Source organism: Pseudomonas sp. NPDC098747, assembly GCF_044760045.1.
In the GTDB taxonomy this organism is placed as follows: Bacteria; Pseudomonadota; Gammaproteobacteria; order Pseudomonadales; family Pseudomonadaceae; genus Aquipseudomonas.
On the sequence record NZ_JBIWAL010000042.1, the window covers coordinates 1 to 52,231 of the forward strand.

38 protein-coding genes and 1 pseudogene are annotated in these 52,231 nt (G+C 58.2%); 28 read left to right on the forward strand and 11 right to left on the reverse strand.

The features are described from left to right. Positions 1 to 176: 176 nt before the first annotated feature. The 7 genes from cpdA (at position 177) to ACIQVE_RS21750 (ending at position 8,524) form a co-directional block, all read left to right on the forward strand. Positions 177 to 992 (forward strand): 3',5'-cyclic-AMP phosphodiesterase, encoded by an 816-nt coding sequence (gene cpdA / locus ACIQVE_RS21720; protein ID WP_402811963.1) that lies wholly within the window; start codon positions 177 to 179, stop codon positions 990 to 992. A 305-nt stretch (positions 993 to 1,297) separates the two neighbouring features. Continuing rightward, positions 1,298 to 1,906, forward strand: coding sequence for a YqiA/YcfP family alpha/beta fold hydrolase (locus ACIQVE_RS21725; RefSeq protein WP_402811966.1), 609 nt, complete (start codon positions 1,298 to 1,300; stop codon positions 1,904 to 1,906). Between the two features lie 41 nt (positions 1,907 to 1,947). After that, on the forward strand, positions 1,948 to 3,852 hold the full coding sequence (gene parE / locus ACIQVE_RS21730) for a DNA topoisomerase IV subunit B (protein WP_402811969.1): 1,905 nt from the start codon (positions 1,948 to 1,950) through the stop codon (positions 3,850 to 3,852). Further along, positions 3,852 to 4,841: an esterase-like activity of phytase family protein gene (locus ACIQVE_RS21735; RefSeq protein ID WP_402811972.1), complete on the forward strand. Its 990-nt coding sequence runs from the start codon at positions 3,852 to 3,854 to the stop codon at positions 4,839 to 4,841. The genes parE and ACIQVE_RS21735 overlap by 1 nt, the downstream gene beginning before the upstream one ends. Next, complete coding sequence (locus tag ACIQVE_RS21740) at positions 4,838 to 5,362, forward strand: TIGR02281 family clan AA aspartic protease (protein WP_042557359.1); 525 nt, start codon at positions 4,838 to 4,840, stop codon at positions 5,360 to 5,362. Before ACIQVE_RS21735 ends, ACIQVE_RS21740 begins: the two co-directional genes overlap by 4 nt. 7 nt (positions 5,363 to 5,369) lie before the next feature. After that, on the forward strand, positions 5,370 to 7,634 hold the full coding sequence (gene parC / locus ACIQVE_RS21745) for a DNA topoisomerase IV subunit A (RefSeq protein ID WP_402811975.1): 2,265 nt from the start codon (positions 5,370 to 5,372) through the stop codon (positions 7,632 to 7,634). Between the two features lie 176 nt (positions 7,635 to 7,810). Continuing rightward, positions 7,811 to 8,524 carry a membrane integrity-associated transporter subunit PqiC gene (locus tag ACIQVE_RS21750; protein ID WP_402811978.1) on the forward strand — a complete coding sequence of 238 codons (714 nt, stop codon included), beginning with the start codon at positions 7,811 to 7,813 and terminating at the stop codon, positions 8,522 to 8,524. A 347-nt stretch (positions 8,525 to 8,871) separates the two neighbouring features. On the opposite strand, the gene ACIQVE_RS21755 is transcribed toward ACIQVE_RS21750, so the two are convergent. After that, entirely contained in the window at positions 8,872 to 10,377 is a 1,506-nt protein-coding gene (locus tag ACIQVE_RS21755) for an AhpA/YtjB family protein (RefSeq protein ID WP_402811981.1), read from the reverse strand. Between the two features lie 135 nt (positions 10,378 to 10,512). On the opposite strand from ACIQVE_RS21755, the gene serB reads away from it, so the two are divergent. Then, on the forward strand, positions 10,513 to 11,727 hold the full coding sequence (serB, locus tag ACIQVE_RS21760; RefSeq protein ID WP_402811984.1) for a phosphoserine phosphatase SerB: 1,215 nt from the start codon (positions 10,513 to 10,515) through the stop codon (positions 11,725 to 11,727). 114 nt (positions 11,728 to 11,841) lie between these two features. On the opposite strand, the gene ACIQVE_RS21765 is transcribed toward serB, so the two are convergent. The 4 genes from ACIQVE_RS21765 to ACIQVE_RS21780 form a co-directional block, all read right to left on the reverse strand. Then, on the reverse strand, positions 11,842 to 13,596 hold the full coding sequence (locus ACIQVE_RS21765) for a molecular chaperone (protein WP_402811986.1): 1,755 nt from the start codon (positions 13,594 to 13,596) through the stop codon (positions 11,842 to 11,844). A 65-nt stretch (positions 13,597 to 13,661) separates the two neighbouring features. Further along, entirely contained in the window at positions 13,662 to 14,522 is an 861-nt protein-coding gene (asd, locus tag ACIQVE_RS21770) for an archaetidylserine decarboxylase (RefSeq protein ID WP_402811989.1), read from the reverse strand. An 18-nt stretch (positions 14,523 to 14,540) separates the two neighbouring features. Then, positions 14,541 to 15,356 carry a thiosulfate sulfurtransferase gene (gene rhdA / locus ACIQVE_RS21775; protein ID WP_402811992.1) on the reverse strand — a complete coding sequence of 272 codons (816 nt, stop codon included), beginning with the start codon at positions 15,354 to 15,356 and terminating at the stop codon, positions 14,541 to 14,543. A gap of 42 nt (positions 15,357 to 15,398) precedes the next feature. Then, positions 15,399 to 16,937, reverse strand: coding sequence for an HDOD domain-containing protein (locus tag ACIQVE_RS21780; protein ID WP_402811994.1), 1,539 nt, complete (start codon positions 16,935 to 16,937; stop codon positions 15,399 to 15,401). A 165-nt stretch (positions 16,938 to 17,102) separates the two neighbouring features. Here ACIQVE_RS21780 and motA point away from each other — a divergent pair, with 165 nt between their 5' ends. The 3 genes from motA (at position 17,103) to ACIQVE_RS21795 (ending at position 20,258) form a co-directional block, all read left to right on the forward strand. Then, complete coding sequence (motA, locus tag ACIQVE_RS21785) at positions 17,103 to 17,954, forward strand: flagellar motor stator protein MotA (protein ID WP_402811997.1); 852 nt, start codon at positions 17,103 to 17,105, stop codon at positions 17,952 to 17,954. 3 nt (positions 17,955 to 17,957) lie between these two features. Continuing rightward, positions 17,958 to 19,034, forward strand: a complete 1,077-nt coding sequence (motB, locus tag ACIQVE_RS21790) for a flagellar motor protein MotB (protein ID WP_402812000.1) — start codon at positions 17,958 to 17,960, stop codon at positions 19,032 to 19,034. Between the two features lie 90 nt (positions 19,035 to 19,124). Next, the gene (locus ACIQVE_RS21795; protein ID WP_402812003.1) at positions 19,125 to 20,258 is read left to right on the forward strand and encodes a sterol desaturase family protein; all 1,134 of its coding nucleotides are present in this window, start codon (positions 19,125 to 19,127) and stop codon (positions 20,256 to 20,258) included. Positions 20,259 to 20,307: 49 nt separating this feature from the next. Here the strand turns inward: ACIQVE_RS21795 and ACIQVE_RS21800 are convergent, their stop codons facing one another. From ACIQVE_RS21800 to rsgA, 4 genes are all read right to left on the reverse strand, one after another. Then, entirely contained in the window at positions 20,308 to 20,793 is a 486-nt protein-coding gene (locus ACIQVE_RS21800; protein WP_402812006.1) for a toll/interleukin-1 receptor domain-containing protein, read from the reverse strand. Then, entirely contained in the window at positions 20,793 to 21,752 is a 960-nt protein-coding gene (locus ACIQVE_RS21805; protein ID WP_402812008.1) for a caspase domain-containing protein, read from the reverse strand. Before ACIQVE_RS21805 ends, ACIQVE_RS21800 begins: the two co-directional genes overlap by 1 nt. Before the next feature lie 2 nt (positions 21,753 to 21,754). Beyond that, complete coding sequence (locus ACIQVE_RS21810) at positions 21,755 to 22,162, reverse strand: TIR domain-containing protein (RefSeq protein WP_402812010.1); 408 nt, start codon at positions 22,160 to 22,162, stop codon at positions 21,755 to 21,757. A gap of 212 nt (positions 22,163 to 22,374) precedes the next feature. Then, positions 22,375 to 23,406: a small ribosomal subunit biogenesis GTPase RsgA gene (gene rsgA / locus ACIQVE_RS21815; protein WP_402812013.1), complete on the reverse strand. Its 1,032-nt coding sequence runs from the start codon at positions 23,404 to 23,406 to the stop codon at positions 22,375 to 22,377. A gap of 107 nt (positions 23,407 to 23,513) precedes the next feature. Between rsgA and orn the strand changes: the two genes are divergently transcribed. From orn to ACIQVE_RS21845, 6 genes are all read left to right on the forward strand, one after another. Continuing rightward, positions 23,514 to 24,056 carry an oligoribonuclease gene (orn, locus tag ACIQVE_RS21820; RefSeq protein ID WP_402812016.1) on the forward strand — a complete coding sequence of 181 codons (543 nt, stop codon included), beginning with the start codon at positions 23,514 to 23,516 and terminating at the stop codon, positions 24,054 to 24,056. Between the two features lie 82 nt (positions 24,057 to 24,138). Next, entirely contained in the window at positions 24,139 to 24,750 is a 612-nt protein-coding gene (locus ACIQVE_RS21825) for a trimeric intracellular cation channel family protein (RefSeq protein WP_402812019.1), read from the forward strand. A 182-nt stretch (positions 24,751 to 24,932) separates the two neighbouring features. Beyond that, positions 24,933 to 25,967: a hypothetical protein gene (locus ACIQVE_RS21830; protein ID WP_402812022.1), complete on the forward strand. Its 1,035-nt coding sequence runs from the start codon at positions 24,933 to 24,935 to the stop codon at positions 25,965 to 25,967. A 187-nt stretch (positions 25,968 to 26,154) separates the two neighbouring features. Next, positions 26,155 to 28,539 carry a hypothetical protein gene (locus ACIQVE_RS21835; protein WP_402812025.1) on the forward strand — a complete coding sequence of 795 codons (2,385 nt, stop codon included), beginning with the start codon at positions 26,155 to 26,157 and terminating at the stop codon, positions 28,537 to 28,539. Between the two features lie 356 nt (positions 28,540 to 28,895). Further along, positions 28,896 to 29,882 (forward strand): hypothetical protein, encoded by a 987-nt coding sequence (locus tag ACIQVE_RS21840; RefSeq protein WP_402812027.1) that lies wholly within the window; start codon positions 28,896 to 28,898, stop codon positions 29,880 to 29,882. An 84-nt stretch (positions 29,883 to 29,966) separates the two neighbouring features. Further along, a complete protein-coding gene (locus ACIQVE_RS21845; protein ID WP_402812029.1) occupies positions 29,967 to 34,739 on the forward strand; it encodes an RHS repeat domain-containing protein in 4,773 nt (1,590 codons plus the stop codon). Positions 34,740 to 34,767: 28 nt separating this feature from the next. On the opposite strand, the pseudogene queG (ACIQVE_RS21850) reads toward ACIQVE_RS21845, so the two are convergent. Beyond that, positions 34,768 to 35,382: pseudogene (queG, locus tag ACIQVE_RS21850) on the reverse strand (tRNA epoxyqueuosine(34) reductase QueG); the annotation flags it as partial. A gap of 251 nt (positions 35,383 to 35,633) precedes the next feature. Here queG (ACIQVE_RS21850) and ACIQVE_RS21855 point away from each other — a divergent pair. Together ACIQVE_RS21855 and ACIQVE_RS21860 are read left to right on the forward strand one after the other, a co-directional pair. Then, a complete protein-coding gene (locus tag ACIQVE_RS21855; RefSeq protein WP_402812032.1) occupies positions 35,634 to 36,683 on the forward strand; it encodes a hypothetical protein in 1,050 nt (349 codons plus the stop codon). Beyond that, entirely contained in the window at positions 36,683 to 41,296 is a 4,614-nt protein-coding gene (locus tag ACIQVE_RS21860; RefSeq protein WP_402812034.1) for an RHS repeat-associated core domain-containing protein, read from the forward strand. The genes ACIQVE_RS21855 and ACIQVE_RS21860 overlap by 1 nt, the downstream gene beginning before the upstream one ends. On the opposite strand, the gene queG (ACIQVE_RS21865) is transcribed toward ACIQVE_RS21860, so the two are convergent. Then, positions 41,293 to 42,375, reverse strand: a complete 1,083-nt coding sequence (gene queG / locus ACIQVE_RS21865; RefSeq protein ID WP_402812037.1) for a tRNA epoxyqueuosine(34) reductase QueG — start codon at positions 42,373 to 42,375, stop codon at positions 41,293 to 41,295. The two genes, ACIQVE_RS21860 and queG (ACIQVE_RS21865), sit on opposite strands and share 4 nt — an antisense overlap. 63 nt (positions 42,376 to 42,438) lie before the next feature. Between queG (ACIQVE_RS21865) and ACIQVE_RS21870 the strand changes: the two genes are divergently transcribed. The 9 genes from ACIQVE_RS21870 to hflC form a co-directional block, all read left to right on the forward strand. Further along, positions 42,439 to 43,938 (forward strand): NAD(P)H-hydrate dehydratase, encoded by a 1,500-nt coding sequence (locus tag ACIQVE_RS21870; protein WP_402812040.1) that lies wholly within the window; start codon positions 42,439 to 42,441, stop codon positions 43,936 to 43,938. Continuing rightward, positions 43,926 to 44,396 carry a tRNA (adenosine(37)-N6)-threonylcarbamoyltransferase complex ATPase subunit type 1 TsaE gene (gene tsaE, locus ACIQVE_RS21875; RefSeq protein ID WP_402812042.1) on the forward strand — a complete coding sequence of 157 codons (471 nt, stop codon included), beginning with the start codon at positions 43,926 to 43,928 and terminating at the stop codon, positions 44,394 to 44,396. Before ACIQVE_RS21870 ends, tsaE begins: the two co-directional genes overlap by 13 nt. Before the next feature lie 3 nt (positions 44,397 to 44,399). Next, positions 44,400 to 45,836, forward strand: a complete 1,437-nt coding sequence (locus tag ACIQVE_RS21880) for an N-acetylmuramoyl-L-alanine amidase (RefSeq protein ID WP_402812064.1) — start codon at positions 44,400 to 44,402, stop codon at positions 45,834 to 45,836. Continuing rightward, positions 45,833 to 47,743: a DNA mismatch repair endonuclease MutL gene (gene mutL, locus ACIQVE_RS21885; protein ID WP_402812045.1), complete on the forward strand. Its 1,911-nt coding sequence runs from the start codon at positions 45,833 to 45,835 to the stop codon at positions 47,741 to 47,743. The genes ACIQVE_RS21880 and mutL overlap by 4 nt, the downstream gene beginning before the upstream one ends. Next, entirely contained in the window at positions 47,743 to 48,714 is a 972-nt protein-coding gene (miaA, locus tag ACIQVE_RS21890; protein WP_402812048.1) for a tRNA (adenosine(37)-N6)-dimethylallyltransferase MiaA, read from the forward strand. Before mutL ends, miaA begins: the two co-directional genes overlap by 1 nt. 94 nt (positions 48,715 to 48,808) lie before the next feature. Continuing rightward, a complete protein-coding gene (gene hfq, locus ACIQVE_RS21895; protein WP_402812051.1) occupies positions 48,809 to 49,075 on the forward strand; it encodes an RNA chaperone Hfq in 267 nt (88 codons plus the stop codon). 12 nt (positions 49,076 to 49,087) lie between these two features. After that, positions 49,088 to 50,389, forward strand: coding sequence for a ribosome rescue GTPase HflX (hflX, locus tag ACIQVE_RS21900; protein ID WP_402812054.1), 1,302 nt, complete (start codon positions 49,088 to 49,090; stop codon positions 50,387 to 50,389). Between the two features lie 96 nt (positions 50,390 to 50,485). After that, complete coding sequence (gene hflK, locus ACIQVE_RS21905; RefSeq protein ID WP_402812057.1) at positions 50,486 to 51,652, forward strand: FtsH protease activity modulator HflK; 1,167 nt, start codon at positions 50,486 to 50,488, stop codon at positions 51,650 to 51,652. Then, the coding region (gene hflC, locus ACIQVE_RS21910) for a protease modulator HflC (protein WP_402812061.1) at positions 51,652 to 52,231 on the forward strand (580 nt) is incomplete at its 3' end. The genes hflK and hflC, both read left to right, overlap by 1 nt.

Genomic DNA, 52,231 nt, shown 5'->3' on the forward strand with positions numbered 1-52,231 from the left:
GGAGCGACCGCACCTGTCCTTAAAATACAAAACGCCCGACGCGGTGCATCGGGCGTTGGGGTGAAAAAGGTGTAAACCTATTTCAGGACTAGACAGTGTGAACTCTCACGCGTCTCTAGGTTTGCTCAGACGCGAGCCTGCAACCATAATCGACTACCTTTTGCTGATATCCATTTGTGCCGAGCATGCCTACTTTGCCCACTGATGCCACCGTTATGCTGGTGCAACTTTCCGACAGCCATCTGTTCGCTGAGGCGGACGGCACGTTGCTGGGCATGAACACCCGCGACAGTCTGCAAAAAGTCATCGAGTTGGTGCTGGGGCAGCAGCCGCACATCGACCTGATGCTGGCCACGGGTGATATTTCCCAGGACGGCACGCTGGAGTCGTACCAACAGTTTCGTGACATGACGCGGCAAATTGATGCGCCGGCGCGCTGGATTCCCGGCAACCACGACGAACCAATGATCATGGCTGAGGCAGCAGTGCAAAGCGCGTTGCTGGAATCGGTGGTCAATGTCGGCAACTGGCGCGTGACTCTGCTGGACTCGGCGGTGCCGGGTTCGGTGCCGGGTTATCTTCAAGACGATCAGTTGCAACTGCTGGCTCGTTCATTGAGCGAAGCGCCGGAGCGTCATCATCTGGTGTGCTTTCATCATCATCCGGTGTCCATTGGTTGCGCGTGGATGGAGCCGATTGGTTTGCGCAATCCCGAGGCGTTTTTCGAAGTGCTGGATCGTTTTCCGCAGGCGCGAGCTGTGCTGTGGGGGCATGTGCATCAGGAAATTGATCGCCAGCGTAATGGCGTGCGTTTGATGGCTTCGCCTTCGACCTGCATTCAGTTCGAACCGGGGAGTGACGACTTCAAAGTGGGGGAGCAGGCGCCGGGGTATCGCTGGCTGCGGCTGTTGCCGGATGGGCGGCTCGAAACCGGGGTTGAGCGCGTGACTGATTTCGCCTTCACCGTCGACTACGGTTCCAACGGGTACTGAGAGCGAATCAAAAGCCCCTCATCGGAACGCCGCCCGCCCAGCCCTCTCCCAGAGGGAGAGGGGGCCGACCGAGGTGTCTGGCGCTATGCGTCGACCTGAAAGATCCAGTCGATTATGGATTCGGTGAAGCTCTTTCAAGTCGGCGTAATTCGCCAATTTCCCCCACTCAGTCCCCTCTACCCCTGGGAGAGGGCTAGGGTGAGGGCCGCTCCCGGCGGATAATCAAAATCTCGAACACCGGCCCCCAACCCAAGCACATCTCCCTGTAAACTCCGCTATCTTTCGCCGACACCCAGGGAGCTCAAATGTCCGGTTCGATCCTCTATATCCACGGTTTCAACAGCGCCCCGGCCTCGACAAAGGCCTGTCAGCTGGTCGCGGTGATGGAGCGGCTGGGTTTGAGCGAGCAATTGCGTGTCCCGGCCCTGCATCACCATCCGCGTGAAGCCATCGGTCAGTTGGAACAGGCGATTACCGAGCTGGGCCGACCGTTGCTGGTGGGAAGCTCGCTCGGCGGCTACTATGCGACTCACCTGGCCGAGCGCCATGGCCTGAAAGCCCTGCTGGTCAACCCGGCGGTCAGCCCGCACCGGATGTTCGACGGCTACCTGGGCACGCAGAAAAACCTGTATACCGATGAAACCTGGGAATTGACCCACGACCACGTTGCGGCCCTGGCCGAACTGGAAGTGCCGGCGCCCCAGGATGCGCAGCGTTTTCAGGTCTGGTTGCAGACCGGCGATGAAACATTGGATTATCGCCTCGCCCAGCAGTATTACCGAGCCTGCGCCTTGCGCATTCAGGCCGGCGGCGACCACAGTTTCCAGGGTTTTGCCGGGCAATTGCCGGCGTTGCTGAGTTTTGCCGGCATTGGCGCTGATTTGTATCAGGCAATTGATTTCACCGCACTGTGAAGTCTTGCCCCTATTTCATGAATGACTGACGACGAGACCCTATGGCCACTCCCAGCGCTAGCTCTTATAACGCCGACGCCATCGAAGTCCTCTCGGGCCTCGACCCGGTGCGAAAACGCCCCGGCATGTACACCGACACCAGTCGGCCGAACCACCTCGCCCAGGAAGTCATCGACAACAGCGTCGACGAAGCCCTGGCTGGCCACGCCAAATCGGTGCAGGTCATCTTGCACGCCGACCACTCGCTGGAAGTCAGCGATGACGGCCGAGGCATGCCGGTCGACATCCACCCTGAAGAAGGTGTTTCGGGTGTTGAGCTGATCCTCACCAAGCTCCACGCGGGTGGCAAGTTTTCCAACAAGAACTACCAGTTCTCCGGCGGTCTGCACGGGGTGGGTATTTCCGTGGTCAACGCCTTGTCGACTGAAGTCCGGGTGCGCGTAAAGCGTGACGGCAACGAATACCAGATGACGTTCGCCGATGGCTACAAGGCCACCGAGCTGGAAGTAATCGGCGCTGTTGGCAAGCGCAACACCGGCACCAGCGTGTATTTCGCGCCGGACCCTAAATATTTTGACTCACCAAAATTCTCCATCAGCCGCCTCAAGCACGTGCTCAAGGCCAAGGCTGTGTTGTGCCCGGGGCTGCTGGTCAGCTTCGAAGACAAAGGCACCGGCGAGAAAATCGAATGGCATTACGAAGACGGCCTGCGTTCCTATCTGGTCGACGCCGTCAACGAGTTCGAACGCCTGCCGAATGAACCGTTTTGCGGTGCTTTCGCCGGTAATAAAGAAGCGGTCGATTGGGCGCTGCTGTGGCTGCCGGAAGGTGGCGACGCGGTGCAGGAAAGCTACGTCAACCTGATCCCGACGGCGCAGGGCGGTACCCACGTAAACGGTTTGCGTCAGGGCCTGCTTGATGCGATGCGCGAATTCTGCGAATTCCGCAGTCTGCTGCCGCGTGGTGTGAAGCTGGCGCCGGAAGACGTCTGGGAGCGCATTGCCTTCGTTCTGTCGATGAAGATGCAAGAGCCGCAATTCTCCGGCCAGACCAAAGAGCGTCTGTCGTCCCGTGAAGCGGCGGCGTTTGTTTCCGGTGTGGTCAAGGACGCGTTCAGCCTGTGGCTCAACGCCAACCCGGAAACCGGCCTGGCGCTGGCCGAACTGGCGATCAACAACGCCGGCCGTCGTCTGAAAGCGAGCAAAAAGGTCGAGCGCAAGCGTGTTACTCAGGGCCCGGCACTGCCGGGCAAACTGGCCGACTGCGCCGGTCAGGACCCGATGCGTTCCGAACTGTTTCTGGTCGAAGGTGATTCCGCCGGCGGTTCCGCCAAGCAAGCGCGGGACAAAGAGTTCCAGGCGATCCTGCCGTTGCGCGGCAAGATCCTCAATACTTGGGAAGTCGACGGCAGCGAAGTGCTCGCCAGCCAGGAAGTGCACAACATTGCCGTGGCCATCGGTGTCGATCCAGGCTCAGCCGACATCGCCCAACTGCGCTACGGCAAAATCTGCATCCTTGCCGACGCCGACTCCGACGGTCTGCACATTGCAACCTTGCTCTGCGCGCTGTTCGTCCAGCATTTCCGCCCGTTGGTGGATGCCGGTCACGTCTACGTCGCGATGCCGCCGCTGTACCGCATCGACCTGGGCAAAGAGATCTACTACGCCCTCGACGAGGCTGAGCGCGACGGCATTCTCGACCGTCTGGTGGCCGAGAAGAAACGCGGCAAGCCGCAGGTCACCCGATTCAAGGGTCTGGGTGAAATGAACCCGCCGCAACTGCGTGAAACCACCATGGACCCGAACACTCGGCGTCTGGTGCAGTTGACCCTGGAAGACTATGACGCGACCTCGGAAATGATGGACATGTTGCTGGCGAAAAAACGCGCCGGTGATCGCAAGTCGTGGCTGGAATCCAAAGGCAACCTGGCCGAGGTTCTTGGTTGATGCGGGCTGGCTTTGCCCTGGCGTGTGCGTTACTCCTGACCTCTGTTTCGGCGCTTGCTGAACCGGTGCCGGAGTTGCGCGTGCTGTCCGAGCATCCGGTTGACGGCATGCGCGGCGGCAACCTGTCGGGGCTGGCGCAGTGTGGCAACGAGCTGTGGACGGTGTCCGATCGCGACGATGATCAGATCTATCGCCTCGACACCCGCCACGCTTCCTGGCAGGCCGAAGCCGTCCACATCGACGTGCCTCAATTACCCGAGACCGGTCTGCCGTGGGGGTTGCGTTCGCGCAACTGGGCGGCGTCGTTCGTGCGCGGCGGCGATCTGGATTTCGAAGGCATCAGTTGCGACAGCGCCGGCAATCGCTACATCGTCAGCGAGGGGCATGCAGCGGTGTTGCAGCTGCCCGTCAACGGCCCGGCGAACTGGCTAAAGATCTCGCCGATGATGGTTCGCGAAGCGCGAGCCAAGGGCATGTTGCTGAAATTCAATGCGATATTCGAAGGTCTGGCGATCAATCCGGCGGGGGATCAGGTGTGGCTGGCCGCCGAGCGCCAAAGCCGTGGGTTGCTGCTGATCAAACGCCAGCAAACGGTGTGGGCCTGCGACGGTCGCTGTGTGCTGCTTAGCGAAGGCGGCAAGGAAATGCAGCCGGCGCAGTTTCCCAAAGCCAAAGCGGTTGATCGGGATTTTTCCGATCTGTCATTGTTCAACGGCAAGCTGTTCACCCTGGAACGCAACGCCTTCCAGATTTGTCGTCGTGATCCGCTGACAGCCAAGGTCGAGCGCTGCTGGTCGTATGCCGCCGAACTGTTGCAGAAAAATCGCCGTTATTCACAGAACTATGGGCTGGAAGAAGCGTTGATCGTCGATGCTGACGGCGCTTGGATTGGCGTCGACAATAATTTCGGTCCGCGTGCCGATGGCGAGAACCGCCCAATTGTCTGGCGTTTCGCAGCGCCGGAAGGTGGCTGGAGCGCCAAGCCATGAGCCAGCAACCGCCGGGCAAGCGCGCCGGTCGGGTGCTGATGATTCTGGCCTGGTGCGCGGCGCTGTTTCTGGCGACGCGTTTTTTTGGCCAGTGGGAACAACGCCAGCAGAATCCGAACGTCGTCGTGAGTTCGGAGCAGGGCGCAGGATTTATCGAAGTCAAACTGGCCAGCAATGCCCAAGGGCATTTTGTCGCCAGCGGTCAGATCAACGGCGAACCGGTTGAGTTCATGCTCGACACCGGCGCGACCGATGTGGCGATCCCGGCGGATCTGGCAAAGCGTTTGAAGCTGGAAGAAGGTTTCGGCGTGACCCTGAGCACGGCCAATGGCCTGAGCCAGGGCTATCGTACAAAAATCGCTCGCCTGCAACTGGGCGACATCGTGCTGCGGGATGTTCGCGCACTGGTGGCGCCAGGGCTGCATGGCGATCAGGTGCTACTCGGCATGAGCGCCCTGAACAAACTTGAATTTACTCAGCGCGGTGGCACCATGCTGCTGCGCCAGACAACGAACCGATGAGGCCTGCATGAGCAATCCCCTTGATCTTAGCCTGGACGGTGTTGAACGCCGCTCGCTGGCTGACTTCACCGAAAGTGCCTACCTCAACTACTCCATGTACGTGATCATGGACCGTGCTCTGCCGCATATCGGCGACGGCCTGAAACCGGTACAGCGGCGGATCATCTACGCCATGAGCGAGTTGGGGCTGGACGCCGATTACCAGCACAAGATGTCGGCGCGTACCGTCGGCGACGTGCTCGGCAAGTTCCACCCGCACGGCGACTCGGCGTGCTACGAAGCGATGGTGCTGATGGCTCAGCCGTTCAGCTATCGCTACACGCTGGTCGACGGCCAGGGCAACTGGGGTGCGCCGGATGATCCCAAATCCTTCGCCGCCATGCGTTACACCGAAGCACGCCTGTCGCGTTATTCCGAAGTGCTGCTCAGCGAACTGGGCCAAGGCACCGCGGACTGGGGCCCGAACTTCGACGGCACCCTGCAGGAGCCGCTGGTGTTACCGGCGCGCCTGCCGAACATTCTGCTCAACGGCACCACCGGCATCGCCGTGGGCATGGCCACCGACGTTCCGCCGCACAACCTGCGCGAAGTCGCGACCGCTTGCGTGCGGTTGCTCGATGAGCCGAAAGCCACGGTCGAACAGCTCTGCGAACACATCCAGGGCCCGGATTATCCGACCGAAGCGGAAATCATCACCCCGCGCGCCGACCTTCTGAAAGTGTACGAAACCGGCAAGGGCTCGGTGCGCATGCGCGCCGTGTACCACGTCGAGGACGGCGACATCATCGTCACCGCGCTGCCGCACCAAGTCTCCGGGGCCAAGGTGCTGGAGCAGATCGCCGCATTGATGCAGGCCAAACCGTCGAAAGCGCCGCAAATTGCTGACCTGCGTGACGAATCCGATCACGAAAACCCGTGCCGCATCGTGATCATTCCGGTCAACAGCCGCGTCGATCACGAAGCGCTGATGCAGCATTTGTTCGCCAGCACCGAGCTGGAGTCGACCTACCGGGTCAACGTCAACATCATCGGTCTGGATGGCAAGCCGCAGTTGAAAAACCTGCGCGCATTGCTGGTGGAATGGCTGGAATTCCGCGTGCAGACCGTGCGTCGCCGCCTGCAATTCCGCCTCGACAAGGTCGAGCGTCGTCTGCACCTGTTGGACGGTTTGTTGATTGCCTACCTCAATCTGGATGAAGTGATTCACATCATCCGTACCGAGGAACACCCGAAAGCCAAACTGATCGAACGTTTCGCCCTCAGCGAAATTCAGGCTGACTACATTCTCGACACCCGCCTGCGTCAATTGGCGCGACTGGAAGAGATGAAGCTGCGCGACGAGCAGGACGAACTGCTCAAGGAACAAGCCAAGCTGCAAGCCCTGCTGGGCAGCGAAGCCAAGCTGAAGAAGCTGGTGCGCACCGAGCTGATCAAGGATGCAGAGACTTACGGCGACGACCGTCGCTCGCCAATCGTCGAGCGCGCCGAAGCCAAAGCGCTGACCGAACACGATCTGCTGCCGAACGAGAAAGTCACCGTCGTGCTCTCGGAAAAAGGCTGGATTCGTTCGGCCAAGGGGCATGACATCGACGCTACCGGCCTGTCTTACAAGGCGGGTGACGGCTTCAAGACCTCGGCGGCGGGGCGCTCCAACCAATCTGCCGTGGTTATTGATTCCACCGGCCGCAGCTATTCAGTCGCCGCGCACACGTTGCCGTCGGCCCGTGGCCAGGGCGAACCGTTGACCGGTCGTCTGACGCCGCCGCCGGGTGCGACGTTTGAATGCGTGCTGATGCCAGAAGACGACGCGCTGTACGTGATCGCCTCCGACGCCGGTTATGGCTTTGTGGTTAAAGGTGAAGACCTGCAAGCCAAGAACAAGGCTGGTAAGGCGCTGTTGAGCCTGCCGAACAACGCTAAAGTCATCGCGCCGCGTCCGGTGGCTGATCGTGAGCACAACTGGCTGGCCTCGGTCACGACCGAAGGTCGCCTGCTGATCTTCAAAATCAGCGATCTGCCACAATTAGGTAAGGGCAAAGGCAACAAGATCATTGGTATTCCCGGTGAGCGTGTCGCCAGTCGCGAAGAATATGTCACGGACATCGCGGTCATTCCGGAAGGCTCCACCCTGGTGTTGCAGGCCGGAAAACGCACGTTGTCGCTGAAGGCCGACGACCTCGAACACTACAAAGGTGAGCGCGGTCGACGTGGTAATAAGCTTCCGCGTGGCTTCCAGCGGGTGGATGCGCTGCTCGTCGAAAACCTCAATTAAGCGTCCTAGAGCTCTCGATCTACGATTTAACGCGTAGATCGACGCTTTGGCGCTGGAGTCGGAACGCATATTCACGGATGATATGGCCTTTCAAGCGCCGGCGTGGCCGAGCGTTCTTCATATTTATTGAGTATTTTCACTGTGGTCAGCCTTGTGGCAGCCACCTGGACGGGATGATGACTGCGCTGCGCCTTCCATTTATTTTGTTACTCGCTGGCGTTCTTGGCCTGGCGGGTTGCAGCGTTCACCAGCCGGTGTCGCTGTATCAACTGGACAGCGGAAGTCCGGTTCAGCCTGCGCAAAGCGCGGGCATGGCGGTTTTGTTGGGCCCGGTAGTCGTAGCCGATTACCTGCAACGTGAAACCCTGCTGCAACGTCAGCCGGACGGCAGCCTGCAAGCAGCGACCGATGGTCGTTGGGCCGGTAGCCTTTCGTCGGATATTGATCAGTTGTTGATGCGTCAGGTTGCCGGTCATCTGGACAGCCAGCGTGTGGTACTGGCACCGGCGACTGGCGGGTTCACCCCGGATGTGCAGGTGCTGCTGACCATCACGCGTCTGGACTCCGGTGCAAAACAACCGGCGATTCTCGATGCACAATGGCGCTTGATCGACCGTCGCGGCAAGGTGCGCGATAACCGCATTGTTCATCTGCAAGAGTTACATGCGGGAAGCACGGCGTCGCAGGTGAAGGCGCAAGGCATTCTATTGCAGCGTCTGGCCGAGCAATTGTCGGTAGCGCTCAAGCCGTTGGCCAATCAGCCTCCTGTGGCAGAAGCGCCGCGTAAAGCGGCGCCTAAGCCGGCAGCGCGGGCCGAGGAAGCCGAGAAGCAGCCGAAGATTCCAATGGCATCGCCGATTCGTACAGACATGGAAGTGTTCCGCTTCTAGGTCTGGACCGAGTCAAGACAGAGCCCGCCTTGTGCGGGCTTTGTTGTGTCTGGGGAATGAGTAGAAGATCAAAAGCCCCTCACCCCAGCCCTCTCCCGGAGGGAGAGGGGGCCGACCGAGGTGTCTTTCGCTATACATCGACCTGAAAGATCTTGGCGATTGTGGATTCAAAGCAGGGCGTTCAGGTCGGTGTAATTCTGGAATATTCCCCAATCAGTCCCCTCTCCCTCTGGGAGAGGGCTAGGGTGAGGGGCTTTCAAGAGCCGGCGCGGTCTGCAGAACGCCACCCACAAAAAAGCCCGCAGACAATCACTCGTCTGCGGGCTTCTGTGTACCAAGGCTAAAGCTTAAGCCCGACGCTCATGCATCCGCGCCAGTTGCCGCTCGAGCATCGATGGATAAGGCTCCATCAACCGCTCGACACAGCACGCGCCCTCAGGGCTGGCAATCGGGCGGATCCGGGCACGCTGACGGATCAGCGCATCATCACTGATCTTGCGCTCAACCAGCAGCAGGTTGCGGCTGTGTTGCGACAGGGCCAATGCATCCTGTGCCGAATCAGTCAGCAGCAGATCAATCTGACTCAAACCGAACAACTCATCGCCAAGGGTCAGGCCCAACTGTAATTGCAGGGTGATGCCGCTGTCAGCGACTTCGATCTGCAACTGATGACCCAGTGCGCGCAACAGCTCGCCGCAGCAGATCGCGTTGGTCAGGTAGTCGTCGCCGCAGTCTTCGGTGTGGAACAGCATCAGCGTGCTGCCGTCGTTCAGGGTTTCGATTTCACCCTGGTACAACGAAGCAGCCTGATCCAGACAGTCGCGATAGCGCACCTGCAATTCTTCCAGACGTGCCCGAGGCAAACGGCGCAGTTGCTCTTGCGAGCCCAATTGCACCGCCAGCACTGCCGTGTGTTGCGGCACGTTCGGCGTCGCTTTGCGCACGGTCGGTTGCGCGACAGCAATCAAAGACTCGTCACGCAGGTCGGCGAACGCGTCATCGTCATCATCGTCTTCGACGGTGCTGACCACATGGCGCGGTGCAGGCTTCTGCGCGGCCAGCGGGCGGGTTTCGTCGAAGCTCGGGTCGCGCAAGTTGCGCATTTCGAACTCCGGCTCGTCTTCTTCGTCCTCGAGCTCGGGTTCCGGCTCGGGCGCAGGTTCCGGTGCGTAGTTGGCGTGCAACTGACGGGCCAGATCGCCGATTTCATCCTGACGATCTATGCCCGGCGTGTGCTCGTCGATCCGGCGCAGCCAGACGCGCAATTGCAGCAGCGGCGTCGACAGATAGCGGCCCATGCGCAGGCTCAGGGCCAGCGACAGCGCCAACAGAATTGCACTGAGAATGCCCATGCTCTGCAAGCTGATGGTCATCGGCTGCTGGAACTGATCCATGTCCAGGCTGATGCGCAGTTGCCCGGCCGTGACGTCCTGAAAGGTGATCTTGCTCTCGTACATGCCCTCGGCTTCGCCCAACAGGCTGTGCTTGGGCCGCTGACCGGATTCGGCGAGGATGCGGTTATCCACGCTATAGATAGCCGCGTGGGCCACCAGTTTGTTCTTGGTCAGGTTATTGAGCAGCACGTTGAGGCTGAGGATGTCGTTGGACACCAACAGCTCCGTGGCGGAGGTGGCGGTCTGCGTGGTCAGGCTTTCGCCCAGCGCATCGGCCTGCTCGTGCATGGCCTGCTTGAATTGCAAACCCATCACGCCGGCATAGATCACCAGGGCCAAAGCGACCAGGATCACGTTATGGCTGGCAATGCGCAATGCAATCGGTACACGGCGGTGGCGCAGTGCACGGAAGATCAGCAGGAAGAAGTTATCGGTTTTAACTGGCGTGGGCCGGTTCACTTGAGCTCGGCTCTTTTGTCCGTGAAGTTGACGCGCAGTATAGCGACAGGCCCTAGACCGGCAAAGCGCTCGCGGTGCCCGATGGTCACTGAAAGTGGGTAGAATGCGGTTTTTTTCCAGTTGCGGGGGTGCGCGTTGCGCGAAATCGTCCTGATTAACATCACGGGAGTCGACCGTCCTGGTCTGACGGCGGCCATTACGGGTGTTCTGGCCCAGGGTGGCGTGAACATTCTCGACATTGGTCAGGCGGTGATCCACGACACCCTGTCGTTTGGCATCCTGGTTGAAATTCCCGACTCCGAGCAAGGCAAATCGGTGCTCAAGGACATCCTGTTCAAGGGCTACGAGCTCGACCAGCAGGTGCGCTTCACCCCGGTGTCCGAAGAGGATTACCAGCAATGGGTGGGCAATCAGGGCAAAAAACGCCACATCGTCACCCTGTTGACCCGCAAAGTGACGGCTGGCCAATTGCAGGCTGTCAGTTCGATCACTGCCAAATACGGCCTGAACATCGATCACATCGACCGTCTGTCGGGTCGCATGCCGCTGGACACTCCGGCCGACAAGGGCAAGGGCTGCATCGAGTTTTCCGTGCGTGGCGAAGCGGCCGATCCGCAAGCGCTGCGGGCCGAATTCCTCAGTGTCGCGCAGGAATTGAACGTCGATATCGCTTTCCAGGAAGATTCGCTGTTCCGTCGCAACCGTCGTCTGGCGGTGTTCGACATGGACTCGACACTGATCGAAGCCGAAGTCATCGACGAATTGGCCAAGGCTGCCGGCGTAGGCGACCAGGTTTCGGAAATCACCGAGCGGGCGATGGCCGGCGAACTGGATTTCCGTGAGAGTTTCAAAGAGCGTCTGGCATTACTCAAAGGCCTCGACGTCAGCGTGCTGGATTCGATCGGTGCTTCGCTGCGCCTGACCGAAGGCGCCGAAACCCTATTCGCCGAACTCAAGCGTCTGGGCTACAAGACCGCCATCCTGTCTGGCGGCTTCACCTACTTCGCCAAGCAATTGCAGGCCAAACTCGGTATCGATTACGTGTTCGCCAACGAGCTGGAAGTGGTCGATGGCAAGTGCACCGGCGTGGCGATCGAGCCGATTGTCGATGCGCAGCGCAAGGCTGATCTGCTCAGAGAGTTGGCGCACAAGGAAGGTTTGCGTCTGGAGCAGACCATCGCCGTCGGCGACGGCGCCAATGACCTGCCGATGCTGGCGATTGCCGGGTTGGGGGTGGCGTTCCGCGCCAAGCCGTTGGTTAAACAGTCGGCGAAACAGGCGATCTCCACGCTTGGGCTGGACGGTGTCCTGTATCTGCTGGGCTTTCGCGATCGCGACGGGCAGCTCTAAGCCCTTAATTGTCTGAGCGGGCCCCTTCGCGAGCAAGCTCGCTCCCACAGGGGATTTGTGAACGGCACAGATCCAATGTGGGAGCGAGCTTGCTCGCGAAGGGCGCAACTCGGTCTAAAGCGATTTCCATAGAGAATCAAAATCCTCTTCGCTCCCGCCATTTTGCGCGGCCTCCAGCGAGCGATAAGCAAACTGATTGAAGCTGTGCGTGCTCGCCACGCGTCGATCCAGACCGGCGCGGTGTTCCTCGCCCTGGGTGTTGATCAGCACTTTGCTGCCCTCCTGAAACGGCAGGCGCGGTGCCAGCAGGGTCGCTGGCAAGTCGATTGCGCTGATCTGTGGCAACAGCAATCCCCGTAAGTAATGGCTGTGATCGTCCCGCGAGCGCACCAGTTGCAGGCCACACGGCTCGGCATACGGCGCCACCAGCTCGATGCCCATCTGCGTACCGCTGCCGCGCACCTGACGAATCCAGCGAATAACCGCAATGCTCCAGCCCAGACTCACACTGTCCTGAATCCCGAGCATTTCCCCGGCCTGTAATTCGGCGGGCACCTCCTGCGGCCAGCCCAGGCAATAACCGCCGGGACTGTGGTTGATCACCGGGAGCGCATAAGTCGGGTAGTGCTGCGTGCTGTCGGTGCTGTGTTCATCCTCGACCAGATGGTCGTACTGGATTTCTTCGTAGGGCAAAAACTCATCAGCCTTGCTCTGCGGCGCGGCGTCGAATGCCTGGCTCCAACTGTCCTTTTCACCCTTGGCCACGACACTGCTGAAGTTCGCTGCGCGGGCGCCGGGATGTTTCAGCAGATCGCTGAACGTACGCTCACCACCCAGGAAAAAGTGCAGGGCACTCATGCCGACGCACACCGTCAGGCTGCCCTGACCCACGGTTCGCTGGAAACTGCGTTCGGCGGTCTGACCCCAGGTCGCGTGCAAGTGTTGCAGGGTGTCGAAACTGAGCCCCGCCGGGACGGGCAGCAGCGTCGAGGTGTCCTGGCGCAGCAGGTGCGCTTCGATGGCGTTCACCAGTGGCTGTGGATCAAAGCCAAGCAGCCCGGCCTTTTGCTCGCTGCGGAACATACTGCGATAGCGCGGGCCGGCGTCGATTTCAGCACTGACCGCAAACAAGCCATTGGCCGGGCTGCCTGGGTGTAGTTTGAGTAGCGCACTCCACGGCTCCAACACTTCCGCGAGCCGGGCGATCTGGTTCTGGCGCAGTTGATTGCAACGGGCACTGGCCAATAACAGTGTGGCGAGGTAAGTCTGTTCGACGCTCAGTTCGGTCGTCAGGCTAGCGAGATCATCGTGTACGCGGCGTTGTTGCAGCTGCAACTCACACGCGGTGCGATACAGCTGATGCAGCTCGAACCACAGATGTTCCGGCGGTGAACTGTACAACTGCGTCGCGCGCACCAGTTGGCCTTTGAGTGCATGGGTCGCCCGTTGCAGGGCCAGGCTGACCAATGCTGCGCGGTCCTTGCTGTATTTCGGCGCGATGCGCAGCACGATCTGCTTGTAGCCGATGGCCAGATGACTTTGCAGCGCCTGACACAAGTTGCTGATCTTGCGTGAACGCTCGTCGAGCATGATCGCCTGATGCAGAAAGTGCCGCTCCAGGTGCTGGCAGACGAAATAAACCTCGGGACGCAGCAGCTCCAGCAGTTGCAGGCGATTGTCGCTGGGGGTCAGCAATAGGTTGAGTTCGCCGAGGCCTTGATACAACTGGCGGGCGGTTTCACCGATGTTGGCCTTGGGCAGGTCGGCGATCCAGCGCTTGAGATCGCGCGGGGTGGCTTCGCAAAACGACAGGCGCGTTTGCGTCGGGGTTGTGGCGCGTAATTGAAGAGGGGAGATGGTCTGGCTCATGCCAAAAACCATAGCAGCAATTACAGCAGTCTGTGGGAGCCGAGGCGGCTCCCACAGCACGAGCATCAAGCTTTTGGCAGTGCCAGGCCTTGGCCCATCTGCACTGGGGAACCGGCAGCCAGTGCTTCAGCCCATTTCACTTGATCAGGCCCGAACAGCACGATCGCCGTAGAACCGAGCTTGAAGCGACCCAGTTCCGCACCTTTTTCCAGATGAATCGGCGCGCGGGCGGCTTCGTCGTAGCGGAAGGTTTTCAGCTCGCGCTTCGGCGGCGTGACCAGCCCAGCCCAGACGGTTTCGATAGAAGCAACGATCATCGCGCCCACCAGCACAACGGCCATCGGCCCGCGCTCGGTGTCGAAGATGCACGCCACGCGCTCGTTACGGGCGAACAGTTCCGGCACGTTTTCGGCGGTGGTCTGGTTGACCGAGAAGATTCGGCCCGGGATGTAGACCATTTCGCGCAGGGTACCGGCCAGCGGCATGTGCACGCGGTGGTAATCCTTCGGCGACAGGTAAATGGTGGCGAAGTCGCCGCCCATGAACGGCGCCGCATTGGCCGCGTCACCGCCGAGCAGTTCCAGCACGCTGAAGCTGTGGCCCTTGGCCTGGAACACGCGACCGTGCTCGATCGGGCCGAGTTGGCTGACCGCACCGTCGGCCGGGCTGAGGATCGCGCCCGGGGTTTCGTCCAATGGACGCGCGCCGTCTTTCAGGGCGCGGGTGAAGAAGGCGTTGAAGTGCTCGTAAGCGGTCACGTCTTCAACCAGCGCTTGCGACATATCGACTTGATAGCGCTTGGCGAACCAGGTGGTGAAGGCATTCTTGAACCACGGCACACGGCATTCGGCGATGCAGCCGGCAAGGCGCGACAGCAGGTGGTGAGGCAGCAGGTACTGGCTGAGGATAAACAGACGCTCTTTCATTAGTTGTCCTTAAAAACCTTAAATCTCGACAGGCGTATCAGGGTGGTTGCCCCATTCGCCCCAGGAGCCGGCGTAGCCCTTGACCCGCGGATAACCGAGGGACTTGGCCACCAGATATGTGAAGCCCGACCGGTGATGGGTCTGGCAGTGGGTAATGATTTCTTTGTCCTTGGTGATCCCGAGGTCTTCGAGGATCTGCGGCATGTCAGTGCGAATGCGCAACTGACGTGCCTTGTCCATGCCGGCAGTCCACTCGAAATTGACCGCGCCGGGAATATGGCCTGCCTTGGCAGCCAAAACCTTCTCGCCGGAATACTCCAGCGGCCCGCGTGCATCCCAGATCGCCAGATCGGCAGCGCCGAGACGGCTTTGCAGGTATTCGCGCGTGGCGGTCGGCTCTTCATGCAACGTTAACGCGACTGGGCCGCCGACGGCAGGTGGCACCTGGATCGACATTGGCGAACCTTCCGCCAGCCACGCCGGCAGACCTCCATCAACATAGTGGTACTTGTCGTGACCGATCACATCGAGCAGCCAGATGAAACGCCCGGCCCAACCGCCACCTTCGTCGTCATAGACCACGTAGACCGAGTCCTTGCGATGCCCCAGCTCACCGAACAGCGCTTCCAGATCGGCTTTCGCCGGCATCAGGCCCGGTGCTGGCGGTTGGCCGAGCTGGGTGCGTTTCGGATCGACAAAGCGTGCGCCTGGAAGGTGACCTTCGGCATAGCGGGCGGGACTGGTCAGGTCCACCAGGATGAGTTCGCTGGCATCGAGGCGAGGGAGCAGGTCGCTCGGTTCGATAACGAGCGGCAAGCCAGAGAAGTCAGACATGTGAGGTCTCCAGAGCACAAAGGGAGGGATTGTAGCGCAGCCTCATCGGCCACGGCTGCTAAAGCTGTGCAGGGATTTTTCGATGCACTGTGCGGTTTTGCCAAAGGCTTGCACAGTGATGTCGGCGAACGGCCCACCGCCCTGATCGGCGACGACGATCATGATCACCCGGCCGTTATTGACCAGTGAACGCAGGAACAGATGCTCGCCACGGAACAGCGTGCGCAGCCCCGCCGGCAACAGCGCGGAGAATTGCGCATTGTTCTCGGGGTTGATCCGCACCTGTGCCTGCTGCGCGAGCAGTCGTTGCAGGACTTTGCTCTGGCTGACGACAAAGTTCAGCGCGGTGGCTTCTTTCGGCAGGCCAAAGGTTTGATTCACGCGCAGGTTGGACTGTGTGCGATCAGCCATCAGGATCATCACTCGACGCATGCCACTGGCCACCAGCGCATCGCGAGCGGCGACGGTCAGGCTCATGGCATTGGTGAAGCGACTCGGCTCGGCCAGCAGTTCGGCGCATTGCCGGCGCCACTGGGTCAAGTCCTCGGCATTGGGCGCAGCGGCGGGCAACATCCCGGCGGGCAAACGATGCGTGCCCGACGGCCACAACAACGCAACCGCCGGATGCCACAAGTCAGGCATCGCATGCTGACGCGCACTGTTGGCGGCTTGTTGGTGCAGCTGTTGTTGCACCTCGTCCATCGAAATCTGTAGATAAAGGCTGGTCAGGTACTGCCAGCGCTCGCTGTGTGGACTGTCCCACGCCTGTTGCGCCGACAGCGCCAAGCCGTTGGCCAGCAGCACTGTATTGGCTGGCTGATTGAGCCAGCGGCGCAGCGTTGGGTCTTCGTCGAGTCGGTTTTGCTGACGGAGCGGATGCTCGCTGTCGCGGGCGATGCGCAGCACTTTGACCAGTTCTCGGTGTTCGCTGAGCAGCAACTTATAGCCCTGCTGCACCCAGATCGGCAGATGCCAGGCAGCCACCAGTGCTTCCGCGATTTTCAGCAAAGACACGCCAAACAGTTGCTTTTCGACGGTGTGTGCCGACTCGCCCTTGTGGATCACTCGCAGCTCCCACTCTTCAAGCAATTGCGGATACGTCAGCGCCAGCGGCCACAGCGGCGAGAGGAATAAGAGGCTGCCCCAATGAATGTCCTGCCACAGCCGCGCCAGGCGACTGGCAAAAAAACCGTTGGCCTGTTGCGTTGCGTGCTGGCTGATCATTTGCAGTTGGCGCAGGGCCTTGGGGATCTGCATGAGAGGTTCGGCGGGCAGGCGTGCGAGCAATTCTTCGGTGCGGGCGAGGCCAAGGCGATTGATCGCCACCTCAAGATTTTCTGCCGGCGTGGCCATGTTGCCGTGGGTGTGACGATTGGCCTCACGGATGATGCTCAAGGCCAGCGCCGGGCTGTCCTGCATCAGGTCGGCGATGTCGCGAAGCGAGCTGCGATTATCGCGGATCGCCCGGCAAACCTTGTCGTGTGCCTCTTGCGGAACGGGCAGGCGGACGCTGTCGAGCAGCTTGATCCAGCCGTCGAGAGTGGTCGGTTTTACGTGTGGGACGTTCGTTTCATTAGCCATGTCTGGACGAGATCTTCACTGACTGTAGACGCGCCCGGCATGGGCTAAATTGGCTTTTCGCCTGAACTGGCTATAGTCTGGCGCAGTTTTGCCGATAAGTAGAAGAAGAGATTTTTTAACTTCCGAATATGACCTTGAACCCGACTAAATAAGTACTTTCTACCTATGGCTAAAATTATCGGCATCATCGTCGTAATCGCGAGCGTTCTCGGCGGATACGTGCTCTCCCACGGTAAGATTGCCGCCCTGGTCCAACCCTTCGAGGTGCTGATTATCGGCGGTGCGGCACTCGGCGCGTTCCTCCAGGCCAACCCTGGCTACATGACGATGCACGTGCTCAAGAAATCCCTGAGCATGTTCAGTTCGCGTTTCAGTCACACCTTTTATCTTGAGGTGCTGGGGCTGATCTACGAGATCCTCAACAAGAGCCGCCGCGAGGGCATGATGGCCATCGAAGGTGACATCGAGGATGCCGCCGCGAGCCCGATCTTCGCCAAGTACCCGACAGTGCTCAAGGACGAGCGCATGACTGCGTTCGTCTGCGACTACCTGCGCATCATGTCTTCCGGCAACATGGCTCCGCATGAGCTCGAAGGCCTGTTCGACATGGAACTCTACAGTCTCAAGGAAGACCTCGATCATCCGGCTCACGCGGTCAACGGCATTGCCGACGGCATGCCCGGGTTTGGTATCGTCGCGGCGGTATTGGGCATCGTGGTGACCATGGCTTCGCTGGGCGAAGGTGATCAGGCATCCATCGGCCTGCACGTGGGGGCGGCACTGGTGGGTACCTTCTTCGGTATTCTCGCCGCCTACGGCTTCTTTGGTCCCCTGGCGCACTCTCTGGCGCACGATGCCAAGGAAGAGCTGAACGTTTACGAAGCCATCAAGGCGTCGCTGGTGGCTTCGGCTTCCGGCATGCCGCCATCGCTGGCGGTCGAATTCGGTCGCAAGGTTCTGTACCCGGCCCACCGTCCAAGCTTTGCCGAGCTGGAACAAGCCGTTCGCGGTCGCTAAGTCATGGAAAATAATCAGCCGATTATCATCAAGCGCGTCAAGCGCATAGCCGCGGGGCATCACGGCGGGGCGTGGAAAATCGCCTTCGCCGACTTCGCCACGGCGATGATGGCGTTCTTCCTGGTGCTGTGGCTGCTGTCCACCGCAACGCCAGAGCAGAAGATTGCTATCGCCGGCTACTTCAAAGACCCGGTCGGCTTCTCCGAAAGCGGCACGCCGTACATCATCGATCTGGGCGGTACGCCAACGCTGGCGCCGGAAAACACCCTCAACCCCGAGGTGAAGTCCCAGCCGCAACCGGACAAGGTCACCGTTGACACTGAACAAGTCGAAGGCATGGCCGAAATGGTCGAGAAAGAACGCCTGGAACTGTTGCTGCAAGAATTGCAGAACAAGGTCGACGAAAACCCGCAATTGCAGAAATTCAAGGACCAGATCCTTTTCGAAATCACGCCGAACGGCTTGCGTATCCAGATCATGGACGCCGAGAATCGGCCGATGTTCGACTCGGGTTCTGCACGCCTGAAGCCGTACTTCGAAGACATCCTGCTGGCCATGGCCGACACCATCAAAGCGGTGCCAAACAAGATCAGCATCAGCGGCCACACCGACGCCAAGCCGTATATAGGCACCGGCGACTACGGTAACTGGGAGCTTTCGGCCAACCGCGCCAACGCCGCACGGCGTGCGCTGATCGCGGGCAGTTATCCTGACGCGCAAGTGGCGCGGGTGGTCGGTTACGCCTCGTCGGCATTGTTCGACAGGGAAAAACCGTTCAACCCGGTCAACCGCCGCATCGACATCGTGGTGCTGACCAAAAAGGCTCAGGCGGCCATCGAAGGTGCGCAAGGCCCCGACGCTGCGAAGCCAGCTGAACAAGGTCAGAACGGCGCCGCTCCGGCAACGCCGGTCGACCCGAACGCCTTGCCGGCGGATCAGCAGCCGGTGCCTGCGCACGAGTTGCGCGAACGGCTGAACCTGTTCGACGACGCCGCGCCGAAACCGGCTGCGCCGGGGAGTGCGGCGCCAGCGCCGACTGCTCCAGCAGCCACTGCACCGCCCCCCGCAACGAAGCAGTGACCCACAAAAAGCCACGGTAACCGTGGCTTTTTTGTTTCTGCCTGCGTCGCAATGAGCAGTCGCAGTTTTCGCAATCACGGAAGATCAGTTATGGAAAGACTCAAAGCCTATTTTCAGCGGCACGGCAGCGCACCCTTCAAGTTTGGTGAGGGGCGGGTCAGTGGCTACATTTCGGCCACCCTCGGGCTTTTGAGCTTGCTGGCGGTGTTCTGCTTCCTGTTTCCCGAGTGGCTGACCACAGCCGAACTGCGCAAGGTCTACGACGAGCAATTCGCGCGCACCACGCTGCTGCTCGGGCTGGTGGTGTCGTTCAGCCTCGGCACCCTGAATATCCTGCTCAACAAACGCAAACGCTTGGGCATTACCGGGCTGGTTGCGTCGGGGCTGGCAGTGTTTCTCGGCGGCACCAATGTGCAGGTCAGCGAGATTGGGCAGACGCCGTACTCGCTCGGTCTGGACTGGTTTGTCCTGGCGTTGCTGGTGTCGGCCATCGTGTTTATTCCTCTGGAAAAGCTTTACTCCAAAAACCCCGAGCAAAACATCCTGCGTCCGCACTGGCGTACCGACCTGACCTACTTTTTCGTCAGCCACATGCTGGTGCAGTTCATCCTGATTTTCATCACTGCCTCGTCGAGCTACATCGCCGGGTGGGCGATGTCGCCGAGCTTGCAAACCAGCGTGCAAAGTCTGCCGCTGGTGGTGCAGTTCCTGCTCGCCGTGTTGGTCGCGGATCTCGGTCAGTACTGGCTGCATCGGCTCTATCATGTGGTGCCATGGCTGTGGCGCATCCACGCGGTGCATCACTCCAGCACGCACATGGACTGGCTCGCGGGCTCGCGCGTGCACTTCATCGAAATCCTGCTGACCCGCACCGGCGTACTGGTGCCACTGATGCTGCTGGGCTTCGCGCCGCAAGCGTTGAACGCCTACGTGATTCTGGTTGGCGTTCAAGCGGTACTGGCCCACGCCAACGTGCGGATCAACGGCGGCTGGCTGAATTACCTGATCGTCTTGCCGCGCTACCACCATTGGCACCACGCCCGGCACAAAGACTACATCTACAAAAATTACGCGATCCACACGCCGCTGGTGGACATGCTGTTCGGCACCTTCAAGCTACCGCCGAAAGAATGGCCGGTGCGTTACGGCGTGTTCGGTAAGGAATTGCCGGGCGGGATTGTGCGTCAGCATCTCTATGCGTTTAAAAAACCTGAGCCGAAGTAGGGCAGGTGGATGTGAAAAAGCCGCGATGATCGCGGCTTTTTTGCATCTGTCAGAACCCGCGCCGGATGCGGTTTTTCAGTTGATCATGGAAAACTTCAGCGTTGCGTTTATAAGTGCCCTTGACGGATTCATTGCTCGAATCCAGCGTCATCGAACGCTTGCTCGATACCTCTTCACGATATGCATCAATAAAGAAATTCAGATCACTGTCCGTGCTCAGCTTCGGCCACTTGTCCAGATACAACGGTAACTCCGCTGGCCCGGTCTTGAAGGAACAGATCCGCCGGTTGCTGATGGTCGCTTCGCCGATTTCAAACGGCACCCACCACGACAACGCGGTTTTTTCCGATACCACCGCCAGCAGGTGCGTGCATTCGGTGATGTTGCGCGTGATGACCCCGGTGATGTCGTCGGTGGTCTGCGACTCCGGGTCCAGCACGTCAAGGTAGGTTTTGATGTTGGCCTGGATCAGGCGGCTGTTGATGGCAATCGCATGGGCGCGATCCATGTGGCGGTAGCTGATGAAGACTGGCATCAGAAGTGTCCTTTGAGGGCGAGTTCGCGGTAGTAGGCGCCGAGGGCGGTGAGGCGGCAGCCGGTGGAGTTAATGGCGGCGTAATACATATGCTCGGCGTCCATCGGTTCGATCAGGCTGTGGCGATTACACTTTTGCAGCTGGGCGAAGACTTCGCCGTGTTCCGGGTTGAAAGTGGCTTCGGTGGGTTCGTAGCTGGGATCGAGCGGGAAAACGGATTCGGCTTCGGCAAACCATTCGGGGAGTTTGCGCAGAATTTCCTTGGGGATCAGCGGTGAGACTTCGCGCAGGGAAATGAATTGCGAGACGTTGGTCTTGAACACCGGACGCTGTTCCCAGGCATCGAGCGCATTGTCGACGAAGGAATAGAGACTGCCGGGGGTGATTTTGCCGAGGATGTTGGCTGCGCCGCCATGCAGCGCCTGCAACAGCAGGCCGGTGAACACGCCGTGTTGTGCGCCCTCCATGGCCGGCTCTTCCTTTTTGCACGCCGTCAGAATCGTCATGCCCTCGGCAACCACGCTGCTTTCACTGCGTAAGGCGCGCACCTCGCCGGCCGCGCCGCTTTGGCAGCAGTCGAGGATGATCACCTTGTTTTTGATCTTGGTGGCCTTGGTTGCCCAGTTGAGAATGTCGCTGATGCGGATGCCGTCCTTGGTGTTTCGGTAATCCTGCGGCAGCAGCATGCCTTCATCATTATCGGTGTCGAAGCCGCCATGCCCGGCGAAGTACAGCAGCGCGACGTTGCAGTCGCCGGAAAACAGTTCACGAATCTGGTCTTCGAGTTTCCCCCGGCTCAGGTCATCCTCGGCGGACGTCAGCACGACATTTTTGAAGTTGGGATCGCCATTGGCGTCGGTTTTCAGTACGGAGGCCATGGCCATGGCATCGTTGCAGCATCCGCTCAAGGGCGAAACATGCGTGTAGTGATTGATCCCGATAAACAGTCCCTTGCGCATGATTACACCACCGTGTGCTGGCGAATGGCACTGATGATGCTCTTGGTGCTCCAGGCGCACTCGGCGTGCGCCGCATTCCGCACCACGGTGGAAATGCGCTCGGCGCTGAACGGTTTGATCGCGATGATTACCTTGCCCATGCGCCTGGCGATCTCGATTTCCTTGTTGATCCACTTGCTGTAGGTCGAATACATCCCGGCCATGATCAGCACTGCCGAGCAGGGCCGGATCTTGTTTTCGATGGCCAGTTCAAGTTGCTTGTCGTTTTGCGCACCCATGATCGGGTTGTGCGGTGGTACGGAAAAATTCTTGAAGGTGAAATCTGGCTGCGCGCCGAGCAGGCGTACCAGATTGTCGTGGGCGTCGGCGTAGTTCCACGAATGGCTGATGAACAAATGGTAGGTTTGCATGGGGTTCCTCGGAGGTCGCGAAAGTGCGAAGGAAGAACCGAATGTAGGCATCTGCGCGATGCCTACAAGGTGTGCGCGGCAAAAGAGAAATGTCCTGCAAGCAGGCGTGCAAAGGCCTTACAGAAAGGTCTGATGTTTAAGTAATCAGGGAGTTTGTAGGGAAAGCTCCGACAGCCGGCAGCACCTGAGACAGGCGCCGCCGGCTTGGCTGTTTAATAGCCGTTTTCAGGCAGACTGGCGATGATCGAGCGATAGCTGTTCATGCGTTGCTGCTGCACGCGGCCTTCTTCCAGCCCCTTGAGCAATGCACAACCTGGTTCGCGGTCGTGCTTGCAGTCGCGGAAGCGGCAGGTGCCGAGCAGGTCGTTGAATTCGATGAAACCGGCTTCGACGTCGGCGCGGCTGACGTGGCCGAGGCCGAATTCGCGGATACCCGGGGAGTCGATCAGCTCACCGCCACCGGGGAAGTGGAACAGCCGCGCGGTGGTCGTTGTGTGCGTGCCCTGGCCGGACAGCTCGGACAACGGCCCGACGCGGGTTTCGACTTCTGGCAGCAGGCTGTTGACCAGCGACGACTTGCCGACGCCGGACTGGCCGACGAATACGCTGATGCGCCCGTCGAGCTGCTGTTGCAGTTGTTCCATGCCGTTGCCGTGGTGCGCCGAAACTTCCAGCACCGGATAGCCGAGCGTGCGGTAAACCGCCAGCAGCGCGTTCAGCGCCGGGGCGTTCTGCTCGTCGATCAGGTCGAATTTGTTCAGCAGCAACAGCGGACGGATGCCGGCGTGTTCGGCGGCTACGAGGTAGCGGTCGATCAGGTTGGCATGCGGCTCGGGCAGCGGGGCGAAAACGATGACGATCATGTCAACGTTGGCGGCGACCGGTTTGAGCTGGCCACGGCTGTCCGGGCGGCACAACTCGGTGGTGCGCGGCAGTTGCGCGACGATCACACCGATGCCTTGGTTGCCGGCACGCCAGACGACGGTATCGCCGGTCACCAGTGCTGGCAGGTTGGCGCGCAAGTGGCAACGGAATACCTGGCCGGCGAGTTCACCGTCCTTGGCCTCGACCTCGACCTGCACACCGAAGTGCGCGATCACCAGGCCGGTCTGTTCCGGGCCCAGGTCGCCACCTTCAAGTGCCTCGACAGCTGAGGACTCGCGTTTGGCGGCGCGTGCGGCGCGCTCGCCCTGAATTTTTTCGATGCGCCAGTTTTGACGTCGATTGAGTTGGCGTTTGGCCATGGGTGTTCCGTCTGAAGAATGCAACGATTAGGTAAAACGGCCGCGAGTTTAGCACGCCCTGCCACCGGCCTAGGCTAAACTGCGCAGCATTGCCTAGGAGCCGAAATATGCAAAACCCGCAGAATTTGATCTGGATCGACCTGGAAATGACCGGTCTGGATCCGGACAACGACGTCATTATCGAAATGGCCACTATTGTCACCGACAGTGACCTCAACACCTTGGCCGAAGGTCCGGTAATCGCCATCCACCACAGCGACGAAGTCCTCGCGCGCATGGACGAGTGGAACACCCGCACCCACGGCAACTCCGGCCTGACCCAACGCGTTCGCGAAAGCCGCGTCAGCATGGCTGAAGCCGAAGCTGAAACCATCGCCTTCCTCGAGAAGTGGGTGCCGAAGGGCAAGTCGCCGATCTGTGGCAACAGCATCTGCCAGGATCGTCGCTTCCTTTATACCCACATGAAGGCGCTGGAAAGCTACTTCCACTACCGCAACCTCGATGTGTCGACTCTCAAGGAACTGGCCGCGCGCTGGGCACCGGACGTGCGCGATAGCTTCAAGAAGGGCAGCACGCACCTGGCGCTGGACGACATCCGCGAGTCGATCGCCGAGCTGCAGCACTACCGCAAGCATTTCATCAAGTTCTGACATCGGCGAACTTAGCTGTCGCCCTCTTTTGGTGCCATGGCGAAGTGAGTAGACTGCGCGCCTTCCTGCAAGGATCGCCACCATGTTGCTGATGCTCTACCTCGTCGCTATCACCGCCGAAGCCATGACCGGCGCCCTGTCTGCGGGCAGGCGCGGAATGGATTGGTTTGGCGTGGTACTGATCGCCTGCGTCACGGCATTGGGCGGCGGTTCGGTGCGCGACGTGCTGCTCGGGCATTACCCGCTGACGTGGGTCAAACACCCGGAGTATCTGGTGCTGACATCGGTGGCGGCGATGTTCACCGTGTTCACCGCCCGCTGGATGCGTCACCTGCGCTCGCTGTTTCTGGTGCTCGATGCGGTCGGTCTGGTGGCATTTACCCTGATCGGCTGCATGACCGCACTGGAAATGGGCCATGGCATGCTCGTGGCGTCGGTCAGCGGCGTGATCACCGGCGTATTCGGCGGCATCCTGCGCGATATCTTCTGCAACGATATTCCGTTGATCTTCCGTCGTGAGCTGTACGCCAGCGTCTCGTTCGCGGCTGCGTGGTGCTACATGCTCTGCCTGTATCTGAATGTGCCGAGTGAACAGGCGATTCTGATTACGCTGTTCGGTGGATTCCTGCTGCGCTTGTTGGCAATCCGTTTTCATTGGGAAATGCCCAAGTTCGTCTACAACGACGAGCATTGATACTAATTGCAGTCAACATTGTTTTTCATAAATAACTCTGTTTGTTATTCGTGATTTACAGTGTGTGCATGTTTCTTACATTTTTCATTTTGCTGCCGATTTGATAGTCGTGTTATTTCTTTAGTCGATTGTTTGTTTAAAGTCGATCTGCCAAGTAAACACTACGTCAAAGGAATTGCATTATGGGTGAAAATATGGACGAAGCACAAAATCAGGTTGCACATTTAGGCGCTGTCGCCGGTATTGCCAGTTTCAAAGTAAAGTTTGATGCCGGTGACGCTACCCGGAGCAAGTCTCTGTTCGGTAATGGCCGCATGCAGGTGAAAGTACAAGTTCTGGTGTCCGCCGTTGACATGAACGGGAATGCAGTGCCCATTCCGGCTGAAGTAATGAACAGCATTGAGCTTATTCATTACGGCAGTGGAAAGACATTGCGCACTGGCTGGACCGCAAGCACCGAGCAAGGGCGATTTACCCTTGAGGCACCAACGTCGGTCTTGGCCACGCCGGGTCTCGACCAAGAGGCAGACGATGACATGCTCCATCCTCAGGTCCGTACCTTCTGGGTGTCTTCCTCCGTCGCCGGGACGACCCAGGTCGCCGCGCGGCTGTCCTTGGCCGGGCAGACGATTCGCACCAACGCAAGCACTTTGTCCAGTATCCACGACAGCAGCGTAACCCTTGAAGCACAACAACCTTTGGCCTATGCCCTCGATCAGTTCCGCTGGCAGGCAACCCGACGTGGCAATGAAGAGCCGGGTAATCGAATCTGGAACCATTACCTCGGGTTGTATCCACAAGGGCAGCAAATCAAACTTGTCGAGTGGGTTGCCGATGGCGTAGCCACGCAATCCAATCACTGTTTTGCTTATGCCAATAAACTTGGCGAAACATCGACCAACTATTTTTCGGGCTTCATGATTAACCCAAGTGAGAAGGCAGTCGACCTGTTCTTGCCGTTTAACGGGGACGCTATTGCCTACACATTCTTCTCTGATGCAATAACGCGGGAGACAAAAAAATATTCTGTAAGGGTCAATGATCGCGACGGAGAACTGACCGTGGTGCAAGCACTGTCCGAATACTCGGCAATCGAGCGTGCTCAGAAGCGTGGCGACGTATTTCACTTTCGTGCCATCGATCAACACGGTACGGAACATAAACTGGCGATTCGCACGGATTTTGCAGCACGCACTTTTGGTCTGGAGCGAGGGTAAGCTCGGTATCTCTCAACTTTCATACGTTGGATGTGGTAGACATATATACCGTTTCACAGCGGACATACCGATAAGCTGAGCTTCTCAAAGGTCAAGTATTAGAAGTTCAGCGTACTTGTACATATGTCATGCGTTGACTCTGTAGTACTGCAGGGTCTTCGCAACCACACCTCAAGGATGAGAATTCATGGCTGGCAAACCGCCAAAGATCAAACCTGCGCCAAACAAAACCCCCGATTTTAACGCTGACGGCCCGCACCGGCCACCGCGTGTCTATCTCCCCTCGCCTTCCGTGTCGCATCGCCCGGATCCACTGCTGCCTTCCTACAATTTGCACGCGGCCGCAACCGTGGAGGTCATCAGCGTAACTCCGAGCCTGATGCCCCCCGCGATCGCTAACGCCGGGGGAATCGTTGCGATGTCCGCTTTGTCGAATTATTGGATACCCGTCTCAAAAAAACTCGGCGAGGCCGACGCGCAGGGCATCCGGGAGTTGAAGCAACGCCACTATGTAGCCGTTGATGAAGAGCATTTTGTGCAAGTGGTCAGGGACGCCGAAAATGGGTTGTTCCGCGCCACAGTCACCAGAGAACGCAAGGCGTCCGGCCCGTTTCTCAAGCCGGATAACGAGGGTAAATTCTGGCACCCGGTGGATGGCAACTCGGTATACGGGCAAACGGCAGAACTGTTTCACCGCATGGGTTACTCCATCGACGAGTTTTCCGATATCGCAGTCGCACGCATTTTTGCAGTGAGTGGCATTGATGAAACGCTGGCGCGGCATACGCGTATTGGCTTTCACCCTCCCGCGCTGCTTCAGGACACCCTCAGGCGATTCAGTCTCGATCAGAAAATGGACCGCACGGCAAAACAGGATCGCGCAGCGCTTTTTCAAAAGCATGAGCGCGCATTCGAACTCGACTGCGATGAAAACACATTGCAGATACGGCGAATTTTCCCTGACTTGCCTAAAACTTTTGCCGAGGCGATATCGCGCGATACAAGCGCCGCCGAGCGTCTGCATATGCACAATCAACCGGGCATACCACGGCGAGTGGCGGAAGAGGCACTGGGGGCTCTGCGGGAGATTCGACTGACAAGAGCCGTCGAAGGAATTTATTTGAATGCCGTCTCCAATCCTGACAGTGATCTATTGGCGCTGCACATGATCGGAAGTCTCGTGGATTGGCCGCAACAGGTTCGAATCGAGATGCGTCGGGGCGCGCCTGACGGGGATCTTTTGACCGCTATCGGCGATGCCCGGTCACCGGTTCGTCGCGTGCTGATTCGGCAGGATGCAGGCTATGTACTGCAAAGCACTGACGGCCCGTCACCTCAAGCGGTGAACGATCTGAATTCGGCTGTCTGGTTCTCTTTGTCGCCTTCACAGCGTAAGGCGCTGGGTTTGACAGAGGGTTCAGGCGCGGATTTACAACAGCTGACCCGTGGACAACCCTTGCCTTCGCGTCAGACCGTAAGCGAAGTGCTGGGGTTGGAACCGCTGCCATATGCTATCGACGCTGCCATCTCGCAGTACCGGCAGGCGGGGCATCTGAGAGGCGGAGCCGATGACAACCCGGCACCGCTGAAGCCCGTTGTTGATCGGGTTCGTGATCTCTACCCGGGGATTTCGGACGCAGATGTGGCGACGTTTATCAATGAGCGTTTACACAGCGATCCGTCCGGTGTTTTGATTCGGCTGGAGAAAGAATTCGCAGGGCTACGCCAGGATTTGAAGATGTGGAGTACCAAGGCGCCTCCACATCCGACAGAGGGGATGGCATGGAGCCCCGATGCACTTGCCGATCAATTACAGATGCGTCAGAAGTTCAGCGCACTGCTGCAAGATATCTGGCAACGCAAGTCGGTTTCACAATGGGGGTACGGCGACTACCATTTTTCGTCGTTCTTCGATTTTTCGGGTGAATTACCAAAGTTATCTGCCAGATTCGAGTATGTAACAGAGTTAGTATTGTCAGCAAAAAAACCGGGCGCGCAGATAGGTGCATTTCTTGACAGTTTTCCAAATGTTCAAAATCTGCTAGTCACCGGCGTAGAAATGGAGGCTTTTTCCCCAGGGATTTTTCAAATGCGTGAATTGCGTCAGCTTATGCTGCGTAATTGCTCGCTCAGGCTTTCTGAAGTAACGGCCGAGGGGTTGTCACGAATAGAAACTCTTACCTATTTGAGTCTTGAACACAATCCTCTGACAGTCGCTCCGCACGTAGGCTATATGCGAGGTTTAACGGAACTGATGCTGTACGACACCCATCTTTCCGAAATGCCTTCAGGCATAAGTGAGCTGAAAGAACTCAATGTGTTGACATTGCACGATAATTCTATTTCTGATGTGGGGGGTGAACTTTTGGATATCCCGGACACACAGGATCTATTCGTCGATCTGTTGAATAACCCTTTGAATAACGCGTCGAGACAAAGGATTGCCCAGTATCTGGAGCAAGCCAGCATGGATCGTAAAATAGAAATCCAGATAGATGAGCCGCTTTCAGATGTGCAATCCGACAGTGACTCTTCAGAGGGGGGGTACTGGACTGATTCAGGCAGTAACTGATTGTTGAAGGAAGTAACGGTAAGCCTTGTTTGTTCAGCAAGCTTTGGAAAATATAAATGGCGTCGTAGCCCCCTCCTGTTTTCGGTATGACCAGAAGCAGGATGGAAGGGGGCATGCAATACAGGAGTTCAAAGGAGGCAAACAGCAATTTCGAATGCCATGACAGGAAGTCTGCGTATTTGGATTGTTTGTGGGTTTCTGTGTGTTTCGTGAGTTTGTATATTTTATTGTTTCGCCACTTGTATCTGTTCACAACTTGTCAGATGTTCGTGGTTTTATTGTTGTGGGGTTCATGTGTCAATACTCCTGCTTGTCTCGAAAGGGGCGGAATTTATTAATTATCCAGGTGTTATTGTATGCATGATGAACCACTTAATATTTCACGAATTGAAGTAAAGTTAGACTCCGTAAGGTCCGGCCGACATAAAACGCTTTACGCCAATGGTCGCATGCAAGCGCGCGTATTGGTACTTATCCACGGAGTCGATAACAATGGGGACGGTGCGTCCCTGTTTGGGCATCCCGCATTGCAGTCTCTGCGCTTGATTGCCTACAACGGCGCTCGACCTCTTGAAGGTGACTGGAGCGTATCTGTGCAGGAAAATCGCTATGCCCACGAAATGTCGGGAGGGGCACCGCTGGTTACAGAGATCCAGCGGGTTAGTGACAACCGAATAAGTGACGATGCGGATCCGGTGCAAACTTTCGAGTTTTGGGTTTCCGCGTCCAGGCCGGGCATTATGGAAGTGGCTGCCGAAATTGTCATGAACGAAGTGGTATTACGAAGCAACGGTGTCGGCTTTGACAGCAGTATTACGCTGGAAGCGATACCACCGAAAGAGTATCCCCTAAGCAGTTTTTCATTAAGTAAATATGATGAGGCGCAGCAGAGGGCTCAATTTGATTCGGTCCAGAATTATCATATTGGACTTCACGCAGAGGGCCGGCAAATTCATCTCCTTGACTGGTACAGCAGTGAGGTGAAACTGCATGCTTATGATTCCGAGGCTGCGGTGCAGGTCTACTTGTCTGGAAATATTCCCGGCACTCTGGATGGTCGAAGAAATTTCTATGGCTACATGGCACCGATTTATGGGCTAAAAGCGCGAGTTCGCAGTCCGCTCGGTCCTATGACCGTGGCTATTAATAAAGTGCTCGGGCAATTGACGCTTATTCAGTATATTTCTGCTGATTCTCAAGAGGGTCGCGAAAATGAAAGTGCATTCGAATTTGCAGTGATCGATGAATTCGGTTCGGAGCACAGGCTCTCTCTCGATGGTGATAAAGAGCAACGCACTTTTATTCTGGGTCACTCCAAGCGGTCAATGAAACAACTTGTGTGACCTTCTCTCGGTTGGTCAGCGTGTTTTTTGTTGGCCCGCCGGATTGGGGAATATCTGGATGTTGGAAATAGAGGGCGTTGCTCCATGAAAAGTAATTCATCTTCTGCTGTTCATTCAAATGCTTTCAACTTCGGTGAATTTGTTTCCGGTGGGGTTGATCCGCGTACCGGCATGTATACGTGCGCCTTGTCGTTGGGCAAGTTGCATTCGGCGGATCTCAATGGTCCTGATCTTGCTCTGTCACTGGGTTTCAATCCACTCAGTCAGGTAGATACCGGTTTCGGCGTGGGCTGGTCTTTGACCATGACCCAATACGACTTGCGCAGTAAAGTCATGACGCTGGCCAACGGTGAGCGTTACAAGGCTGTCGAGACGTCTACCGACCTGAAGTTCAAGGAAATGAAACTGCAAACCGCCAAAGTACTGGTGACTGGGGCTGGACGCTATGAGGTCCGTTACAAAGATGGTCGGCGTGAACTGCTGAAAGTAATGGCCGCCACTCAGATCGCGGTAGTGGAAAAAATTATCGCGGCAAACGGTGTGAGCATCATGTTCAAGCATGGTTCGTTCAATCAGTTTCCCATGCTGACCGAAATCAGTGATGCCAAGGGATGCCTGCTGAGAATCGCACGCAAGTCAGGTCAGGTGACATTGACCCGGCATCCCGATACGACGTCCAGCTCCGACTACAAGTTGATCTTGAAAAATAGTCTGGTAACGGCAATCGAGCTACCGGTCGGTAAAGGCTGGGACCTGGAATATGAACTCATTGATGAGGCCAGCTATCTGCACCGCGTCGTCAACCCTTTGCGCGGCGTAGAAATCATTCGCTACAAGCTGCAAGGTCACCATTTCATCACTGGCGTGGAACAGACACTGCCGTTTGTCATCGCGCACGATATTTACCCAGGGCGTGGCCAACCCTGGCTCTGCAAGGCGTACACGTACTCCGATCGTAACTTTCTCGGGCATGGTCTGATTCCCGCCAAGGACGATGACGGGGATCCTCTCTATCGAGCGCCTGGCAACTACGTCTACACCTCGGACGAGCAGTTGGTGGTGAGCGGCAAGGTACACACGCGCATCAAACGCACCTACAACAAATTCCATTTGCTGATCGCAGAGGTTACGACTTGTGGCGACGCGCAGACCTCGACCGCCACTGAGTATCACTGTTCCGTCAGCAAGCCATTCAATGAGCAGCCGGCTCAGTTTCGCATGCCGAAAGTTCAGACAGTGACCTACCTCGATCGGCGCACCAGCCAGGAGCGCAAGGAAACCACCGTCACTGAGTTCGACGCCGAAGGTAACTTGCTCAGGTACGTCGAGCCGAGTGGGGTGACGACGTTGTCGGAGTTTTATCCGGCAAGCGGTGGGGACAATTGCCCGGAGGATCCGCTGGGTTTCGCCAGGTTCCAGAAGAAGAGGACGATTACCGCTGCGGCAGCGGGTGGACCCTCGACTGTCACGTATTACGACTATGCGCTGCATCCCGCGCTGGACGGTGCGGAACTGGCATCTGTCTTGCCGATGGCGGAGCGTGATTTCGAGCTTGTGGAGGGGGTTGAGGTTCTGCGCTCGAAAACCGAACGCAGTTACCTCGATACGCCAAAGGACCCGCTCAAGCACGGCGCCACGAAAGAGCAAAGCGTTACCCGAAACGATAAAAAGATCTGTACGGAATTTTCCTATGAGCTCGAGGGCACCAGACTGCGGGTGATTTCCAGCACGCGCGGGTTTGATGATTCGCTGCAGACCAGTGAAAAAGTGCTCTCGACGCAGACCGGCTTACAGTTGGCAGAGGTCGGCGTCGATGGTGAGCACATCGAACATGAATACGACGCGATCGGCCGAGCACTGCGCAAAACGGTTGCCCCCGGCACGCCCTACGCGGCCTCTACCGAGTGGGCCTATCTGGCCGCCAGCAAAAAGCAGCCCGCCACGATGGTGACTACGGATTCGGCTGGCGGCGAGCAGAGAGTGGCCTATGACGGTCTGGAACGGGTGATCACCGTTCAGGAAAAGGACTGCGACCATCCTGATAAGGAGGGGCTCATTCATACTCGCACCCTTTATTGCGCCATGCATGATTCGGCGGGCCATAGGGTGAAATCGACGTTAACCGATTGGCGCGATGGCGAGTCCTTCCCGGCTGTGACTCACTACGAATTCGACAGTTGGGGGGAAGTCAGCAAGACGCTCCATGCCGATGGACGAATCGAACATAGCGTGGCTGATCCGGTCCTTCGCCAGCAAACGAATTGGCTTGAGGGGATGGGCAAGACCGTTACCCTCGTCAACGATTTTGGCAAACCGCTGAGCATCGAGAGCTTCAGTCTGAAGGGCAAGAGCCTCGGTAAAATCGGTTACACCTATGATTGGCTAGGGCGCACAACCTGCCAGACGGATGCCGTCGGTAATACCACTCGCTATGAGTACGACGCTTTCGGCAGGTTGACCCGCAGTGTCCTGCCCGACGCCAGCGAAGTGGTCACCGACTACGCCGACCACAGCGACGAGAGGGTGCCGGTCAAAATCACTGTCGATGGCAAGATCCTGGGCGAGCAAACCTACGACGGTTTGAATCGATTGACGGCAAGCACCGTGGGCGGACGCAAGTCCGAGGCCGGTTATGAAGCAGGGTTCAGTCAGCCGAAGTGGTACAAGAGCGCTGATGGCAAGAAAACCGAATTCACCTATTTGCGCCAACTGGGTGGCGTGCTGACTGAGCGTAAGTCGGGGGCGTTGCTCAAGACGATGGCTTACGACCCCGCCAATGGTCATCTCTTGAGCTGCACGGAAAACGGCAGGGAGTGTCGCTTTACGTATTACCCTTCCGGGCGCATCAAAACCGAAACGACTACCTACGGTGCTATCAGCAATGAAACTTCCTTCACCTATTCGTTTGAGGGGCGACCGGTTAGCCATGTCGATGTCCTCGGATGCGAAACCAGATCCGAATACGATGAGCATGGCCGCTTGCTTTCAACCTCGCAGGGTTCGCTGAAAACCGAATTCCACTACAGCATCCAGACGGGAATGCTGGAATGGACAAAGACCGAAGAAACTGCGCTCAAGCGTCAAATGATCACGCGGTTTGCCTATGACGATATCGGTCGTGAAAGTTGCCGGACTTTCGAAGTCAAGGGCCAGCCCGACCAGACACTGGCGTCGACTTATACGCTCGCCGGTAAGCTGGCGCGCAAGGTGTCCAAACGTGGCACGCAAGTGTTGCGCGATGAACAATTTGTCTATGACGTGCGCGGGCGTCTGATCCAGTACGACTGCACCGGCACCCAAAAGCCTCGGGATCCGTACGGCAAAGAGATTGTTCAGCAGACGTTCACATTTGATGCACTGGATAACATTCTCACCGTACAAACGCGGTTCCCGCTGGGTGTGAATCTGACCACTTTCAGTTATGACAATCCGGATCCAGTGCAACTCAGCGCAATCCGGCATTCCCACGCCGACTATCCAGCGGCAGTGACGCTGGAATACGACGCCAACGGCAGGATGATCAAGGATGATCAGGCGCGGACCCTGGCCTATGACGCGTTTGGGCGTCTTGAGCAGTTGACCAGTGCCCAGGGCTCAGTGATTCGCGGCTACCACTACGACGGCTCCGACCATTTGGTCGAACTGTCGCAACCGAATACGCCAACGGCTCAGCGTTACTACCATGGCGGTCGGGTCGCCAACGAAGTCAGTGGCAAAAATTCATCCAGTGTGGTGCGCCACGGTGGCTTGCTGGTTGGGCAACAACAAGTCGGTCTGAACGCCGGTTCGCAACTGCTCGGCACCGATCAACAGCAAAGTGTGTTGGCTGAGCTGGACAGTGGGCCTCTGACTGATTGTGCTTACAGCCCCTACGGGCATCGTCCTGCCGATGGTGGATTGTTCAGTCTGGTAGGGTTCAACGGCGAGCAACTGGACCGGGTGACCGGCCTTTATCTGCTGGGCAACGGTTACAGAGCCTATAGCCCGACACTGATGCGCTTTCTCGGTCCCGACAGCATGAGTCCTTTCGGCGAGGGCGGATTGAATGCCTACGTCTATTGCCTGGGCGATCCTGTCAATCGCGTTGACCCTACGGGGCATATGTCCTGGCAGTCGGTCCTGGGCATCGGCCTCAGTATTCTCGGTGTCGTTGCCAGCGTGCTGACCATGGGTGCCGCAACGCCATGGGCACTGGCTGCGGTGGGGCTGGCAGTTGCGTCTGGATTGGCGGGTATCGCCAGCGAACTGGTCAATGAATTCGCGCCGGGCTCTCCTGCTGGAGAGGTATTGGGTTGGGTCAGTTTAGGTCTTGGGTTGGCGTCGCTGGGTACAGGTTTGACGGCAGGTGCGAAAGCAGCTGTGAATGTTGGCAGAAAGCTGGCTTCAGCCTTTAGCCAAGGGCTCGGAGGAAAGGGAACCGCCAAAGCGGCAAAAGCTTGGGAAAAAGCAGCCAAGGCCGCGGCCAAGAAAACCAACACTCAGGTTGAGTTGGCAGAGGATGCACCTTGGCAATTAATCAGGGCCTCCGGGGCGGACGACGTTTTGGCCGCCAACGACGCTCAAGCCAAGGTGGCTCACGCGAACCAACTCTACGCGCTTATTGAAAGCGGTATTTCCCCAAGCGATGCAGCCAGAACGGCTGAAATGTTGTACACACAACTAAGGAGCTACGGCGGGACGAAGAGATTAATGCATGCCTATTTGACGTCGGGTACGGGGCGCGGGGATCGTATCTATATTCTGGAGGACAGTTCAGTAAGGGTTGCCCGAGTGCTCCAGTCGGGCGGTCATTGGAGTCCAGGGGCAACCAGCAAATTTATAGCTTCGGCCAAAAATATGACAACGCCGCGCGCGTGAGCTGCGAATTGGGCACTTTGCCTGCCCGTTATGCGTGTGCAGATCTGGCGTGCTGCTCCAGCGCCCATTGCACATGCTCCCTGACCAGCTCTGACGGATAATTCCGTCGCGCCTTCAACGCTTCCAGCACTGGAATCGTTGAAGGCGCATTGCCCAACCCTACCGCCAGATTGCGCAACCAGCGCTCATAACCGGCCCGCCGCAACGGCGAGCCCTCGGTGCTGCTCAAGAACTTCTCTTCATCCCACAAAAACAGCTCGGCCAATTCGGCATTGTCGAGATTGTGCCGTGGCTTGAAATCGCTTTCCGCCGAGGGCCGCGCGAAGCGGTTCCACGGGCAAACGATCTGGCAGTCATCGCAGCCAAACACCCGGTTACCGATCAGCGGACGCAGCTCTTCGGGGATGGCGGTTTTCAGTTCGATGGTCAGATACGAAATGCAGCGTCGCGCATCCAGCACATACGGGCCGACGAAGGCGTTGGTCGGGCAGATATCCAGACACGCGGTGCAACGCCCGCAATGTTCGGTGCTGTGCGGCTCGTCCACCGGCAATGGCAGATCAACAAACAATTCGCTGAGAAAGAAATAGCTGCCAGCCTTGCGGTTCAGCACCAGCGTATTTTTGCCGAACCAGCCCAGCCCGCGTGTTGGCAATCCGTTTTAATTGGGGAATGCCAAAGTTTGTTTATAACAATGAGGCGTAGTGGGTGGTTCTGATGTTTATTGATAGGTTGGTGTGGGTATTTGATTGTGGGTAAATATCGGTCTAATTCAATTTCTGCAATGGTTATAAGTTTGACTTGGTATATTCGGGTGGATAAAGGTAGTCAGTGTTCAGTGTCGTCAATTTAGAGGATTCTGAATTCTTGTTACTACTCACTCAAGGAATGATTATGTTTAAATCAAATGGTTGTACTGATCTTGGGAATCCCATTCCCTGCATTGTCAAAGGAGCTTCCAGAGTTTCTGTGGTCGAAGTTGGTTTTGATAATGATCCAAATATTCGAACAAAAAGCCTCTACGCAAACGGTCGTATGCAAGTTCAAGTGATCGTGTTGATGACAGTCGCGGACGATAATGGCGAACCGGTCGAAATGCCACCTGAAGTTTTGGCATCGGTAAAGCTTGTTCACTACAACGGAGGCGAAAACCTGAAAAATGGCTGGGGAGCCGTAGATACTGAAAACGAATACCTGCACGACCTGCCCGGGACTGCATCGCTGGCCAGGGCCAGTGCTCACCATAGCTCCACGGTGGCCAATGCGGTTCCCCGTTCGTTCGCGAAGAAAATCGTTTTCTGGGTTTCTGCCAGCGCTGTCGGTTCAACCAGGATCGCTGCACAAGTCAAAATTGGCGGAACCGTCTTCACGACCAATGGGACATTGCCAGGCCGGCATGACAAGAGCGTTACCCTTACCGCGCTGCTACCAAACGCATACTCCGGTGTTAACTTCCACTTTGATATGGTGCATGGGGGCAAACCTTGGGATGGTGTGCGTATTCACAAATACTATGTCGGTCTCTATCCAATCCGAGATGGTGGGGTTCAAACAAAGCTCTTGAATTGGTCGTCTGCCAACAATGCGGCGGGCGCTAGCGTCGAGTTTTTTCAAGTTTTTAACCAGGATAAATACAAGAACTTACCCCATGCTGTCGGATTCATGGTGGATAAATCCATTAAGGAGTTTTCTTGGGCCAGTTTGGCCAATGGAGGGCGTTACAAGACGGCGGTAAACGAGCGCGACGGTATGCTGACTATAGTGCAAATGACTGTTAATTATGCCGGTCGAGACAGTAATAAGCAGGCAGTATTCCCTTTTTCTGCGTTCGATGCTTATGGTACCGAACATAGGTTGCGAATTCGTACTGATCTCGGTCGCGATAATGTGACGCCGGATAAAGAGCGTGAGTACTTTGTAAACTTCATTCTGGAGCGGAATTGATGTCGATATATACTTCCAATGCCGCCCCTATTCACTCGACAGCGTTCAACTTCAAAGATTTTATTTCTGGCGGCGTAGACCCGCGCACCGGATTTTACAGTTGTGCCCTTACGTTTGGTGATATTCATTCCGCAAGACTTAACGGGCCGGTCATGCCCGTCCGGCTGTTATTCGATCCTTTGAGCCAAACCGATCAGGGGTTCGGCCGCGGCTGGTCGCTGCCGTTGACCTGTTATGACGAACGCTCGCGCAATCTGGTCCTTTCCAGTGGGGAGCGTTATCAAGTCACCGAAACTCCTCAGGGGATGAACTTCAAAGAATTGAAACTCAATACGCTGAGGATCTTCAAGCCTCGGGCGGACCAATTCCACGTCATCCACAAAAACGGTTTGCGCGAAGAACTCCAATTCTTTGGATCGAGCGGTATCGCTGTGCCGATACGCCTGGTGTTACCCAATGGGGCCGCGGTGACTCTCACTTACCAATCGCAAGACGGGATGCCTGTGTTAACAGGGATCAAAGACGCCGAGCGCCAATTGTTGGCAATTGATCGTCGAGGCAGCCTCATTTTGACGCTGTACCCCGGTACGGAGTGCGAGGCGGTCTTCCGTCTGATCCAAAGCAGCGGTGAAACCATCATTCGCTTGCCTAGTGGCGATGAGTGGGCTCTGGAGTTTGAGCGGATCGGCACAACGAACTGCGTGACCTCCGTGCGCTCCCCGCAGGGTGGTCTGGAAACGATAGTCTACAAAGTTGACGGTCATCGCTTGCCCGACCGCGCGCCCGTTGCCACTTTGCCTTGCGTGAGCGCTCACACATTGTTTCCTCGCTTTGGCCAACCGGCCATCACCCGCTATTACGATTTCTCGGCGCAGAATTTTCTGGGTGGCGGCTCCGGGCTCGAATGGTCGAACGACGGCGACAACCTCTATCGTGCTGCTCCTGATTTTCAGTACACCTCGACTGAACGGCTGATGGCGGGTACCAAGGTTCACAGTCGCACAGTACGCACGTTCAACCGTTTCCATCTGCTGCTCTCGCAGGTCACCGATTGTGCAGGGAAGATCAGCGCCCAGAAAACCGTGTACCACTTGGAGCACAGTGCCGATCTTGAGCATCAACCTGCACAATTTCGGTTGCCGAGGATTCAGACGCAGCGCTATGAAAGCCAGGGGAAATGGCGCGAGGAGTCGCTACGCACTGAGTATGACGAATTTGGCAACCTGATCATGCAAGTCGAGCCCAGTGGCGTGACCACCGTTTGTGAGTTCTACGTGGCTTCGGGCGAGCAAGGTTGCCCGGCTGATCCGCTCGGGTTCAAACGGTTTGAAAAACAGCGAACGGTGACTGGTGCAGCGGGTTCGCCCGACGCGGCGAGCACCGTCACCTGCTATGAATATCAAATGCAGCGAGGGTTGCAAGGCGCCGCTACCGCTGAGGTTGTGCTCTGCCGAGCGGTGATGCATGAGATGACGTCAAGTGACCCCATCCTGCGCTCGACAACCGATTCGACATATTACGACGCGCCACTCGATAGGCTGCGGCATGGGCGGTTGAAGACGCAGACAGTGCTCCACGGGAAGCTGTCGACACGCAGCGAGTTTATTTATACCCAAGAGGGGACAGCACTCAGTCAGCGGACAATTGTCAGTGGCTTCGATGCAACGACCAAGACTTCCAGGCTGGACCTGTCGATTATCAATGGCACCAAGCTCCGCGAAGAGAATGAGGATGAAGGCACGCTGGTCTTCAAGCACGATGCGCTGGGTCGTTTGCTCAGTGAAGTGGTGGCGCCTGGCACAAGGTTCATGGCCGAGCGCGAAACCCGGTATCTGTGTGTCGACATGGCGAAAGCGCAACCCGCCGCTGTGATCACTACTGACGTTAATGATCGCAAGCAGAAAACCGTCTACGACGGCATGGGTCGAGTGATCGCAATTGAAGAGCTGGGCGGCGACGGTACGTTCTGCCAAGTTTACGCAGCGCAACATGATGCATTGGGTCGCAAGGTCCGCGAAGTACGCACCGACCTTTGGCCAGGCCAGAAGCGCGAACTCACGACCACGTTCCTTTTCGATGAGTGGGATGAGGTCAAAACCACCCGCCATCCTGATGGCCGCGTGGAACATCGCAATTACGACCCGATTTCCTTGACCGAAGCGAAATGGGTCGAAGGTATGGGCAAGGTCATTACGGTCAATAACGACTTCGGCAAACCCGACACGGTCGAAGCGTTCGATCTAGCCGGGCGCAGCTTGGGAAAAACCAGTTACTGGTACGACGGCCTGGGACGCGGACTGCTGCAAACCGATCAGGCTGGAAACTCGACCTCGTTTGAATATGATGTCTATGACAGGCTGATCCAGACGACATTGCCCGACGGCCAATGCGTCCAGACCGAATACGCAGTGCACAGCACCGCGGCATTACCGGTGCAGGTCAAAGTCGGCAGCCGTAGCGTCGGCGAGCAAGCGTTCGACGGCCTGGGTCGTCTGACCCGCAGCGTTGCTGGCAAGCATGTGCAGACCAACGGTTATCTGGCGGGGTTGAGTCAGCCGGCATGGACTCAGATGCCGGATACAACCCGGGTGGAGTTCAGCTATGAACCGGCTCTAGGTTCCAGCATCACCCAGCGCAAGATTGTCGGCACACAGCAAGAGCTGCGGGCCAGTTATGCCTACGATGCTCGTCTCGGTTTGCCGGTCGACTGCACAGAGGTAAACCACAACCGACGTTGCGAATATGACGACTCGGGCCGTCTCAAGTCCGAAATTCTGACCCAGGATGGGCAGGTACGGCGCAGCCAATACACTTACTCGCTAAGTGGCCGCCCGCTGAAATGTGTCGATGTGTTGGGCAATAAACACACGACGGAGTACGACGCGGTCGGTAGGCCATTGTCGTACGAACACGACACGGTTAAAGCGACCTTTGCCTACAATAGTCTCAGCCAACTGGTGCGCGTTAATGCCCGGGACAAGTCCACCGGGCGAACACTTGTCACTCTGTTGGGGTACGACGCCTTGGGTCGGGAAACCTCACGGCATTTCGAGTTCGCGGGGCGGCTAACCAGAGCGCTTGCGTCGAGCTATACCCTGGCCGGCAAGCTGGCGCGAAAGCGTTTGACCGAAGGCAATACGGTCTTGCGCGACGAAGGCTTTACTTACGATTCACGCGGTCGTCTCCAGCGCTACACTTGCTCGGGTAGCGAATGCCCGCGTGACCCTTATGGAAAGGAAATTCGCAGCCAGCGTTATACCTTCGACGCGCTGGACAACATTCTTAAGCTGACCACCGAATTTCCCGGCGGCAGTAATGTGGCCGCCTACACTTACGATCGCGACCACCCGACCCGGTTGCTCGAAATCAGGCACAGCCACAAGGATTATCCGGCGCCGGCGTCGTTGCTGTACGACGTCAACGGCCGCTTGATCAAGGATGAGCAGTCGCGGTGGTTGACGTACGACGGCTTCGGTCGCCTGACCCGGGTCGCGAACGCAGTCGGTGAACTGATCCGTGGTTATCACTACGATGCGACGGATCAACTAACCGCATTGTCGCAAGCCAAAGGAGCCCCCGTTCAGCGTTTTTACCGCGACGGCCGAGTGATTAACGAAGTGCGTGGCAAGGAGAACCGTACCTGTCTGCGTCAGGATGAGCAATTGATCGGCGAGCAACGCGTTGGCGCGGCAGGTGTCACGCAATTATTTTCAGCCGACCAGCAGCAAAGCATCTTGCGTTCGCTCAAGGCTGGCGAGCAGCAAAATATCGCCTACACACCGTATGGCAGCCGCCCGGTAACGGAGGACGCATTTGCCTTGCAAGGTTTTGCCGGCGAGCAGCTTGACCCGATGACAGGACTTTATCTGCTCGGTAACGGCTACCGTCCGTACAGCCCGACGCTCATGCGCTTTCTGGTGCCTGATAGCCTCAGCCCATTCGATGCCGGTGGCCTGAATCCCTACACTTACTGTGCAGGAGACCCGATCAACCGGGTAGATCCGACCGGGCACTTCTGGAAAGCCTTGCTTGGGGTGGTGCTAGCGGTTGTCGGTGTTGTTGTCAGTGTCTTGACCGCCGGTGCAGCAACGCCGTTGGCAGTCCTTGGCGTCGGTCTGGCCGTAACCTCGGGTGTGCTGGGCTTGGCGGATACGATTATTCAGACGGTCGCACCGCACCTGGATCCCAACGGAGTACTGGGATGGGTAAGCTTCGGGTTTGGCATCGCATCGATGGGCGCGGGTTGGGTGAACTCTGCAACCAAAGGCACTGGACTGTTTTTGTCCAAGGTGTCCAACGGGCTTACCAAAGGTATTAGCGCGGCAGGCAGTTACGATCTTCTGAGTGCAGGCTATGCGCTGGTCGGCAACTTGGGAGGGTTTGCTGGTCAAGACTCGAGCGGTGTGAGTCCGGCTATCGGGCGAAGTCATACGTCCCCCTCTACAGCGCCTTCGGTGGCTCTTAATGTCAACTGGTCGTTGTCTGCGCGCATCAACGGCGATGCAAGCGAAGGTCTAACTGGCGTTTCTGGCAGTTCCGTCGTCGAGCGCTCAGACAATCTGAAGGTGCGTATGGCAATGAAAGACCGGTTAGCCGTTCGCCCTGCGTTCTAAATGTCGTGAGTCGCTTGGCGGCGCGCATGTTCATTCAATGCCCACTCCACATGCTCCCTGACCAGCTCTGACGGATAATTCCGTCGCGCCTTCAACGCTTCCAGCACTGGAATCGTTGAAGGCGCATTGCCCAACCCTACCGCCAGATTGCGCAACCAGCGCTCATAACCGGCCCGCCGCAACGGCGAACCCTCGGTGCTGCTCAAGAACTTGTCCTCGTCCCACAAAAACAGTTCAGCCAGTTCGGCATTGTCGAGGTTGTGCCGTGGCTTGAAATCGCTTTCTGCGGACGGCCGCGCGAAGCGGTTCCACGGGCAAACAATCTGGCAGTCATCGCAGCCAAACACCCGGTTACCGATCAACGGACGCAGTTCTTCGGGAATCGAGCTTTTCAGTTCGATGGTCAGATACGAAATGCAGCGTCGCGCATCCAGCACATACGGGCCGACGAAGGCGTTGGTCGGGCAGATATCCAGACACGCGGTGCAACGCCCGCAATGTTCAGTGCTGTGCGGCTCGTCCACCGGCAATGGCAGATCAACAAACAATTCGCTGAGAAAGAAATAGCTGCCAGCCTTGCGGTTCAGCACCAGCGTATTTTTGCCGATCCAGCCCAGCCCCGCCTGTTCGGCGATGGCTTTTTCCAGCACCGGGGCGCTGTCGACGAAGGCGCGAAAACCGAACGGGCCGATCTCGCCTTGAATCTTGTCGGCCAATTGTTGAACACGTTTACGGATCAATTTGTGGTAATCGCGGCCCAAGGCATAACGCGACACGTAAGCTTTTTCCGGTTGGGCCAGACGTTTGGCCATCTCGGTGTCGCCCGGCAGGTAGTCCATGCGCAGGGAAACCACGCGCAACGTACCGGGCACCAGTTCCTCGGGATGCGAGCGTTTGCTGCCGTGGGCGCCCATGTAATCCATTTCACCGTGGTAGCCGGCCTCGAGCCAGCGTTGCAGGTGCTGCTCATGCTCGGCCAGATCGAGGCCGCTGATGCCGACTTGCTGAAAGCCCAGCTCGCGGCCCCAATCCTTGATCGATTGGGCGAGGGCGGACAGGTCTGTGGTGATGGCGGACATGAGGCGAGAGAAACCGGAGCTGAGGTGCGTATAATTCTGCCAGACATCGGAGCCCGAAGACGCATGCCGCACACGAAAGATGAATTACCCGACGCGCTGTACGGTGCCGCACAGGTGCGCGAGATCGACGCGCGGCTGATTGCCGCCGGCACGCCGGGCTTCGAATTGATGCAGCGCGCCGCGCATGCGACTTGGCGGGCGCTGGTGCGGCAATGGCCATCAGCCGATGCACTGACGGTGCTTGCGGGTCACGGCAACAATGCGGGCGACGGCTATTTGATTGCTGCGCTGGCACAGCGGGCCGGTTGGTCGGTGCGAGTGTTGACGGTCGGTGAACCGCAGCGTTTGCAGGGTGACGCCGCACTGGCCCATGCGCAGGCGTTGGCTGAAGGCGTCAGCGTGCAGGGCTTGACTGCGCAAAGCGAACTGCGTGGGGTCATCGTCGATGCCTTGCTCGGTACTGGCCTTGCCGGCGAAGTGCGCGCGCCTTATCTCGATGCGATCAAAGCGATCAATGCCAGCGGCTTGCCAGTCACGGCGGTGGATATTCCTTCCGGACTGTCCGCGGACACCGGGCATGCGCTTGGTGCCGCGGTTCGTGCCGACCTCACGGTCACGTTCATAGGATTGAAAATCGGCCTGTTCACCGGTGAGGCGGCGGATTACACCGGCCATCTGGTGTTTAGCGATTTACAAGCCGCAGCCGAAACCTGTCGTGACATTCCCGTCCGTGCCCGACGCCTCAATACGGCTAATCTGCCGCGCCTTGTCGCACGCGGACCGACGGCGCACAAGGGGCGCTTCGGGCATCTATTGTTGATTGGCGGCGATCACGGTTTTGGCGGGGCGATATTGCTCAGCAGCGAAAGCGCCTTGCGCAGCGGGGCTGGCATGGTTTCTCTGGCGACGCGACCCGAGCATGTGCCGGCGGCGCTGAGCCGCTTACCGGAAGCGATGGTGCTTGGCACTTCATCGGCCAATCAGTTGATGAGTCTGCTGGAAAAGGTTTCTGTGCTGGTGGTCGGGCCGGGGCTTGGGCAAGCGAGTTGGGGGCGGGCGTTATTGTCCGCCGTCGCCAATGCGCCGCTGCCGCAGGTGTGGGACGCCGATGCATTGAACCTGCTGGCCAGCGGTTTTGTCAGTCTGCCCAAGGACTGCGTGATTACCCCGCATCCAGGCGAGGCGGCGCGGTTGCTGGGGATGAAAACCGCCGAGGTACAGGCCGATCGTCCTGCTGCTGCGTTGGCGTTGAGCAAAAAATACAAAGCGGTGGTGGTGCTCAAAGGTGCTGGTAGCCTGATCGTCCATCCCGATGGGCGGATGGCTGTGTGTCATCAGGGCCATCCGGCCATGGCTACCGCCGGGCTCGGTGATGTGCTGGCCGGTTTGATCGGCGCGCTGCTGGCGCAAGGCATGGGCGGCTTCGAGGCCGCGTGCCTGGCGGTCTGGCTGCACGCCAATGCCGGAATGCAACAAGGAAAATTCGGCCGTGGGCTGGCGGCCAGTGATTTGATTCCAGCCATTCGTCAGTTGCTGGAGGAGCATGCACCGTGTCTGAAGTAACCCTGTACTTGGCCGATGAGCAGGCCATGAGCGACTTTGGCGCGCGGATCGCCCGCGTTACCCAGGGCCATGGTCTGATTTTTCTCGAAGGCAATCTCGGCATGGGCAAAACCACCCTGTCGCGCGGCATCATTCGTGGTTTGGGGCATGTCGGTTCGGTAAAAAGTCCGACCTTCACATTGGTCGAACCTTACGAAATCGGGGACATCCGCGCCTTCCACTTCGACCTGTATCGCCTGGTCGATCCGGAAGAACTGGAGTTTCTCGGCATCCGTGATTACTTCGAAGACGATGCCCTTTGCCTGATCGAGTGGCCCGATAAAGGTGCAGGCTTTTTGCCAAAGCCTGACCTGACCATTACCATTAGCCCGCAAGACAGCGGGCGTTCGCTGAAAATTTTATCCCAGGGGTCGCGTGGCGAGGCCTGGTGTGCCGCTTTGGCATTGGAAAACAATTAAATGATGGGGTTAGGTATGCGCTTTCGCGCGTTGGTGGCTGCCGTTGGACTGTTGTTGATGGCAGTAACCGTCAACGCTGTGGCCGATTCAAAGGTCAACAGCGTTCGCCTGTGGCGGGCGCCGGACAACACGCGACTGGTCTTCGACCTGAGCGGCCCGGTGCAGCACAGCGTGTTCACCCTGACTTCACCGGATCGACTGGTGATCGATATCAACGGCGCCACCCTCGGTGCGCCGCTGAAAGTGCAGACGGCCAACACGCCAATCACTGCGATGCGCTCGGCCCAGCGCACGCCGACTGACCTGCGGGTGGTCATCGACCTGAAAAAAGCCGTCACCCCGAAAAGTTTTTCGTTGGCGCCGAACGCGCAGTACGGCAACCGTCTGGTGGTCGATCTGTTCGATAATGCCGCCGATGCGGCACCGCCACCCGCGCCGACGCCATCGGTGGCGACCGTGCCTGCGGTGCCGGTCACGCCCACGGAGCCTGCGATCAAGTTGCCGCCACCCCCACCAGCCCCGCCCGGCAAACGCGACATTATTGTAGTGATCGACGCCGGCCACGGTGGCGAAGACCCGGGTGCGTCCGGCTCGCGCGGCCAGCGTGAGAAAGACGTGGTGTTGGCGATCGCCCGTGAACTGCAACGTCAGGTCAACGGTATGAAAGGCTTCCGCGCCGAACTGACACGCACCGGCGACTACTTCATCCCGTTGCGCGGCCGTACCGAAATTGCCCGCAAAAAGGGCGCCGACCTGTTCGTCTCGATCCATGCCGACGCTGCGCCGTCTACGGCAGCCTTCGGTGCCTCGGTATTCGCCCTGTCTGATCGCGGCGCGACTTCCGAGACTGCGCGTTGGCTGGCAGATAGCGAAAACCGTTCCGACCTGATCGGCGGTGCCGGCAACGTCAGCCTCGACGACAAAGACCGCATGCTCGCAGGCGTACTGCTCGACCTGTCGATGACAGCCTCGCTGACCTCCAGCCTCAACGTCGGCCAGAAAGTCCTGACCAACATCGGCCGGGTGACACCGCTGCACAAACAGCGCGTGGAACAAGCCGGGTTCATGGTGCTGAAATCGCCGGACATTCCATCGATCCTGGTCGAAACCGGCTTTATTTCCAACGCCAACGAAGCTTCCAAGCTTTCTGCGGCGAGCCATCAGCAGGCGTTGGCACGCTCGATCAGCAGCGGCGTGCGTCAGTTCTTCCAGCAGAATCCGCCACCGGGCACCTACATTGCCTGGCTGCGTGATTCCGGCAAGATTGCTCAGGGCCCGCGTGATCACCGGGTCAACCCGGGGGAAACCCTGGCGATGATCGCCGTGCGTTATCAGGTCTCGCCAGCGGCGCTGCGCAGCGCCAACAACCTGAGAAGCGATGACCTGAAGGCCGGTCAGCACCTGACCATTCCCGGCACCGAACTGGCGTCCAAAGAATGAATCAGCTGTTGAACACCGCCCGCATCGAACTGCTCAGCCCACGGCTGGCGAACCAGATCGCCGCCGGTGAAGTGGTCGAGCGCCCGGCGTCGGTGATCAAGGAACTGCTGGAAAACAGCCTCGACTCCGGTGCCAAACGCATTGATATCGATGTCGAGCAGGGCGGCGTAAAGCTGTTGCGGGTGCGCGACGATGGCAGTGGCATTTCCGCCGACGACCTGCCGCTGGCGCTGGCCCGTCACGCCACCAGCAAGATTCGTAATCTGGAAGATCTGGAACAGGTGATGAGCCTGGGCTTCCGCGGTGAAGCCTTGGCGTCGATCAGCTCCGTCGCACGGCTGACCCTGACCTCGCGCACCCGTGATGCCGATCAGGCCTGGCAGGTCGAGACTGAAGGTCGCGACATGGCGCCTCGGGTTCAACCGGCCGCGCATCCGGTGGGCACCTCGGTGGAAGTGCGCGACCTGTTCTTCAACACGCCGGCGCGACGCAAATTCCTCAAAACCGAAAAAACCGAATTCGATCACCTGCAAGAAGTGATCAAGCGTCTGGCGCTGGCGCGTTTCGACGTAGCTTTCCATCTGCGACACAACGGCAAGACCATCCTCAGCCTGCACGAAGCTCACGATGATGCGGCCCGCGCCCGGCGCGTGGCGGCGATCTGCGGCTCGGGTTTTCTTGAGCAGGCGCTGCCGATCGAGATCGAGCGTAATGGCTTGCACCTGTGGGGCTGGGTCGGTTTGCCGACTTTCAATCGCAGTCAGGCGGACTTGCAGTATTTCTTTGTGAACGGCCGTGCGGTGCGCGACAAACTGGTGGCCCACGCGGTGCGCCAGGCTTATCGCGACGTGCTGTTCAACGGCCGGCACCCGACGTTTGCGCTGTTTTTTGAAGTCGATCCGGCGGCGGTGGACGTCAACGTGCACCCGACCAAACACGAAGTGCGCTTCCGTGACGGGCGCATGGTGCATGATTTCCTCTATGGCACGTTGCACCGTGCGCTGGGCGATGTGCGTCCGGAAGATCAGCTTGCCGGTTCGGTCACCACTGCCGTCGTCCGCCCGACAGGGCTTGATGCTGGTGAATTCGGCCCGCAGGGCGAAATGCGTCTGGCGGCGAACGCGCTGCTGGAGCAACCGCAGGCGCAACCGGCGTTCAATACGACGTCGGGTGCCAGCGCTGGTGGCGCCTATCAGTATCAATACACGCCGCGTCCGCAGTCAGCCATGCCGCCCGCCGCTGAAGCGCAGGCTGCCTACCGCGAGTTCTTCGCGCCGCTGGCCGAAGCCAACGCCAACGCGCTGCCAGCAGGCCAGGAAGATATTCCGCCGCTCGGCTACGCACTGGCGCAACTCAAGGGCATCTACATTTTGTCCGAGAACGCCCAAGGCCTGGTGCTGGTGGACATGCACGCCGCTCACGAGCGGATCATGTACGAGCGCCTGAAGATCGCCATGGCCAGCGAAGGGCTCAGCGGTCAGCCGCTGCTGGTGCCGGAATCACTGGCGGTCAGTCAGCGTGAGGCCGATTGCGCCGAGGAACATGCGGCGTGGTTCCAGCGCCTTGGTTTCGAATTGCAGCGTCTGGGCCCGGAAACATTGGCGATCCGCCAGATTCCAGCACTGCTCAAGCAAGCTGAAGCCAACCGTCTGGTCGGCGACGTGCTGTCGGACTTGATGGAGTACGGCACCAGCGACCGGATTCAGGCACACCTGAACGAACTGCTCGGCACCATGGCCTGCCACGGCGCAATCCGCGCCAATCGGCGCCTGGCCCTGCCGGAAATGAACGGTCTGCTGCGTGACATGGAAAACACCGAGCGCAGCGGTCAATGCAACCATGGCCGACCGACCTGGACCCAATTGGGCCTGGACGATCTGGACAAACTGTTCTTGCGCGGTCGTTGATGAGCCAGCTTCCTCCAGCGATTTTCCTGATGGGCCCGACCGCTGCGGGCAAGACCGACCTGGCCATCGAGCTGACCAAGGTGCTTCCTTGCGAGCTGATCAGTGTCGACTCGGCGCTGGTCTATCGCGGCATGGACATCGGCACCGCCAAGCCTTCAAAAGAGCTGCTCGCCGAATATCCGCACCGTCTGATCGACATTCTCGATCCGGTTGAAGCCTATTCGGCTGCGGATTTTCGTCGCGATGCCTTGCAAGCCATGGCGGAAATCACCGCGCGCGGAAAAATCCCGCTGCTGGTGGGCGGCACGATGCTCTATTACAAGGCTTTGGTCGAAGGTCTGGCGGACATGCCGGCAGCCGATCCCGAGGTTCGTGCACAGATTGAAGAAGAGGCTGCACGCCTTGGCTGGCAAGCCCTGCACGAGCAATTGGCGGTTATCGACCCGGTCTCCGCTGCACGCATTCATCCGAACGATCCTCAGCGCTTGAGTCGCGCACTGGAAGTCTATCGGGTCAGCGGTCAGAGCATGACCGCTCTGCGCCAGCAACAATCTGCGCAAAGTACTGAAGCAGCCGCTTCGGGACTGCAACAATTGCCCTATACTGTCGCGAACTTGGCCATTGCCCCGGCGAATCGCCAGGTACTGCACGAGCGCATTAAACAAAGATTCACAAATATGTTGGAACAGGGGTTCATCGACGAGGTCGTAGCCCTGCGTAAAAGAAGTGACCTGCATTCGGGGTTGCCGTCTATACGTGCGGTAGGCTACCGCCAAGTCTGGGACTACCTGGATGGCAAGCTGACATTGGCTGAAATGCAGGAGCGCGGCATCATCGCCACGCGCCAGTTAGCCAAGCGCCAGTTCACCTGGCTGCGCAGTTGGGAAGATCTGCACTGGCTGGATAGTCTCGATTGCGACAATCTGCCGCGCGCCTTGAAATACCTTGGGACCATCTCCATATTGAGCTGAGTCCTTGCAATTGCCGTCTATCCTTGGGGGTGTGACGGCCAAAGCCATCTGAATTACCTATTTTTATTATTGAATCCTTAAAGGAGTGCGGCACATGTCAAAAGGGCATTCGCTACAAGACCCTTACCTGAATACTTTACGTAAAGAGAAAGTTGGGGTTTCCATCTACCTGGTCAACGGTATCAAACTGCAAGGCACGATCGAGTCGTTCGACCAGTTCGTGATCCTGCTGAAAAACACCGTCAGCCAGATGGTTTACAAGCACGCTATCTCGACAGTAGTGCCGGTTCGTCCAATTCGTCTGCCTAGCGCAACCGAAACCGAACAGGGCGACGCTGAGCCAGCTCCGGGTAACGCCTGATAGGAGTCTCCTTTGTTCTTTGAGCGCCACGGTGGTGGTGAGCGGGTAATCCTCGTTCACTTGGATGGACAGGACCCTGAGGCGCGAGAAGATCCGCAGGAGTTTCAGGAACTGGCTAATTCGGCGGGCGCCGAGACCGTTGCGTTTTTTAACGTGCCGCGTCATCGGCCAACCGCCAAATTCCTGATTGGCAGCGGCAAGGTCGAGGAACTGCGCGACCTGGTTCATGCCGAAAAGGCCGATCTGGTGATTTTCAATCACATCCTAACGCCCAGTCAGGAACGTAACCTCGAACGTGTTTTCGAGTGTCGCGTGATCGACCGTACCGGTCTGATTCTCGATATTTTCGCCCAACGCGCCCGTACCCATGAAGGCAAGCTCCAGGTCGAACTGGCCCAGCTTGACCACATGAGCACACGGCTGGTTCGTGGCTGGACTCACCTTGAGCGTCAGGGTGGCGGTATCGGCATGCGTGGTCCGGGTGAAACCCAGCTGGAAACTGACCGCCGTTTACTGCGGGTCCGCCTGCGACAGATCAAGGGCCGGCTGGAAAAGGTGCGCAGTCAGCGAGAACAGTCGCGACGCGGCCGTTCGCGTGCGGATATTCCTACCGTGTCACTGGTGGGCTATACCAACGCCGGTAAATCCACGCTCTTCAACAACGTGACGAAATCCGACGTGTACGCGGCTGATCAATTGTTCGCCACGCTGGACCCGACCTTGCGCCGTCTGGAACTGGACGACCTGGGGCCGATCGTTCTGGCCGACACGGTAGGTTTCATACGCCACTTGCCGCACAAGCTGGTCGAGGCTTTTCGGTCTACGCTCGAAGAGTCGAGCAACTCCGACCTGCTGCTTCACGTTATCGACGCGGCCGAACCGGATCGCATGTTGCAGATCGAGCAGGTGATGGTGGTGCTGGGCGAGATTGGGGCCCAGGACTTGCCGATCCTCGAGGTCTATAACAAACTCGATTTGCTTGAAGGCGTTGAGCCGCAAATCCAGCGCGATGCCGATGGCAAACCGCAACGGGTCTGGTTGTCGGCGCGTGATGGCAGTGGTCTGGAACTGCTTGAACAAGCCATTGCCGAGTTGCTGGGCGGTGATTTGTTTGTGGGTACATTGCGCTTGCCGCAACAATTCGCTCGACTGCGTGCGCAGTTTTTCGAACTTGGTGCGGTGCAGAAAGAAGAGCACGACGAAGAAGGCATCAGCCTGCTGGCCGTTCGTTTGCCCCGGGTCGAGTTGAATCGACTGGTAAGCCGCGAAGGATTGCAGCCGATGGATTTCATCGAGCAACACACTTTGCAATAAAAGCCTGACAAAGCGGTTGTGCCGCAACGGCAGGCATTCTGTAGCATTGGTCGGCGCGCCGTGGGTGCGTCTTTGCTTTATCAGATGGAGAGCGCTATGGCTTGGAATGAGCCGGGTGGCAACTCGAATAATCAGGATCCTTGGGGTGGCAAGCGCCGCAATAACGGCGACCGCAAGGGGCCACCAGATCTCGACGAGGCCTTCCGAAAGCTGCAGGAAAGCCTGAACGGGTTGTTCGGTGGTGGCAAGAAACGTGGTGATGACGGCGGTGGTTCGGGCAAAAGCGGTGGCGGCTTCGGCGGTCTGATCGGTATTGCCCTCGTTGTGCTGTCTGCCGTTTGGCTGTACAGCGCGGTTTACGTGGTGGACGAGCAGGAGCAAGCCGTAGTGCTGCGCTTCGGCAAATACTACGAAACCGTCGGCCCGGGTCTGAACATCTACTTCCCGCCGATCGACAAAAAGTACATGGAGAACGTCACGCGTGAGCGTGCCTACACCAAGCAGGGCCAGATGCTGACCGAAGACGAGAACATCGTCGAAGTGCCGCTGACCGTGCAGTACAAGATCAGCAACCTGCAGGACTTCGTGCTGAACGTCGATCAGCCGGAAATCAGCCTGCAGCACGCGACCGAAAGTGCGCTGCGTCACGTGGTGGGTTCCACCGCGATGGATCAGGTGCTGACCGAAGGTCGTGAACTGATGGCCAGCGAAATCAAGGAGCGTCTGCAACGTTTCCTCGATACCTATCGCACCGGTATCACCGTTACTCAGGTCAACGTACAGAGCGCCGCTGCACCGCGTGAAGTGCAGGAAGCCTTTGATGACGTGATCCGCGCCCGTGAAGACGAGCAGCGTTCGCGCAACCAGGCTGAAACCTACGCCAACGGCGTCGTGCCGGAAGCTCGTGGTCAGGCCCAGCGTATCCTCGAGGATGCCAACGGTTACCGCGACGAAACGGTCTCGCGCGCCAAGGGTGAGGCGGATCGCTTCACCAAACTGGTCGCCGAGTATCGCAAGGCACCTGAAGTCACCCGCCAGCGTCTGTACCTGGACACCATGCAGGAAGTCTTCAGTAACACCAGCAAGGTACTCGTGACCGGCAACAAGGATGGCCAGAGCAATCTGCTTTACCTGCCGTTGGACAAAATGATCCAGAACAGTTCGGGCAACGCGCCGGTCACCGGTTCGGCCGCCAGCAGCAACACGGACGTCACGCCGAATGTCACTGACGTACCGCAGTCGCGTACAAGGGAGACCCGCTGATGAGCAATAAATCGCTGATCGCCCTGATCGTTGGCGTTGTTGTCGTACTGGTTGGCTGGAACTGCTTCTACATCGTGGCTCAGACCGAGCGTGCGGTGTTGCTGCAATTCGGTCGTGTGGTTCAAGCCGATGTCCAGCCGGGTCTGCATGTGAAAGTGCCTTACGTCAACCAGGTGCGCAAGTTCGACGCCCGCCTGCTGACGCTGGATGCACCGACGCAGCGTTTCCTGACCCTGGAAAAGAAAGCCGTGATGGTCGATGCCTACGCCAAGTGGCGCGTGAAAGATGCCGAGCGCTTCTACACCGCAACTTCCGGCCTCAAGCAAATCGCCGACGAGCGTCTGTCCCGTCGTTTGGAATCCGGTCTGCGTGACCAGTTCGGTAAGCGCACCCTGCACGAAGTCGTGTCGGGCGAGCGTGATGCGCTGATGGCTGACATCACCGCGTCGCTGAACAAGATGGCGGAAAAAGAGCTGGGTATCGAAGTAGTCGATGTCCGGGTCAAGGCCATCGATCTGCCGAAAGAAGTAAACCGCAGTGTGTTCGAGCGTATGAGCACCGAGCGTGAGCGTGAAGCTC

Coding starts and splice junctions, on each gene's coding strand:
- ACIQVE_RS21725 (WP_402811966.1), top strand. CDS start 1,298: ATGTCCGGTTCGATCCTCTATATCCACGGTTTCAACAGCGCCCCGGCC.
- parE (WP_402811969.1), top strand. CDS start 1,948: ATGGCCACTCCCAGCGCTAGCTCTTATAACGCCGACGCCATCGAAGTC.
- ACIQVE_RS21735 (WP_402811972.1), top strand. CDS start 3,852: ATGCGGGCTGGCTTTGCCCTGGCGTGTGCGTTACTCCTGACCTCTGTT.
- ACIQVE_RS21740 (WP_042557359.1), top strand. CDS start 4,838: ATGAGCCAGCAACCGCCGGGCAAGCGCGCCGGTCGGGTGCTGATGATT.
- parC (WP_402811975.1), top strand. CDS start 5,370: ATGAGCAATCCCCTTGATCTTAGCCTGGACGGTGTTGAACGCCGCTCG.
- ACIQVE_RS21750 (WP_402811978.1), top strand. CDS start 7,811: ATGACTGCGCTGCGCCTTCCATTTATTTTGTTACTCGCTGGCGTTCTT.
- ACIQVE_RS21765 (WP_402811986.1), bottom strand. CDS start 13,596: ATGAGCCAGACCATCTCCCCTCTTCAATTACGCGCCACAACCCCGACG.
- asd (WP_402811989.1), bottom strand. CDS start 14,522: ATGAAAGAGCGTCTGTTTATCCTCAGCCAGTACCTGCTGCCTCACCAC.
- rhdA (WP_402811992.1), bottom strand. CDS start 15,356: ATGTCTGACTTCTCTGGCTTGCCGCTCGTTATCGAACCGAGCGACCTG.
- ACIQVE_RS21780 (WP_402811994.1), bottom strand. CDS start 16,937: ATGGCTAATGAAACGAACGTCCCACACGTAAAACCGACCACTCTCGAC.
- motA (WP_402811997.1), top strand. CDS start 17,103: ATGGCTAAAATTATCGGCATCATCGTCGTAATCGCGAGCGTTCTCGGC.
- motB (WP_402812000.1), top strand. CDS start 17,958: ATGGAAAATAATCAGCCGATTATCATCAAGCGCGTCAAGCGCATAGCC.
- ACIQVE_RS21795 (WP_402812003.1), top strand. CDS start 19,125: ATGGAAAGACTCAAAGCCTATTTTCAGCGGCACGGCAGCGCACCCTTC.
- ACIQVE_RS21800 (WP_402812006.1), bottom strand. CDS start 20,793: ATGCCAGTCTTCATCAGCTACCGCCACATGGATCGCGCCCATGCGATT.
- ACIQVE_RS21805 (WP_402812008.1), bottom strand. CDS start 21,752: ATGCGCAAGGGACTGTTTATCGGGATCAATCACTACACGCATGTTTCG.
- ACIQVE_RS21810 (WP_402812010.1), bottom strand. CDS start 22,162: ATGCAAACCTACCATTTGTTCATCAGCCATTCGTGGAACTACGCCGAC.
- rsgA (WP_402812013.1), bottom strand. CDS start 23,406: ATGGCCAAACGCCAACTCAATCGACGTCAAAACTGGCGCATCGAAAAA.
- orn (WP_402812016.1), top strand. CDS start 23,514: ATGCAAAACCCGCAGAATTTGATCTGGATCGACCTGGAAATGACCGGT.
- ACIQVE_RS21825 (WP_402812019.1), top strand. CDS start 24,139: ATGTTGCTGATGCTCTACCTCGTCGCTATCACCGCCGAAGCCATGACC.
- ACIQVE_RS21830 (WP_402812022.1), top strand. CDS start 24,933: ATGGGTGAAAATATGGACGAAGCACAAAATCAGGTTGCACATTTAGGC.
- ACIQVE_RS21835 (WP_402812025.1), top strand. CDS start 26,155: ATGGCTGGCAAACCGCCAAAGATCAAACCTGCGCCAAACAAAACCCCC.
- ACIQVE_RS21840 (WP_402812027.1), top strand. CDS start 28,896: ATGCATGATGAACCACTTAATATTTCACGAATTGAAGTAAAGTTAGAC.
- ACIQVE_RS21845 (WP_402812029.1), top strand. CDS start 29,967: ATGAAAAGTAATTCATCTTCTGCTGTTCATTCAAATGCTTTCAACTTC.
- ACIQVE_RS21855 (WP_402812032.1), top strand. CDS start 35,634: ATGTTTAAATCAAATGGTTGTACTGATCTTGGGAATCCCATTCCCTGC.
- ACIQVE_RS21860 (WP_402812034.1), top strand. CDS start 36,683: ATGTCGATATATACTTCCAATGCCGCCCCTATTCACTCGACAGCGTTC.
- queG (WP_402812037.1), bottom strand. CDS start 42,375: ATGTCCGCCATCACCACAGACCTGTCCGCCCTCGCCCAATCGATCAAG.
- ACIQVE_RS21870 (WP_402812040.1), top strand. CDS start 42,439: ATGCCGCACACGAAAGATGAATTACCCGACGCGCTGTACGGTGCCGCA.
- ACIQVE_RS21880 (WP_402812064.1), top strand. CDS start 44,400: ATGGGGTTAGGTATGCGCTTTCGCGCGTTGGTGGCTGCCGTTGGACTG.
- mutL (WP_402812045.1), top strand. CDS start 45,833: ATGAATCAGCTGTTGAACACCGCCCGCATCGAACTGCTCAGCCCACGG.
- miaA (WP_402812048.1), top strand. CDS start 47,743: ATGAGCCAGCTTCCTCCAGCGATTTTCCTGATGGGCCCGACCGCTGCG.
- hfq (WP_402812051.1), top strand. CDS start 48,809: ATGTCAAAAGGGCATTCGCTACAAGACCCTTACCTGAATACTTTACGT.
- hflK (WP_402812057.1), top strand. CDS start 50,486: ATGGCTTGGAATGAGCCGGGTGGCAACTCGAATAATCAGGATCCTTGG.